Genomic DNA, 57,671 nt, shown 5'->3' with positions numbered 1-57,671 from the left:
TCCTTCAAGCGGGGGCTAATCATGTTTATCGCCCTTTCAATGGCGGCTTTCATATCTGTTGGGCTAGCCTTTACTTGAAAACCAGTCTGCTCGACTTTCGACAAATCCAGCAAATCCTTAATGAGCATTTCAAGCCTGTTGCTTTCTTTTTGAATAATTTCCAGAAATGATAATAACGTCGACGTATCTTCATAAGCCCCGTCCAACAAGGTTTCGGAAAATCCTTTTATGGAAGTAACCGGCGTCCGAAGTTCATGCGATACGTTCGCGACAAAATCTTTTCGGATTTGCTCCAGGCGTTTTAAATCTGAAATGTCATGTGCAACAATAACCACGCCGAACCAGCGTTCATGCTCGCCCATAACAGGGGCACCATAGACTTCCAAATGTTTTTTATGAAGGCCAATTGTGAATTCGATTTGGTCCCTGTCCGGTGTTTCAGTCATAAACACTTTTTCGATGAATTGTTCCAAAACTTGTGGGATTTTCAAGTCTTTATACATTTTATCCTCGACATCTTCCATTGCCAGTTCAAGCTCTTGGAGAAAAGGCTTGTTAACAAGCGAAATCTTTCCTTGCCGGTTAATCATCATCAACGAACTGCCCATATTTTCGATAAGAGTTTTTAAGCGTTCTTGTTCCATTTCACGAATTGCTGTAATTTCCTGTAGATTCCGAGCCAAAACATTGATTGTTGAACTGAGCTGCATCGCGGCAACCGGCCCGGATTCAATCGCTCTTGCCCGGTAATTGCCTTTGACTAATTCCAACGCCGTTTCGGTGACATTCTCGACAGGCCGCGCATGCATTTTGATAATCCGATGAATAACAATAGCGGAAAATGCCAGAGCAAATGCAAAAACCAGCACTAGGATCATCCAAAGATTTAATGTGTTTTGCGCTCGTTCATAAAGTGGATAAAGCTGGCCTATAATAACTAAAAGGCTGGCCAGCAAAAAGCCGATCCAACCCAGAATCATCAATAATAGTCGCTGCCGATACGATTTCATATCGCTTTTGGCTCCTCGAATTTGTAGCCAAGCCCTCTAATCGTTTTAATAAAAGTCGGTTTTCGGCTATTTTCCTCAATTTTTTCGCGAAGGTGGCTGATATGCACGTCCACAATGCGGGTGTCTCCTGCAAAATCGTATTTCCAGACGGCACTCAATAATTGGTCGCGCGTCAATACCCGGTTTTTATTTTCCATTAAGTAGACAAGCAACTCAAATTCTTTTGGTGTGAATTCGATTTGCTGTTCGCTCATAAACGCTTCGAAACGGTCAGGGTAAACACTTAAACTGCCTAATTTCAAAGGGGCTGATGAATCTGTATGCGATTCAGGAGAGCTTTCAGTCCTCCGCAATACGGCTTTAATGCGAGCTACCACTTCGCGTGGGCTGAACGGTTTCGTCATGTAATCGTCTGCTCCGAGTTCCAATCCCAATACTTTATCAAATTCATCGTCTTTTGCAGTCAACATAATAATTGGCGTGTTTATTTTTTGTTGGCGCAACGCTTTGCAGACGTCTACTCCATCCATTGATGGCAACATCAAATCCAAGACAATCAAGGAAGGGTTTTCGCTTATTGCCATTTCATAGCCATCCTTGCCATCATTGGCCACTATTGTTTCAAATCCCGCTTGAACCAGGTTATAGGAAATCAACGTTGCAATTGAATGCTCGTCTTCAATAATTAAAATCTTTTTCATCATGTAATAGCCTCCGCATTCAGTTTAGAACCCCCATCCCAAACCTCGCGTTAAAAATTATCCATAGCTTGTGAAGTCAGTTGATTAATAATTTGAGGCGGATTGGCAATGACAATGCCTTCGATCGCTTTTTCACCGTTTTCGTCCGTTGCCTCCACACGGACTGTTACTTCATTGTTTTTCACATTGACCGCTGTTACTTCAAGCAAAAATTCAATGGTCGAGTAATGATAAATCGGTTTGATGAATTTCAACCGTTGCTCGCTAATATACGAGCCTGCTCCCGGCAAGTATTTGGAAATAGCAGAAGCGATAATGCCTGTTAGCATTATGGATGGCACCACCGGTTTTTCAAAAGCCGTTTGGGATGCAAAATCGTGCTGGATATAAAGCGGGTTACTGTCATTCGTTAAACCGAGATAAAGCAATAAGTCTTTGTCTTCGATTTTTTCCGTCAACTGAAGCTTTTCACCGACATTTATATCTTCAATTTTGCGGCCTAATTTGCGTTTTTTCCCGAGCAGCAATAAAATTCCCTCCCCGATTTTCTTTATGCCTTAATAGTATCAATTTTCTTAAGGAAAGAGCAAGCACTTCAAAGAGATTGGCTGTGCAGGATTTCGATTTAAAAAAAGCGGGCAAAGAATGCCTTGCCCGGCTAGTTTAAGCTAAGACCTTCATAACCGCTTTTACCGACTCTGCGGACTTGTTCAAAGCTGCTTGTTCGTCATCATTCAAATCAATTTCATAAATTTTTTCAATCCCTCCAGCACCTAGAAGGGTCGGCACGCCCAAGTAGATGCCGTCCAATCTGTACTCCCCTTCAAGAAAAGCGATTGCCGGCAATAGGCGCCGCTGGTCTTTAATAATCGCTTCAGCCATTTCCACTAAGGACGCAGCCGGAGCATAGTACGCAGAACCATTTCCCAGCAATTCAACGATTTCCGCTCCTCCCTTGCGTGTGCGCGCAACAATTTCATCGAGGCGTTTTTTCGGAATCAAGGTTTCCAGCGGAATTCCGCCTGCATACGAATAGCGCACTAACGGCACCATATCGTCTCCGTGCCCACCTAACACAAAACCCGTAACATCTTTAACCGATACATTTAATTCTTCAGCCACAAACGTCCGGAAACGGGCAGAATCCAAAACTCCCGATTGTCCGATGACCCGCTCTTTCGGAAGCCCCGACTCTTTGAAGACAGTATATGTCATGGCATCAACCGGATTGGTCAATACAATGATCGTTGTATGGGGGGAGTATTTTACGATTTCAGCAGCAACAGCTATCATGATTTTTTGATTTGTTTGGACAAGGTCATCCCGGCTCATCCCGGGTTTCCGAGCAATGCCGGCAGTAATGATCACCAAATCCGAGTCTTTTGTATCCTCGTAATTAGCGGTTCCTGTTACGCGTGCATCAAATCCTTGAACCGGCCCCGCTTCTGCCATATCAAGTGCCTTGCCTTTTGCCGGATTTTCCATTTGCGGAATATCCACCAATATAACATCGCCCAACTCTTTTTGTGCTAACAAAAAGGCGGCCGTCGCTCCAGTAAAACCAGATCCGATTACAGAAATCTTTTTGCGTTGAAATGTCATAAAAACTCCTCCTCTTCCATTCGGGTAAGACTGATCGGGTCATTCGCTTTTCCGCCTCGAAAGCAAGTGCTTCAATTTTCTAAGCAAGCCTTTTATAACTTAATGGCAAAATAATCCGACAGCTTTAATATAAAAAAAAAGAGGGGTTTCCCCCTCCTTTTTTATTAGAAGTTTTTGATAAGCTCGTCAGCGAACTCAGAACATTTAACTTCTGTTGCGCCGTCCATAAGGCGGGCAAAGTCATAAGTTACAACTTTAGAAGAAATGGTTTTTTCCATTGAAGCAACGATTAATTTCGCAGCTTCTGTCCAGCCAAGGTGTTCAAGCATCAATACACCTGAAAGAATAACAGAAGACGGGTTTACTTTATCAAGGCCAGCGTATTTAGGAGCTGTACCGTGAGTTGCTTCGAAGATTGCGTGTCCAGTAAGGTAGTTGATGTTCGCTCCTGGTGCGATACCAATTCCACCTACTTGTGCGGCCAATGCATCAGAAATGTAATCGCCGTTCAAGTTCATTGTAGCCACTACGTCGAACTCGCTTGGGCGTGTAAGGATTTGTTGAAGGAAAATGTCAGCGATCGAATCTTTGACAAGGATTTTGCCTGAAGCAAGTGCTTCTTCTTGCGCTTTGTTCGCAGCATCTGTTCCTTGCTCGTCTTTAATCGCATCGTATTGGTTCCAAGTGAAGACTTTATCGCCGAATTCTTGTTCAGCCACTTCGTAGCCCCAGTTTTTGAAAGCTCCTTCAGTGAATTTCATGATATTCCCTTTGTGGACAAGCGTCAATGATTCGCGGCCTTCAGTAATTGCATAGTTGATCGCAGCGCGCACTAAACGTTTTGTCCCTTCTTCAGAGATTGGCTTAATGCCTAATCCAGAAGTTTCAGGGAAACGGATTTTGTTAACGCCCATTTCGTCTTGAAGGAATGCAAGCAATTTCGCAACTTCTTCAGTACCTTTAGCGTACTCGATTCCAGCATAGATATCTTCAGTGTTTTCACGGAAAATAACCATGTCTGTGTCTTCTGGGCGTTTCACCGGTGAAGGAACGCCGTCAAAATAGCGAACCGGACGCAAGCAAGTGTAAAGATCAAGCTCTTGGCGAAGTGCAACGTTCAATGAACGGATACCGCCGCCGATTGGCGTTGTAAGAGGGCCTTTGATTGCGATCAAGTATTCACGGATCACTTCAAGCGTTTCTTCAGGAAGCCATTCTCCTGTTTCATCGAATGCTTTTTGTCCTGCAAGAACTTCTTTCCATACGATTGATTTTTCGCCGTTGTAAGCTTTTGTTACGGCTTGTTCCAATACGCGGGAAGCTGCATGCCAAATATCTGGCCCTGTTCCGTCACCGATAATGAAAGGAATGACTGCATTGTTAGGGACGTTTAATACGCCGTTTTCTACTGTGATTTTTTCGCCGTTAGCCATTTAGTATTGCCTCCTGTAGTCAAAGTCGTAGGGCTGCACAAAGTGCGAGCCCTACAGATTGTATTTTATTTTAATTGGTTTTAACGTTCTTCTACTGGCACGTATGTCTGCATGCCAGGTCCGATGTATTCTGCACGTGGGCGGATCAGGCGGTTGTCTGAATACTGCTCAAGAATGTGAGCCAACCAGCCAGATGTACGTGACACTGCAAAGATCGGAGTGAATAAATCGTGTTCAATGTTCAATGAATGGTAAACAGAGGCAGAATAGAAATCCACGTTTGGCGGAAGGTTCTTCTGTCCTGTTACGATTTCATCGATTTTAATCGACATTTCGTACCATTTTTCTTCTCCGCGAATTTTTGTCAATTTCTGTGACATTTCGCGAAGGTGTTTCGCACGCGGATCGCCTTTGCGGTAAACGCGATGGCCAAAGCCCATGATTTTTTCTTTGTTTGCCAATTTTCCATTGATGTACGAATCAACGTTTTCGACAGTACCGATTTCTGTTAACATTTTCATCACTTGTTCATTCGCTCCGCCGTGCAATGGCCCTTTCAATGCGCCGATTGCGGCCGTAATGCCAGAATAAACATCAGAAAGTGTCGCAACTGCTACACGTGCTGTGAATGTCGATGCATTCAATTCGTGGTCAGCGTGAAGTACAAGCGCTTTATTGAAAGCTTCAATTTCAATATCTTCCGGCATTTCGCCCGAAAGCATATATAGGAAGTTTGCAGCAAAGCTTAAGTCTGTTTTAGGCGCTACCGGTTCTTGTCCGTTGCGGATGCGGCCAAATGCTGTAACAAGCGTAGAAATTTTCGCTTGAATCTTGATCGCTTTGCGGTAGTTGGCTTCCGGATTCATGTCTTCCGCTTCTTCATCAAAAAGACCAAGCATGGAAACTGCTGTACGAAGAGCCGCCATTGGGTGAACTTTTTTAATTTCGTATGTTTTAAAGTGGTCTAAAACCGCTTGTGGAACTGACATGTTATCAGCTAATTGCTGTTTTAATTCTGCCAATTCATCTGCTTTTGGCAATCTTTGATGCCATAGCAAGTAAATCACTTCTTCGAAACTTGCATTTACTGCTAAATCATCAATATCGTAGCCAACGTATGTAAGAGTGTCATCAATAATAGAACTGATGGCAGATTGTGTTGCTACTACACCTTCTAAACCTTTTGCCGATGTCATATAAATCGCTCCTTCTTCAGTATAATCCATCATTTCATAAAAAAAGGCAGAATGATGGCTCATCTGCGTTTATGAACCTTATGCTATATTCCTTACTTTGCCATTATAATCAATTTTGAAGGCTTTGTGAATGAAAACGCTTGTTTTTTTCAAACTTCCCTAAAAAATGATGAGTTTACTCGGATTATTGAACAATAATCCGAGTTGTCTTCATCTTTTTTTGAAGCAATCGATAAACTAGCGGTTTATAAAGGTTTTGAGTCGGTCCAAAAAGCATCGTAAACCCGATTGCATCTGAAATAAATCCGGGCGTCAAAAGCAGAACGCCGCCAACTAGCACAAATGCGGCATTCAGCAGCTGGTCGCCAGGAGCTTCAAAATTCCGAAGCCCCTCTTGTATATCGCGGACTGCTTTCATTCCTTGTTTTTTTGCCAGATAAGCTCCGATGATGCCGGTCGCAAGAATAATTGCCAGCGTTACAAAAAAACCAATTTTTCCACCGGCCCAAATGAGCAAGGCCAATTCAAGTGTCGGAACGATGATCAATGCTAAAAAAAACCATTTCATTCTACTTTCCGCCTTCCACTTTGTTCGTTATAGAACGCTTGCGTGTCCGTGATAAATCATTCCAGACTCTGCATCAATAGTGATCTCGTAATTGTTTTTGATTAGCGTCGTTGCATCTTGGACACCGACAATAACCGGAATCCCTAAACTCAAACCGACCACAGCTGCGTGGCTCGTCAATCCGCCTTCTTCGGTAATAATACCCGCACATTTATTGATTGCAGGCATCATTTCACGATCCGTTCCGATCGTTACGATAATTTTGCCTGTCGCATCAAGCGTATTGGCTTCTTCAGCATTTCTGACAACCATAGTCTCTCCTAAAGCAGATCCTATACCCATCCCTTGGCCTTTTGCAATAATGTCCCCAATTACGTGAATTTTCATCAAATTGGTTGTTCCTGCCTGCCCTACTGGAACGCCGGCTGTAATCACCACTAGGTCGCCGTGTTTCACGTAATGGTGTCTGACGCTTTCGTCCACTGCTTTTTCAAGCAAGTCATCCGTCGATTCAACTTTTGATCCGACAATCGGCTGTACGCCCCATACAAGCGTCAATTTGCGTGAAGGAATATCTGAAGATGTGACCGCAATAATCGGTGCTTCCGGACGGTATTTTGAAATCATTTTCGCCGTATGGCCGCTTTCTGTCGGTGCGATGATTGCTTTCACTTTCAAATTCAGCGCCGTATAGGCAACCGCTTGGCCAATCGCATCAGTCATATTGGCTTCTTTTTCTTTGCTTCTAGTTGAAACGATTTGTTTATAATTTAACGCTGCTTCTGTTGTCATGGCAATGCGGTGCATCGTTTCAACCGATTCAACCGGATAGATGCCGGCTGCCGTTTCGCCAGACAACATGATTGCGTCCGTGCCGTCAAAAATCGCGTTCGCAACATCGCTCGCTTCCGCACGCGTCGGGCGAGGGTTGCGCTGCATGGAATCCAACATCTGAGTTGCCGTAATGACCGGTTTCCCTGCGCTATTGCATTTCTCAATCAACGATTTTTGGACAATCGGCACTTCTTCCGCTGGAATTTCAACGCCTAAATCTCCACGTGCGACCATCAAGCCATCAGAAACCATAATGATTTCATCGATATTATCGACGCCTTCGCGGTTTTCGATTTTTGGAATGATTTGAATATGGCTGCCGTTGTTGTTTTCAAGAAGCCCTCGAATTTCCATCACGTCTGATGCTCTTCTCACAAAAGAAGCCGCAACGAAATCAACGCCTTGTTCGATGCCGAATAAAATATCTTGTGCATCTTTCTCGGTAATCCCAGGCAATTGAACGGAAACTCCCGGAACGTTTACGCCTTTTTTGCTTTTCAGTGTTCCGGCATTTTCGACAACGGTATGAATCAACCCTTTTTCATTGTCAATTTTTATTGTACGCAATTCAATTAACCCGTCATCCAACAAAATGATGGACCCTTCGGCAACATCTTCAATCAACTGTTCGTACGTAATGGAAAACATTTCGCTGTTCCCAAGAACTTCCGTCATCGAAATAGCGATGTTTTGTCCTGTGACCAGTTCAACTGAGTTGTTTTCCATTTGATGCGTACGGATTTCCGGTCCTTTAGTATCCAAAAGGATCCCGACAATTTTACCGGTTTTTGCAGCCGCTTCACGGATTCGCTGAATGCGCATGCCATGTTCTTCGTGGCTGCCGTGCGAAAAGTTCAAACGGGCGACGTTCATTCCCGCATGGATCAAAGCTTCTAAAGTTTCAGGTGATTCACTTGCAGGTCCGATTGTGCAGACGATTTTCGTTTTTCTCAATAGACTCACTCCAGTTAGCAATTTAAATTGATAATTCTTTTGATAATTTGTACAAGGTCATATCCGTATCGTGCTTTTCGGTAAATGCTTTTGTCATATCATAGTCTACCACTTGATGATTTCTCATGCCAATTGCCCGTCCGCCTGGGCCGTCAAGAAGCACTTCAACTGCCCGTGCGCCAAAAAGGCTGCCAAGCACCCGGTCGCGGGCTGTCGGCGACCCGCCGCGCTGAATATGCCCAAGAACCGAAACACGGGTTTCAATGGCTGCTTTTTCTTCGATCAACGCAGCCAGCTCATTGCCGTTCATGACCCCTTCAGCAACGATGATGATGCTGTGGCGCTTGCCGCGTTTTTTCCCTTTTTCCAAGCGATCGACAATTTCGTCGATATCAAAAGCTTCTTCCGGAATCAAAATGGTTTCTGCTCCGCCTGCAAGACCTGCCCATAATGCCAAGTCCCCGGCATCTCTTCCCATCACTTCGATGATAAACGTCCGTTCGTGGCTGGTCGCCGTATCCCGGATTTTATCGATCGCTTCAATGACGGTATTCAACGCCGTATCAAAGCCGATGGTGTAATCAGTTCCCGGAATGTCGTTGTCAATCGTTCCCGGTACACCGACACAAGGAAACCCTTTTCTCGTCAAAGCCATGGCTCCTTGATACGAGCCATCTCCACCGATGACTACCAATCCTTCAAGCCCGTGTTTTTTCATTTGTTCGATGGCTTTTTCTTGGCCGGCTTCCGTTTTGAATTCCGGACATCTGGCGGAATACAGTTTCGTGCCGCCTCGCTGGATAATGTCTCCAACGTCGCCTGCTTCCAAATTTTTAATTTTGCCTTCAATCAAGCCTTGGTAGCCTTGGTAAACGCCAAATACCTCCAACCCGTGGAAGATTCCTTTCCTAACTACCGCACGCACCGCTGCGTTCATTCCAGGAGAATCTCCTCCACTTGTCAACACACCTATTCGCTTCATAAATTACGCCTCCTGCATTTCCTTTTACTCTTTTCACCTTACCACGTGATTCCGCTGCTGTCAGTCGTGAACCGCCTTTAGCGCAAAGATCTATTCTCTATTCTACATCAATAAAAAAAACCGCCAAAGCGGTTTTTATTCTCCGAAAACGCCGATCGATTTAAATTTTTCATACCGCTGGCTGATTAATGCATCAGCAGGCAGATGAGCCAACTCGTCAAACGATTGTTTGATGGCATCTCCGATAAACTGAGCTTGTTTTTTGCAGTCGTGATGGGCCCCGCCGCGCACTTCCGGAATAATCCGCTCAATAATCTTCATTTCAAACAGATCAGGTGCAGTAATTTTCATCGCTTCCGCGGCTGTTTGAGCAAGCGCCGAGTCTTTCCAAAGAATCGAAGCAGCTCCTTCCGGAGAAATAACAGAGAATGTCGAGTTTTCGAGCATCAAAATGTGATTGCCAACCCCTAGGGCCAAGGCACCGCCGCTTCCCCCTTCTCCGATAACAATGGAAATCACCGGCACTTCAAGTCCCGCCATTTCGACAAGGTTTCGCGCAATTGCTTCGCTTTGTCCGCGTTCTTCCGCTGCTTTCCCCGGGTAAGCGCCTTTTGTATCAATCAAGCAAATGATGGGGCGCTTGAATTTTTCCGCTTGCTTCATCAACCGAAGCGCTTTGCGGTAGCCTTCAGGATGCGGCATGCCAAAATTGCGCCGGATGTTTTCTTTTGTGTCTTTGCCGCGCTGGTGGCCAATGATGGTTACCGGCTGGCCGCGAAACGAAGCGATTCCGCCAACGATGGCTTCGTCGTCTCCGTATAAACGGTCTCCGTGCAGCTCTATAAAATCTTCGAATAACATCGGAATATAATCCAATGTCGTGGGGCGGTTCGGGTGGCGCGCTACTTGCACGCGGTCCCACGGCTTCATGTTTTCGTAAATATCCGTTTCAAGTTTTGTCAACCGTTCTTCCAAGCTGTCAATTTCTGAAGTCAAATCTACATCCGCCGTCTTTGTGTATTCTTTTAATTCGTCTATTTTTTTTCGCAATTCAACTACCGGTTCTTCAAACGGCATCGCTTTCGGTGCTGTTTTAGCCATGGTGGACGGCCTCCTTCGTATGCAAGCGCAAAATCGCCGCTAATGTTTCTTGCATTTTTGCACGGTGGACAACTGCATCAAGCTGGCCATGGGCCAATAAAAATTCGGCTGTCTGGAAGTCTTCAGGCAATTTTTCGCGCACCGTCTGTTCTATTACGCGGCGTCCCGCAAATCCGATCAGCGCTTTTGGCTCCGCGATGTTGATATCGCCGACCGAAGCGAAACTTGCCGATACGCCGCCTGTTGTCGGGTGCGTCAAGACTGAAATGAACAACAGCCCTTCGTTGCTGTGGCGTTTCAACGCTACGCTGGTTTTTGCCATTTGCATTAACGACAAAACTCCTTCTTGCATACGTGCTCCTCCGCTTGCTGTGAAAATGACGAAGGGCAGCTTTTGGTTGGTCGCCGCTTCAATGGCACGCGTGATTTTTTCGCCGACCACCGAACCCATCGAACCCATGCGGAAATGCGAGTCCATGACAGCAACCACTACGTCTTGTCCTAATAGTTTTCCTGAACCGGTCAGCACCGCTTCGTTCAATCCTGTTTTTTCGCTGTCTTTGCGAATTTTCTCTGTATAGCCCGGGAAACCCAGTGGATTTTCTGAAACCAAATGATCGTCCATCGATGTAAACGATCCTTCGTCAAGTAAACTATCGATTCGTTCATGCGCTGTCATTTTGAAATGATGATCGCATTTCGGGCATACTTTCAAAGCGGCCGTCAAGTCTTTTGTCAATGTAATTTGTTTGCACGAAGGACATTTTGTCATTAACCCTTCTGGCATATCTTTTGCGGCTTTTGATGGAATCGTCGCTTCTTTTTTGTCTTTATTTCGTTTGAAAATATCACGAATCATTGCGCATTCTCTCCTTTATTAGCCATTCATTCCAACTTTTGAATCCTTTAGCAGCTTGATCGGCATCTTGTTGCTCTATTGCTGCCAATATATGATTTAACAGCTCTTTTTCCGATTCCTGCACTGTGCCTTCGTATGGATTTCCGCTGTATTGCTGAAGCAAAAACCAGATTTTTAAAGACAGGCGGTTGCCTGATAGGACCATCAATTCCCGAACAAAGTCTTCGCGCCGCAATTCGGCCTCGTCTCCTAAGCGCTGCCGAAAGCTCTCCCAAATCTCCATATGGCTTTTGGCGGCACTTTGGCAGATGCTTTGAATGGCAGAAAGTTCGTGGATCAGCCGCGTTTCCCGCACATCTTCGACTGATTGGCGGTCCTGCAAAATGAACGTGGACAACACCTCGACCAGCTTATGATTGCGATGGTCTGCCAGAAACGTCCCTTCCCCCCGGCGCGTCTCAATCAAACCCAAAAGCTCCAAGCTCCTCAAAGCTTCTCTGATGGTCGATCGCCCAACTTGCAAGGTTTCAGCCAATTCTCTCTCCGAAGGAAGGCGGTCTCCCGGCCGAATTTTTTCGTGCCGGATCATATCCCGAATATCGCGCACTATATCTAAGTAGCGTTTGGATTGATTCATGGTCGCTCCTTAATTTCCATTTTTTTGAAAGTGGTCTGACCACTCATACACAATAGAATACAAAACTTTTCGGCTTCCGTAAAGAAAAAACTGCTTTTCGTTGAAGAAAAGCAGTCAAGTGGCTATTGTTTTGCATATAATGGCAGTTTTATGGTTACGGTTTTCTATATTTCCATGAACTTCTAATACGGCGTGCGGCTCGAGCAAAGCATTGAATTTGGCGTACTCAGCAGGAAACAACGTGAGCGATGCCGGACCCGTGTCGTCAAGCAAGGTGACAAAGGCCATCGCATCCCCTTTTTTCGTCCGGATCCGCTTGATGTCTTCCACCATGCCAAGAACCGTCACCGCTTCTTTATCCCGGCAGTCTTTTAACAACTTCAAATCGACAAACGGCTTGTTTCTTTTTTCTTTCTCGCGTTCAAGCGGATGCGTCGACAAATAAAATCCGAGCACTTCTTGTTCATAATCCAGCTTCAAGTTTTCCGGTAATGGCGACGTTTGTGTATATTTTGGCTTCATAAAACTTGTGCCCATGTCGTCAAACAATCCCGGCTCTTCATTAGGCTTAACGAGTTCGGCGTGTTTGACAGCACTGTCGAGCGATGCCAATAAAACCCCGCGGTCATGGCCCAACTCATCCAGTGCGCCCGCTTTGATCAACGGCTCAAATGCTTTGCGCGTAAAATGCAGCGCGGATATCCGTTCTGCAATATTAAACAGGCTTTGAAAAGCACCTTGTTTTCTGGCAGCAACAAGAGCTTTCAATGCAGGAGATGGCACGCTTTTCACCGCATTCAATCCGATGCGGATCTTTCCGTCTTCAACGGTATACGAGCTGTGCGCTGCCTGGACCGACGGCGGCAAGAGCGGAATTTTCTTGTCTTTGATTTCTTGCAGCAATTGCCGCGTTTTTTCCGTATTGCCGACGTTAGTGGCCAGCAGCGCTGCATAAAAATGCGGGGCGTAATGCGTTTTCATATACGCCAATTGATAGGAAATGATACTGTAGGCTACCGCGTGGCTTTTCGGAAATCCGTAATCCGCAAAGCGGACGATCAAATTATAGACTTCTGTCGCTGCTTCTTCCGTAAACCCTTTGGACAGCGCACCGCCGACAAAATGGCGCCGTTCTTCATCTAAAATTTCCCGTTTCTTTTTGCTGACAGCCCGTCTCAACAAATCTGCTTCGCCGAGCGAGAAGCCGGCCATCGTCGCAGCAATTTGCATGATTTGTTCCTGGTAGACAATAACGCCGTGCGTTTCTTTTAAAATCGGTTCCAGCAGCGGATGGGCATAAGCCACCGCTTCTTTTTTATGTTTTCTTCTAGCGTACAACGGAATAAATTCCATCGGACCTGGCCGGAACAGCGCATTGACGGCTACGATATCGCCGAATGCCGTCGGTTGTATTTCACTTAAAGCTCTTCGCATGCCATCCGACTCAAGCTGAAAGACGCCTGCTGTGTCCCCTTTTGCCAATAACGCAAACGTGTCGCGGTCGGTCAGCGGCAGCTTCCGGAAATCAACGCGTTTTTTCAAATCCCACCAGACGTAGCGGCGGATTTGTTCGAGGATCGTTAAATTGCGGAGGCCGAGAAAATCCATTTTCAATAAGCCGACCGCCTCCAGTTCTTGCATCGGCCATTGCGTGATATATATGCCTTCGTTCCCTTTTTCAATCGGCACGTGGTCAACGAGCGGCGTCGGGCTTAAAATGACGCCCGCGGCATGGGTTGAAGCATGACGCGGCAAGCCTTCTAGCCTCAGCGCCGTTTTAAACCACGTTTTGCGTTCGTCTTTTTCCATGATCCAGCTGTTTAAAGAAGGAGAATCTTTTAATGCGGATTTCAGTGTGGTGCCCGGACGGTTCGGAATCATTTTTGAAATAGCTTCCAAATCCGGCGCTTCAAAACCGAAGACGCGGGCGGTATCGCGTGCGACAGCTTTGGCGGAAAGCGTCCCGAACGTAATGATTTGGGCCGTATACGCTTCCCCGTATTTGGCCGCTACGTATTCCACCACTTCATGGCGCCGGTAATCGGCAAAATCGATGTCGATATCCGGCAGCGTCACACGCTCCGGATTCAAGAACCGTTCAAACAACAAGCCGTGTTCAAGCGGATCGACATCGGTTATTTGCAGTGAGAAAGCGACAAGCGAACTCGCGGAAGAACCTCGCCCCGGACCGGTTAAAATGTCATTGTCCCGTGCGAATTTCATAAAATCAGAAACGATCAGGAAATAATCGATATAGCCCATTTTGCCAATGACGGAAAGTTCATATTCCAACCGTTCGATGTAGCGGGAAGAAACCGATGGAATCCGTTCCGAAAGTCCTTTTTTACATAGTTCCATTATATAAGCGGCCCGGTCAATTCCGGCTTCAAGCGGATACACGGGGAGAAGCTGCTGATTCATCGCAATGCTCACGTTGCAACTTGCCAATAACTCTGCAGTATTCCCCAGCCACTCCGGATGGTCTGAAAACCAATCCGTGAATTCCTGGTTCGTTGGAACATAGGCTTTTGTGTGCTCGGGTTTTTCGCGCTGCGGATCATTGAGTTTCAAGCCTTGGCCAATGGCAGAAGCGACTTCATACGCAAACGCATCTTGTTCGTGAAGATAGCGGCTTTCTTGGGTTGCGATAATCGGCAACTGGGCGGTTTCGCACAGCGAAAGAAAGTAGCTTTCTTCGGGTGAGCGCTCACCCCCTGGCCGTTCGACGCTGCCAAACGCGTCTTCTTGAAAGAGGGGTTTTATGTAGGCAAATGCCGCTTTGTTTTCTTCTTTCACCCAGTCAGGCTTGTTTGGAATAACACAAATAAGGCCTGGGCGATACGCCTTGAGCCAAAGTTCCGGAATTGCATTCTTCTCCCTCGTCGCAAGTGCGCTGGAGATTTTCAATAAATTCTTATAGCCTTCATTTGTTTTCGCATAGAAAACGACCGGCAAGCGCCGGTCTTCAAATTCAATAAATGTGGCGTATCCAATAACTCCGTGGATGCCGGTCCGGTGGCAAGCTTCCCAAAATGGCAAAAGGCCATATAGTTTCGTATTGACGATAGCGGCGGCTTTTGCGCCTTGTTCCAAAAGAAAAGGGAAAAGTTCGTCTAGGCGCACCGTGCTTTTCAGCAAATCAGCCGACGTGCTTATATGCGGGTATACCATGGACACTTAAATCCCTCCTTTTATGCAGAACAAATTTCAATCAACTTTTCGATGACGCGGTCTGCTTCTTCCCATGAATAAGCAGTGGCACCAGATGCCATCGGATGGCCGCCTCCGCCAAACTCTTTTGCCAATTCATTGATGATTGGCCCTTTTGAACGCAGACGTACGCGAATTTCCGTTTCTTCCTCAATGAAAATGACCCATGCTTTTAAGCCTTTCACGTTGCCAAGCGAACTCACAAGGAGAGAAGTTTCCGTTGCAGTTACGTTAAATTCTTTCAATACATCCAAAGTAATTTTGACGTATGCCGCTCCGCTTTCGTCCATCTTAAAGTTTTGGTAAATATAGCCCTGCAAATGAAGCAATTTGCGTTCCATTTCGTACATGCCGTTATGCAAAGCTGTCCGATCAAAATCGGCTTTGATTAATTCACCCGCGATCGCAAACGTTTTTTGGGTCGTGCTAGGAAACAAGAATCGGCCTGTGTCTCCAATAATGCCTGCGTATAAAAGCCGGGCCGCAGATGCGGGAAGGCTCCAACTTTCTTGTCGTTTTCCGTATGTATACAATTCATATACCAATTCAGATGCGGAACTGGCTGTCGTATCCACCCAAACAATGTCTCCGTAAGCATCGTCGTTTGGGTGATGGTCAATTTTAATGAGTTTGGCGCCTAGTTTATAGCGCTGGTCATCCACACGGTCGGTATTTGCGGTATCGGTAACGATAACAAGCGCGCCGTTAAAGTCAGCATCTTCCACTTGGTCGGGAAAATCCAAAAAATCCAACGTAAAATCATGTTCGCCAGCTGCTAGAATTTTTTTGCCCGGGAAATTATGCTGCAATAAGTATTTTAAGCCAAGCTGCGAGCCATAAGCATCCGGATCGGGACGCACGTGGCGGTGAATGATGATGGTATCGAATTGTTTAATTGTGTCGATGATTTGACTGTTCAAGTTTCTATTCCTCCGTTTGCTGGGAAATCCATTCGCATTTTCATCCGAATCTAAGTACAATAAGAATGAGTTTTGGAATACAGGAGGTCCCTATGGATATATTTGTCTTTATAACTGTGGTTTTAATTGCTTTTTCGTTCGCGTTTTATTTTTATTATAAAACAAAGCAGTTCCGTACGTCTTTGCCAATCCGCAAAAAATGGTACACGTCTATGGCATCGGTTGCCCTTGGCAGCTTTATGGTGTTCTTCGGCATTAATCAGCTATTGCTTTTCCAAACCGTCGTTACGTACATTATTGCCGGTATTTTCATCGCTCTTGGCATAGGTTTGCTCGTCTATAACTACAAAGCCGCCAAGCATTATCGCCAGTTTCTTGCAGAAGAAACGCGGCTGAACAAATAACCAGGCTCTCCTCACATGAGGAGAGTTTTTTTGTTTACCGATCTAATAATTGGAACGTCAACAACGCTTTGCCGACGATTTCGTTTTCAAACGACACTTCGATATCGACTTTTGCCGACTTTCGGCTCATATCCAAGATAACCGGTTTGACGAGCATGACCGAGTCGTGCTGGATCGGCTTTAAAAAGTAAACCGCCATGTTTTCCAAGACGCTGTCTTTTCGGTTTCTTGTTTTTAAAGCCGTCGTTCCCGCTTCCGCCAAAATGGTCGTATAGGCACCATACGAAATGGAGCCGTACGCATTGGTCATTTGCGGCGTCACCCGGAACTCCATCGCCAGTTTGTCGCCGCTTTGCAAGCGGAGCTGGCTTTTGATGATGTCATCAATTGTTTCGCCTTGCTGCGGCTGCCGCTGTGCGGTTTGGATTGCTTTTAAAACGTCTTGGCGGCTAATGATGCCTTTTAATTTGCCGTGGTCATCGGTGACCGGCAATAAATCAATGCCTTCCCAAATCATGCGATGCCCTGCTGCAGCCACGCTTGTTTGCATGGACACGGTAATTGGGTCTTTCGTCATCACTTTTTCAATCGCCTCAGAAGATGCATGGCCAATCACGTCTCGTGACGTAATGATGCCGACGAGTTTGCCTGATTCATCCACTACAGGAAATCCTCCGTGCGACGTTGCCTGGTTTAAATCGTTGTATTTGCTAATCGGTTCTTTGAAATGGAGAACATCGGTATTTTCCAACGGAATCAGAATATCTTCGATCAAGAGAATTTCTTTTTTGATGAGCTGGTCATAGATGGCCCGGTTGATCATCGTCGCAACCGTAAATGTGTCGTAGCTTGTCGAAATAATCGGCAGTTCAAATTCATCCGCTAACTTTTTCACTGCATCCGAGGCGTCAAAGCCGCCCGTCACCAAAACCGCCGCTCCAGCCTGCAGTGCGTATTCATGCGCCTTGACACGGTTGCCGACAATCAGTAAATTCCCAGCTTCGGTATAGCGCATCATGTCATCTAGCTGCATGGCACCGATGACAAATTTCGTCAGCGATTTGTGGAGTCCGGCGCGCCCCCCCAGCACTTGACCATCTACGATGTTGACGATTTCGGCATAGGTGAGCCGTTCGATATTTTCTTTCTTTTTCCGCTCGATGCGGATGGTGCCGACGCGTTCAATGGTCGAAACGAGCCTTTTTGTTTCCGCTTCTTTGATGGCCCGGTAAGCCGTTCCTTCGCTGACGTGAAGATCTTTCGCAATGCGCCTCACCGAAATTTTTTCACCAACTGCTAGCGTCTCAATGTAATCCAATATCTGTTCATGTTTCGTCGCCATAGTTTCACCTGTTCTTTCTGAAATGCTGTTCTTTTTAGTGTACCATAGACATTTATTTTTCTCGTTTCATTTTTTGTCTGCTCTTTGGCTGATTTATGTACTTATTTTGTTTCAACAAGGGGGTTCGAAGAAGACAAATAAAAAAACCGAAGAGATAACCTCTTCGGTTTAGCATTTACAAATCAATAACTCCACCAACTTGCAGGACGTTCACTTCTGCGTTTTCTACCAGTTTCTTAAATTCCTCCGGATCCTGTTTGATCGGCGGGAAAGTATTATAGTGGATCGGAACCACGGTTTTGGGTTTCAACAAGTCAACAGCAAAAGCAGCGTCTTGAGGCCCCATCGTAAAGAAATCGCCGATTGGTACAAACGCCAAGTCGATCGCGTTCATTTTGCCGATCAGTTCCATATCGCCAAACACTTCCGTATCCCCTGCATGGTAGACCGTTTTCCCTTCTGCTTTAAATATAATACCGGCCGGCATGCCGCCGTAAATGACTCCATCGTCAGAAGATGTGTAGGAAGAGCTGTGAAACGCTTTGGTGAATTTCACGGTGCCAAATTCAAATTCATGAGCGCCGCCTAAATTCATCCCGACGGTTTTAGCGCCTTTGCTTCCTAAGTAGTTCGCCAATTCAACCGGAGCTATCACTTGCGCATTGTTGTTTAAAGCCAAATCCAATGTGTCCCCTACGTGGTCGTTATGGGCGTGCGTCAGAAAAATGGCATCCGGTTTTTCATTGGCCACCTGCAGATCGGTCAGTTCGTTTCCGGTGATGAATGGGTCAATTAAAATAGTATAATTTCCTGTTTTGATTTTGACGATTGAATGTCCATGGTATGAAACTTGCATCTAATCCCTCCAAATTTTATTTTTTCAGAACATTTTCTAGCTGTTTTATACCCTGAAGTTTGATAAGCTACACATATAAAGGAGGCAATACATATGAATAAAATTGAGCAACTACAAACTTATTTGCGCGAACAATCGATCGATGCGGCATTCATCACCAATCCGGACAATGTTTTTTATGTCAGCAGCTTTAAGAGCAATCCGCATGAACGGCTCCTAGGCGTTATGGTATTCCAAGAAGCGGCGCCGTTTTTGATTTGTCCGCAAATGGAAATTCCGGATGCGAAGAACGCCGGCTGGGCAGGAGAAATCGTTGGCCATGCGGATACACAAAATGCGATGGAGATCCTTCACCAAACTGCTTTGTCACGCGGCACAGAAATAAAGTCATTGGCGATTGAAAAATCGCATATGACCGTTGACCGCTATGATGCATTGATATCACTGTTCGGCGCCATTCAATTTGTCCAATTGGACGATAAAGTGAACGCCATGCGTGTCGTCAAAGATGAAGCGGAGCTTGAAATTTTAAGAGAAGCAGCGGCTCTTGCCGATTACGCCATCGAAGTTGGCTGCAAATCAATCAAAGAAGGCATTACCGAAATCGAAGTGATGACAGAAATTGAATTGGCGTTAAAAAAACGCGGCGTCACGCACATGTCATTTGATACAACCGTACTTAGCGGATCAAAAGCGGCATCGCCACATGGCAAGACCGGCGACCGCAAAATCCAAAAAGGCGATTTGGTTTTGTTTGACCTAGGTGTTGTCCATAAAGGCTATTGCTCGGACATTACCCGGACCGTCGCTTTTGGTGAGCCGAACGAAGAACAAAAAGCGGTTTATGACGTGGTGATGCGCGCAGAACAAGCAGCCGTCGATGCCGTTAAGCCAGGCGTCACTGCAGCTGCACTTGACCAAACCGCCCGCCTAGTGATTGAAAACGAAGGCTATGGCGAATTCTTCACGCACCGCCTTGGCCACGGCCTTGGCATTTCAGTCCATGAATTCCCTTCTCTTCATGGCTCAAACGAGTTAAAGCTGGAAGCTGGCATGGTCTTTACGATTGAACCCGGTGTTTATGTGCCAGGAAAAGTCGGCGTGCGCATCGAAGACGATGTCGCGGTTACGGCTGACGGCGTCGAAGTCTTGACCAAATTTCCGAAAACACTTCAAATTCTTTAAACGCAAAAAGGCGGTTCCGAGTATCGGAACCGCCTTTTTCTTATGCCAAAACTTCGTCGACTGATTTGTATTCCAGACCTTGGTCGTCAGCAACCGCTTTGTATGTTACATAGCCGTTTAGTGTGTTGACGCCTTTTTTCAATGCTTCATTTTCAAGAATCGCTTTTTCATAGCCTTTGTTCGCAATTTGAACAGCGTAAGGAACCGTCACATTGGTCAAACCGATTGTCGATGTCCGCGGAACGGCGCCCGGCATGTTTGCCACTGCGTAATGAACCACATCGTGCTTCAAGTAAGTCGGATTGTCGTGAGTCGTGATGCGGTCGCTTGTTTCGAAAATACCGCCTTGGTCAATTGCGATGTCCACTACAACAGATCCAGGTTTCATTGACTTGATCATATCTTCTGTTACCAATTTCGGTGCTTTCGCTCCTGGGATTAATACAGCCCCTACTACTAAATCTGATTCTTTTACTGAATCTGCGATATTGAATGGATTTGAAATCAGCGTCTGTACATCTTGTCCGAACAAATCATCCAACTGGCGCAGGCGATCCGGGTTCAAATCAAGGATGGTTACGTTTGCGCCCATTCCGACTGCAACTTTCGCTGCGTGCGTACCGGCTACACCACCGCCGATGACCGTTACTTTGCCGCGTGAAACGCCAGGAATGCCGCCTAGCAAAATTCCGCCGCCTCCGTGGATTTTCTCCAAGAACTGCGCGCCGATTTGCGTGGACATTTTGCCTGCCACTTCACTCATTGGTGTAAGCAGCGGCAACGAGTTGTTCGGAAGTTGGACCGTTTCATAAGCGATGCCCACTACTTTCGCTTCAAGCAATGCTTGTGTCAATTCCGGTTCTGGAGCTAAATGTAGATATGTAAAAAGTATTAGACCTTCTCTGAAATAACGATATTCAGAAGGAACCGGCTCTTTAACTTTCATGACCATTTCTTGCGCCCAAGCTTCTTCTGCAGTTGCAACGATTTGAGCGCCAGCAGTTTTATAGTCTTCATCGGTAAAGCCAGAACCAAGCCCTGCTCCCGATTCAATAACGACTTCGTGTCCAAATAGGGTCAAGTTGACAACGCCGGCTGGCGTCATTGCCACTCGATTTTCATTGTTTTTTACTTCAGTTGGAACTCCGATACGCATGGTAAAACCCTCCATTAAATGTAATTGAGAATAATAATCTCAAGGCAAATCCATTCTATCAGATATTTCATGTTTGCGCTTTATTTATTTCTACACCAAGCAATTATTGAACTTTCGTTGTGCGCATTTAAAGTCAATTAATATTATATTGCAGTGTTCCCAAATAAATTAATGCGAAAATTCTACTAAAAAGCAGGAATATGCTCCTGTATTAGCGAACTTGTTTAGTAAGAAAAGGGAGGAATGCGCTATGACTTTACAATATTCACAGATTTTAGTCGCAGTGGACGGTTCCAAAGAAGCGGAATGGGCATTTAAAAAATCAGTCGGCATCGCCAAACGGAACAATGCGACGTTGAACTTGGCAAACATAATTGACACCCGCTCGTTTGCTGCGATTGAAGCTTACGACCGCTCCATTGCAGACCGCGCTCAGAAGTTTGCTGAAGACTTGTTGAACAACTACAAAAACGAAGCAATTGCTCATGGCGTCCAGAAAGTGAATACCGTCGTTGATTATGGCTCTCCTAAAACATTGATTTCACGGGATCTAGCTGGCAGAGTCCATGCAGATCTCATCATTTGCGGCGCTACCGGGTTAAACGCCGTAGAACGCTTTTTGATCGGCAGCGTATCCGAACATATCGTCCGATCTGCAAAATGCGACGTACTGGTTGTCCGGACCGAAGAACCGTACGACGAGATTCCAGAAGGCTATGAAACAGGCAGTGAAATTGAGCAAAATTACCCTGGAGATTCCGATCGCCAATTGGATGTTGGAAAAGACATCGGCAGACGTTAATTTTTGGCTAATACAAGAAAAAACCTTTTCACGTAAATCGCGAAAAGGTTTTTTCTTGTTAAATTAACTAAACTAGCTCGTAGCCGCAGGCGACGATTGCCGTTTCAGCCAGCACCAGCAAGGAATCCAAGTAAAAGTCTTCCAAATCCATTTCTTGTTTTACAATCGACAACTCCGTGCAGCCCAATACCACCCGGTCGCACGCTTGGTCTTTCATGTACCGGTCGATCTCTGACCACATAGCTGCGTCCGTCTTTTTCCCTGCTTTGATATTGTCATAGATCAACGACATGACTTTCGCTTGCGTCGCTTCATCAGGCAAAACGGCCTTTAGGCCAAATTCTTTGCACGCCTGTTGGTAAACTGCCGAAGTGATCGTTCCGGTAGTCGCTAAAATTCCGACTCTTTTTGCCCCTTGATCCGCTGCCCGCCTGATAGTTTCCCGAATCATATGAATAATGGGAACCGGAGATTCTTTTTGCAGCTCATCGTAAAACGTATGAGCTGTGTTGCACGGGATAATAACCAGCTCCGCACCGATTGACGCTAATTTTTTGGCGTCTGAAATCATGACCGGAACAGGATTGTCATTTGACCGATCCAATATGTACGTTGTGCGATCCGGAATGGATGTATTATTTGATATGATGCTGTAAAGATGTTCTTGGTCTGAGGCGGCTTTTGTATGCCGTACAATCATCTCGCCGATGAACATCGTTGCCAAAGGCCCGACGCCTCCAACAATGCCCAATATTTTTTTCTTCATAATGTATGACCGACCCTTATAAGTAAAGTATTTTTCAAATTGTTGGAAAGCTTTTTGAGCTTCTCTCAAAAAACCTTCTAGCTTCATACATTAATGATATTTCACTTTTTTTGCAAGGCTTAACCTTTTCTTTTGGGGCTTTCTCTGCAAAATTAGAACCTAAAAAAGCGAAAAGCTACGGCGGCTTTTCGCTTTACAAAATGGATGCATTCATTTAAGGCCACTCTCCCAATTTCCCGTGAAAAGCTTCCGGATATTCGTTCTTCAATTTTTCGTGTAATTCGTTTCGGATGAACTCATGAAAAATCAACTCTTCTTCAAACAACTGTTTATAGCCTTCCAACGCTTGCTCTGAAGCAATTTTTTCGTAAATAGCAATCAATTTTCTAGTGTCGTATGCCACAATATCACCTGCCGCTTTTTCCTCATGTGCCTGTTTTACGAATTCCAGTGCTTGAGAAGGATCGATCAATAAGTATACTTCACCTAATTGAATCAAATCCCCGACCTTTGACCAAGAATCTCCTTGTTCTACTTTCTTTTCCAACAACGCTGCCAGTTCACCGTAGAGCCCTTGCGCCACATAAAGATCGCTCAACAGCCAAGCCGCTTCTTCCACAACTCCTGCATCTTTTTCCTGTAATAACTCAGTTAATATCACTTCCGCCTCTTCAAACTGTTCAATTTCAATCGCTTTTTTTGCCCATTCAACTTTTTCTCTAATTTTTTGCCTTTCTAAAATGAGGCTGTCTATAAATGTTTCTTGGAAAGTTGCCAAATCTTGTTGAGCCGCCGCTTCGATCTTTTCATAAAATTCTTCGGTTGTCTTCGCTAACAATAATTCAGTTATAATGCCTTCTCCATGAAGTTGCACAAGAGACACTACCGCCAAATAACTTTGCACATACGGATCAAAAGACTCGTTTGCGGTGTCATGAAAGCCATCATTTGTGTCCAGCAACCGAAAGTCGACTGTTTCCACCTTTTCATAATCATATGGCAGTTCACCTTTGTTTCCCATATATTCTGCGGAACCTTCTTGAAACCACTGAGGAATCTCGTCTAGGGGTATGTTGCGTTGGGTGAGATATTGGTCAATGTGGTAATGGGTGTATTCATGGAGGAGCATCGTTTCCCAATATTCTTCTTCGGCTTGCAAGTGGATGGTTTGGTTGATGGCGTTGTAATAGCCGCCGACATCATCTAAAAAAGAAGCAGCCTGCAGTGATTCCAAATCTTTATGGATTTCAACTGCCAGCGGTTCGCCGTTTCCAGTTCCAAAAAGATCTTCATACGCCCTTCGGTTTTGGTTTAACAGCGCATCGTACTCGCTGATTTGTTTTTCATTGGCCTTTTGGTAGAAATAAGTGATGCCGTTAATATCTTTTTCTTCCAAGTTTTCCTGAGTAGGTACGGGGATATAAATGCTTGCGATAAAACGAGTTTTATCAGCAATTCCTGGGTTTTCTCCTTCCAGTCCATATTCACTAGCGCCATTACCGATTGCAAGCCCAACAATGGCGATGCTGAATAAAATTGAAAACACCATTACCTTAGCCGCTTCCGACCTTTTCTGGATATTCAAAAAGCCAAGCTTGCCCTTCGCTAACCCGACTATGCTTGCCCAAACTAAAATCAAACATAAGAAAAGCAGAAGAACAGTGATTGCAATAGCGTTTTCCATCCTTTGGCTGAAAATTAATAAGTAGCTGGCAATTAAAACAACACAAAACAACAGCAGCTTAAAAAAAGAATGTATCAGTTTTTCCATGCACCTCACCTTTTCTCTTTGCCTTTTTTACAAACCGGCAAAGGAGATCTCTTAATATAGGCATTCCCCCATTTTGCCTTGTTCATGCATCTTTTCCTTGAAAAGCTCATAAACATTTCAATTGAAACACTGCAGGTGCGAGTTGATCCTGCTAGTTGATGCTCAAGCTTTTTTCAGGAGAAATCAAAGTAAATGTGGACGGTCTTTATGTTCCTCGTGTGGCATAAACGCTTTTTTGTAACCGAAACAACCGAAGCCATTGCCGCTCCGGAACTGGAAGCCGTATTGGTTTAAACATTTCACGCGAAAAGACAGCAATTGAGAAATACTCAACTGCTGTCTTTTTTTCATTATATTTTCAGCCATTTTTTAAAATACCCGTGGACTTCTTCTCCGTAATACGCATCCATGAACGCGACAAACGTTTCGCTGTCAACCGTATGAAACTGATGCTGATTGTAATAGGCAGAAAAAAACAGCCACGCTTCTTGCGCTCCGCCCCGCTCGTTGAAAAAATCTCTTAAAAGAAGCGGCGTCTTGCCGTAAATGGTGGCATAATATTCGGCTTCTTCGTATTGGTCGAGCGGCAAATTACTGAATTTATTCGTTTTATACGCTTCGGACATAAGGGCAGCTGATTCGAATCCGAATTTCTCATCACCGTACCGGTCCGCGATAAACAACGATGCTGCGTATTCCGTTACACTTTCATCAAGCCAAGCGTCCGTGTAAGGATCGTTCGATACGAGGTAATAAAACCATTGATGGGCGATTTCATGGACTAGCACTTGCTCTAAATTTCGCCGGCCGCTCGCCACTTCGATGGCATTCGGATATTCCATATTGCCGTCATTTGCGATGATGTCCAGTTCACTGGAGGGGTTATCGCCGATCTGCTTTTCAAAAAAGGCATAGGCCAGTTGGGCAGTCTCGATGGTTTCGTCCATGATTTCCGTATCTTTCGGCAAGAAAAACCTTAAAACGGTGTCATTGGCTTTTGCGCTATGCGTGGACCATTCTGCCGGGTCCATAAACGCCAAATAAAAATCTTTGATTGCCGTTCCTTTCACTTGGCCAGATGCGTTTTCTTGGATTTTTCCATCTTCTGCTGAACTGGCTACCAAGTAGTTTCTCGGCAGCTGATATGATACTAAAAAGTCGCTATATCCCGTATGATACGATTCGCCTTTCATGTCAAAGTCTTCAATGGTCCAGCCATTCTGGTAATAGCCGAGCATCGGATACCACTGCGCCAAGTAAAAGTTATTGCCTTTCCGGGACAAGCGCAGCCCGTCTTCCGGAAGCGAAAGCCGATAACTAATGTCCACTAAGCGCTTCTCGCCAGGCAACAGTTCTTCTTTTAACTCAACAAGCAGTTCGTTGTTTTCCAAACTATACGCGGCTACATCATTCGCTTCCTTTACCGAGGAAATGGCCGTGCTCGCTGAATCTTGCATCAAACCCGGCACAGCTTCTTCGTTGATGGCATTTGGAATAAAATAAAAACCGATCGTATCCCAAGATTCTTTGGACTCATTGAGCACTTCAATTTTGGCATTAATTTGAAAACTATTCGCTTCATCAAGAGTAACGTCCAACTCATACGTAGCGCTTGCTTCCGGGTCCAGCTTGCCGGCGGCTGAACCATCATTTGCTTGAAACCAATAATAAGCGGTGATGCCCATAAGCAGCACCGCTCCTATTCCGATCCATAGCCATTTCTTTTTTATCGGCCTCATTTCGCATCCCCTTGTTTATTTACTGAATGGACGTTGCAATTTCCTTCGTTTTTAATGGAAGCCAGCTGCTCGACTAGTGATTAATTATGACTTGATTATCTTATCCGCTTTTTCCATCGGCTTTTCTGTTGCCAAATAATGTTCTTCCCCCGGCCAATATCGATTTTCGTAAAGAGCTCTGCGGTCTTCCAGCTTTCCTTGATACGTGCCGCGGGACAAAATCCGTTCATACCTTATTTCTCTAGGGCAATCGACAAAAAGCGCCCAATCAAACCATTCGCTCCACGCCGTCCGCTGCAAAAATATCCCTTCAACCAACACAAAATCTGTTTGGATTTGGCCACTCCGCAATATGGGAAATAATTCATTTTTCAAGTTTTCTACATCCCATTGCAAATAATAATACTCATGCCACTCGGGAAAGCCGGTGTTATAGCGCTTCGAACGCTCCCGCACATAATCATCCAAGTGAATCACGGACACTGTCTTTTCCCGCTCCTCCAACTTGCATTTCAGGTCAATTGCCAACGTGGTTTTTCCCGATCCGCTGAAGCCATCTATTGCAGCGACAAAGGGCCAGGCTGTCCACTGTTCTTTTTTCTCCATAAGTAGACAAGCTAATAAATCGGCAGCCATAGTCCCTCCTGTATTTATTGCATTTTTTGGAAACTCTCTTTTCGATTATAACCACACCTAACCGTTTAGCGCATGTTAAATCTTCTGCTTTTCATCGTAAAATGCCTATTATTTTCGCAGAGTAAGCATAGACTCCAAGTTATCGCGCCTAATCGTTTCCAGCCAAATAAAAAAACCGGCACATGGCCGGTTTTGGGTTACACGCCCATTTTACGGCGTGTGTTGCTTACTTTTTTTGTTTGCTGGCTTTTCATTTTTTTCGTTTCTTTGGAAACGTTGCTGCCGCCTTGATTAGCCGCACCTTGGTTCTTTTTGGCTTCAAGCTGGCGTTTCACCGCTTCTTGCAAACTGATTTTTTTAGGCGCATCGTTTGATTCCGTCATGTGCCATCCCTCTTTTCTGTTAAGTTTTCTAAGTGGCTTTATGTTTTTTATTATACCACAAAACTGGCTGTTTATTCTTTTGGCTGCCGTTTTGCTCAACCCTTATTTTCTTTGAACCAGCCGCTGACTTGGGAAAAGAACTTGGCCATCGCTTCCGGTTTCGACATGTTCGGCACTCGGGCAAGCAGCACTTCTTTAGGCGCTTTTACGCCTTCTTTTTTCTTTTGAAGCACCAAAATGCCTTTTGCATGCGTGGAATTTTTAAAGAGTGAATCCGGCAATTCCATAACGGATTGGATGTATGCTTGTTTTTTCAAGAATTTATGCAATTGGTTGGCTTGTGGCGATTCAAACAGCGCTTTTGGAATAACGAAAAACAAGTAGCCGCCATCACCCGTATGCTTTAGCGATTGCTCGATAAACAAATGATGGGCATACGACATGCCTTCTTCTGCTTGTAAGTCGTACGTGCCGGCATTTTCCTCATCCGGATAATAGCCGACCGGCAAATCCGAAACGACCGCATCGACGGGATCAATCAAAAGCGGCTGCAAGGCATCTTGCAAGTACAGCGTAACGGGCTGTTCCAATAGGTTGCCGGTGTTGGAAGCGAGGCGGATGAGCATGTCATCCAGCTCGACGCCCGCTCCTTCAATGCGGCCATCCAAATAATTCATCACCGTAAACAATAAATTGCCGGTTCCAATAGCAGGATCGAGAATCGTGAACCGCTCTTTTTTTACAAACAGCTCTACCAGATAGCCGACAAGCAGCCCTAACGCGTCCGGCGTCATTTGGTGATGCGGCTGCACATGTTCTTTCATGCCTTTTAATACGGCCAATTGAATCGCTTTGCGGATATCTTCTTTGCCCGCTTGCTCTTCCGGCTGAATATGTCCATCCAACCAGCTTTCAGTAACCAACAGCAAACTGTCTAAATACGGCATGTCCTGTTTTTTTTGGATAGTCGTCGCTTCGTTATCAATAAATGTAAAGATTTTTTCCATAGATGAAATCATGTATTCTCCGCCCTCAATAAGGAAACCCACTCGGTAAGAGTGGGTTTCTTGTATTAGTTTGTTAGTCCTTTTACTGCTTCAATTGCTTTATCGTAATCAGGATGGTCGGTTCCTTCTGGAACATATTCCACATAAGCGACTTTGTCGTTTGCATCAATGACGAAAATCGAACGGGCGAGCAAGCGCAATTCCTGCATGGAAACTCCGTATGCATCTCCGAAAGACAAATCGCGGTGATCAGACAGCGTCGTAATGCCCTCTGTACCATTTTCTGCGACCCAGCGTTTTTGCGCAAATGGCAAGTCCGCTGAAATGGTCAGCACTTCTACGTTCTCGCCAAATGAAGCCGCTTCTTGTTCAAAACGTTTTGTCTGCAGCGAGCAAACGCCTGTATCAAGGGATGGAACCACGCTGATCAACCGAGCTTTGCCTGCGCTGTCTTGCAGTGTAACCGGGCTTAAGTCATTCGCAAGAACGGTAAATGCTGGAGCTTGGTCGCCCGCTTTCACTTCATGCCCTGGCAACGTCACCGGGTTTTGCTTAAATGTAATTTGAACCAATCAAAACGCCTCCAATTTTTATCTTCAGCTACTTATTTTACTAAAACGCTTTAGTTTCTTGCAACTCCGAGCTTACCGATTTTTTCTTTTGCATCATCTTCCGTTTCCGGTACGCTTCTTCGTGGACTACTGTGGTATCTGCGATAAAGTCATGTATTCCTTGTTTAAGCGGTGTAAATCCGATAATTGCATACAACGGCCAAATGACCGCAGAGATAAAACGGCCAATCCATTCCCGGAATAACAGCGTGCCCCATGAAAGTGAATCTTCTTTTAATGACACCACACGGATGCCCAAAATCATTTTGCCGACGGTCTGGTTAAAGAATTTTGTCAAGAAGACAAAATAACTGTAAAACACGAGAGCCGATAAAATGGCGTACGGCGCATACCAAACCGCATCATTCGTCTCCAATCCGACAATTGCAAATACCGGTTTGATCAGAATGGATGTAAGCCCGGCGATGACAAGAAGGTCAATTAAATAAGCCCAGAATCTGACCCAAAAACCGGCTGGCTTGCGTTCGTAAAATAAGACTTCTTCATACGTCGGTGCAGGAGGCAAAATCTTTTGCGTAATTGCCGCAGCCTGGGTTTCTTCATTCGTTTGTTCAGCCATAATCGCCCCTCCTTATTTTTCGCCGTATAAGTACATCATCCGCGGTGAGTTGTAATCTGTAAATAGTTTGCCAAGCATTTGGGTTTCGATGTCGTTGCCTAAGAATGAATTCATTTTCATCGATAACAGAGAACCCCATCCTTGAGATTGGCCATATTCAAATACTTCGGCATCTTCCAAACCAAAATCTGTCCGCAGCTGCTTGATCACGTCTTCTTCAAAACCGATGTCATCTGCCAAATTCAATTTAACCGCTTGGCGTCCGCTCATGATGCGTCCATCTGCAAATTCTTTGACTTCTTGTTCCGACATTCCGCGGCCTTCTTCGATGATGTCTACGAAAGATTCATAGGATTCATTGATCATTCCTTGGAGAAGATCCTGTTCAGCATCCGTCATGTCGCGTGTCGGGCTCATGATGTCTTTGAATTCTCCAGATTTGATCGTGACAAAATCAATGCCGTAGCGTTCAGCAAGTTCGCCGTAATTGACGCTTTCCATAATGACGCCAATCGAGCCGGTCAACGTTTCTTCGTTGACGAAAATCTTATCGGCAGGCGCTGAAATGTAATAGCCGCCTGAAGCTGCAGTCGCTCCCATGGAAACGTAAATCGGCTTTTTCGTTTCTTCCTTGATTTCCATGATTTTGTCGTAGATCTCAGCAGATTCCACGACGCCGCCGCCTGGTGAATTGACTTTCAACATAATCGCTTTAACCGAGCTATCGGCTTTCACTTGTTCCAATTGTTCCATAAAAAAAGTGTGGTTATAGCCAGTCGAACCAAACAACGAAGCCGATTCTCCCGTGTCTTGAATAACGCCTTCTACGTTCAACACTGCGATTCGCGAGTCGAAGCTGCCTTCTTCAATGATATATTCGCTAAATCCCGCTTCGCCGGTTGGCAGCAAATCATCCATCCCTGCATCCCAATCATTTTGGAATAAAGCAAATGCCGAATTGATCGCAATTGAAATTCCAAATACAACAACAGCAGCAACAATCGCGATCCATCTTTTTGTGTTCATGAATTGATTTCCCTCCTCTGTTCTTCTTTATACTATACGTGAAAATCCGAAAAATGTTTCACCCGAATTTTTTCATTCATACCACAGCGTTCATTTTCTCTTTTCTCGTGCTCCGGACTTCCATGACTTTTGATACCGTAAACAAAATCAACGCCAACCAAATTAACGAAAATGAAACCAATTCAATCAACCCGAATGATTCACCGTACATCAACACGCCAATGATCAGCATGAACGTCGGCGCGATATACTGCAAGAAGCCGATCATGTACATCGGAATCAATGGAGCGCCTGTTGCAAACAGTACAAGCGGCAAAGCTGTAGCCGCTCCGCTTAAAATTAAAAGTATATCCGTAGAACCGCTTCCATGCAAAAAGGCAGCTTCTCCAGTATAAAACAAATAAATGTAATACAAGGTCGCCACTGGCAAGACAAACAAGGTTTCAAGCGCCAACCCGCGCAGCGCATTCAGCTTGATCGTTTTTTTAATCAAGCCATAAAACGCAAAGGTAAAGGCCATTCCAAAAGCAAGCCACGGAAACGTCCCGTACGAAACGGTTAAAATAATGACGCCCGCCGCTGCTAGTCCAAATGCCACTTTGATGGCTGGCGTTAGTTTTTCTTTTAAGAAAAACACCCCGAGAAGAACGGATACGAGTGGGTTCACATAATACCCTAAACTCGTCTCGACGATCCGGTCATTGGTAACTGCAAAGATGTACAAAAACCAGTTAGCGGTAATTAAATAAGAAGCGGCCATCAAAGTGAAGAACGTTTTCTTTGATTTCCACAAAGCTTTCAAATCAGCGAACAAAAATTTCCCGCCGCGAATCAAAAAAATAAATGCAAGGGTCAACCAAAACGCCCAGAAAATGCGGGCCGTTAAAATTTCGTCGCTGGCGACATCGCCCACTTGCTTCCAATAAATCGGCAAGAATCCCCAAATGGTATAAGTAAGTATTGTATAAAGCATTCCTTTTTTTTCTTCTGCCATGCCGCTGTTGCCACCACTCTTTTTTTATTTTGATTATCGAAATAACAGTCTAATTATATGCCCCTCCTTTAGTAAAGTAAACAATAGAAAACAGCCGGTATCATTGAATGCCGGCTGTTTCGCTGCTTTTATTTAGTAATAACTTAAATTGAATGCAATACATTCATGCTTGTCATACAAAGAAAGTAAATGCCCTCGAAAAGTTATTGCTTTTTATTTTTCTCCAGTTGTCGCAATTCAACTCGGCGGATTTTTCCGGAAGCGGTTTTTGGCAGCTCCTGCAAAAATTCAATCGCTCTTGGGTATTTATAAGGCGCGGTCAATTCTTTCACATGTTCCTGCAAGCCTTTTACAAGTTCTTCGCTTGGTTCGTTGCCGGACACAAGAACGACAAACGCTTTGACGATCGTTCCTCGGATTTCGTCTGGGGAACCGACGACCGCACATTCCTGGACGGCCGGGTGTTTGACGAGCGCGTCTTCCACTTCGAAGGGCCCGATGGTGTAGCCGGAAGAAATGATGATGTCATCGCCGCGCCCTTCAAACCAGAAATAGCCGTCGTCGTCTTTTGACGCTTTGTCGCCCGTTACGTAATACTCGCCGCGGAATTGCATTTTCGTCCGCTCGTCATCTTTAAAATAACCTTTGAACAAAGCAGGCGTGTCGACATGGACAGCAATATCGCCAACTTCACCAGCTTGTGCAGGCTCGCCAAATTCGTTGATGATTTCCACGCGGTTGCCCGGTGTCGGTTTGCCCATAGAGCCGATGCGGATTTCCATGCCTTTCATAACGCCGACCAATAACGTGTTTTCGGTTTGGCCGTAGCCGTCGCGCACTTCTAAGCCGAAGTTTTCCTTAAAGACGTTGATCACTTCCGCGTTCAACGGTTCACCAGCTGACACGGCGCTGTGCAGCGAAGACAAATCAAACGAAGCAAGATTTTTCTGTTTGGCCATCAAGCGGTATTCGGTAGGTGTGCAGCAAAGCACGTTGATTTTGCGTCGCTCCAAAATTTGCAGATAGGTTTCAGGATCAAATTTCCCGTTATAGACAAAGCCTGTGGCTCCGCTCCCTAATGTCGCGACAAAGGGACTCCAAATCCATTTTTGCCAGCCTGGGCTTGCCGTTGCCCATACAAGATCGCCTTCTTTTGCGCCAAGCCAGTGCTCAGCGGAAGTCCGAAGATGTGCGAAGGCCCAACCGTGGCTGTGGACAGCGCCTTTGGGGTTCCCGGTTGTACCGGATGTATAAGATAAAAAAGCCATGTCGCTGTTACGAGTCGCTGCTGTTTCATGATGGTCAGATGCACTTTCCATTTCTTCCGTCAACGAAATCCATGAACTGTCCGAATGGCCGATAACAAACTTCACCACATTGTTCATTTCTTCCACTTCAGCAAACTGGTCCATAAACGGTTCATAAGCGATCACGGCTTTTGCATCGCTATGGTTCAAGCGGTAGGAAATGTCTTTTGCACGAAGCATTTCAGAACTTGGAATGACCACAAGCCCTGCTTTTAAAGCTCCAATATAGGAAACGTAAGCTTCAACGAGGCGCGGCACCATGACAAGCACCACGTCTCCTTTTGCCAATCCTGCTTTTTCAAAACTATTGGCTGCGCGGTTGGCTCGCTTGATCAGTTCATCATATGTAACTTGCTCAGTGTCGCCTTTGTCATTTTCCCAAATGATGGCGAGTTTCTCATTCCCAGTTGCAAACTTTTCAATTTCGTTGACCAAATTATACATTTCCGGTGCTAGTAATTCTTCCCGATTCATAATCAGTCCCCCTCATGTTTAGTTAAGCGTTCTGCCTTTATTATTATACAGGTAAAGTTTTATTATTCAAAATAATTTAACAAAAAGAAAAACCGCCATAGAGGCGGTTTGTTACAGCAAGTCATCAAAGACTTGGCTTTTTTCTTTTTTTCTCGGGAATTTGAAGACTTCCCGTTCTTCCACAGCTTCTTGAATCAATTCATCGAAGGAAACAAAGTTTTCGTAGTACTCGACTTTTTCCAGCTTCGGTTTTGTTTTCGGGTTGGCCGGTGTAAAAATGGTGCAGCAGTCTTCAAATGGCCGAATGGAAATTTCGTACGTATCGATTTGCTGCGCCGTTTCAATGATGTCCAATTTATCCGAAGCAATCAGCGGGCGAAGCACCGGCGTATTGGTGACTGCATTGATGGCCTGCATGCTTTCCAATGTTTGGCTTGCGACTTGCCCCAAACTTTCTCCGGTAATGATGGCTTTGCAGCCCGTTTCTTCAAGAACTTTGTCCGCGACCCGCATCATCATGCGCCGCGTCGACGTCATCGTGATGTTGTCCGGCACTTGCTTGTGCACTTCTTGTTGCAGTTTGGTGAACGGGATAATATGCAAGTTGACCGATGAGCCGAACTGGCTCAGTTTTTCTGCCAAATCGAATACTTTTTCTTTGGCGCGGTCGTTGGTAAACGGTGGGCTGAAAAAGTGGATCAACTCCAGCCGGACGCCCCGCTTCAGCATGTGGAAGCCAGCAACCGGGCTGTCGATTCCACCGGATAACATTAACAAGCCTTTGCCGCCTGCTCCCACCGGCAATCCTCCAGCTCCTTGGATCACTTCAGCCATCATATATGCTGCTTCTTGGCGGATATCGATTTTCAATTCGATATCCGGATGGTGCATTTGAACTTTTAATTCGGGGAAGCTGCGCAATACATGCGAACCTATGGCCTGCATGATTTCCATTTTTTCATGAGGAAATTCTTTAAACGCGCGGTTCACGTTCACTTTAAAGGTCTTGCCGGTAAGGTCAAGTTTGTTCATAACCTCAAACGCGGTTTTTTTCATCTCTTCCAAATTTAGCTCGGCTTCTGTCACCGGGCTGAACGATTGGATGCCAAATACTTTCGGCAATCGTTTCAGCACTTGTTCCATTTCCAGCTCGCTGTCCGATAAGATGAACATGCGATCGCGTTCCGCTTTTACGCGGATTGTTCCCAAATCGGAAAAAGTTTGCCGTACATTGTCGCGCAGGCGGCCGATAAACGAACTGCGGTTTTTGCCTTTTGTTGATAGTTCCCCGTACCGGACAAGAATTTGGTTGGTCTTCATCTTTACTTGGCTCCTTTGATTAAACGGTAAACCCGCTCAAATGCTTTTTTCAATTTACCTATATCTTGTTCGGTTGTAAACGCACCGAAACTGATACGGATCATACCTTCTTTATAACTGTGCGGCATACCGATTGCCTCAATAACATGGCTTGCGGTTTGGCTTTTGGACGAACAGGCACTCGAAGTGGAGACGATCACTTCTTCTTTTTGCAATCCAGTGACCAGTACTTCACCTTTTATTCCTTTTACTGCAAGGGATAAGATGTGTGGTGCTCCGTCTTGAGGACTGATCACTAGAACTTCTTGGAATTTCGCGAAAAAATCACGAAGCTGCTTGTTCCACACCGCGTGCTGCGGATTCGGTTCAGCCAGCCGCAGCGCCTTCGCTAAAGCAGCTGCATGCGGTACAGACACCGTTCCGCTTCTTAAGCCAAATTCCTGTCCGCCGCCCGCTAAAATCGCTTTCAGTTCTACTTGGTTGAAAGCCAGCACTCCACTTGCTTTTAACCCATGAATTTTATGGGCAGAAACGCTCAATAAATCCGGCATCGCTGACGGATCAAGCGGAATTTTCCCGATGCTTTGCACAGCGTCTACATGAAACAATGTACGCGTGTTTTTTAGCAGCCGTGCGATTTCCGCTACCGGGTGAACGGCTCCGATTTCGTTGTTAACGTGCATAAGGCTTACAAGAATCGTATCGCTTCTAAGCGCGTTCTTCAACTCATCGAGATCGATTTCGCCAAAACGGCCAACCGGAAGTTTTTCGACTTCAAATCCTTCTTCCGCTAACTTGGCCAGCGCATTCAAAACAGAAGGATGTTCGGTCTCAGCGGTGATGATATGTTTGCCCCGGTGCTGATAGCTGTGAGCCGTCCCGATTAGAGCCAGGTTATTGGATTCCGTGCCGCCTGATGTGAAAATAGCATGGTCCATATTCAATAGCCGGATAATTTGTTGGCGTGCGGTTTCCAATAAATGCTCCGCTTCGTTTCCAAGTTGATGAAGCGATGCGGGATTTGCATAATACTGTTCGTTGGCTAATAGAAAAGCATTTAGCACTTCTTTTTTCGGTTTGGTAGTCGCACTGTTGTCTAAGTAAATCATCTTGCCGCCTCCGAAAAGAAAACCACCAGCTCATGGGCTGGTGGTTTCTTGTGTTATTTTACGTATGCCATGCTTCTTCTTTGACCAGCACTTCAATTCGCTTCATTGAACCCGGCTCAAAGTTTTCAACCGCTGTGGCTGCTTCTTCCAGCGCTTTTGAATAGCGGAGCTGCCTGAATGACTCTTCCGCTTCCATCAGCTTGGCGTTCATTTGTGGATTGGTTTTGCGGAATCGGTTGCCGTATTGGATAATACGTTCGATCAGCATGACATTTTCCACCATTTCTTTCGCTTTCTCTTCTACGTCTAAAACGCATTTTTCTGCTTTTAATAAATAATTATCGACTAGCTTCATATTCAACGGCACTTCTTGCAAGCCTTGCATTACGACAAACAAATGCTCTTCCGCTTCTTCTAAGCGGACGTCCATTTCTTCAGGAATTCCAGGCGTATTGGCTTTGTGCAGCATGCGCTCGGTTTCCTGCAGCGTCCGTTTTAATGATTCCAGTTTCGCTCGTGCTTCGTGTTCATCGATTCTCAAGCTTTTTAGCGATTCCGCAAAGTCACGCTGAGCCGCATCCACTTTTGTAAGTTCCTCGCGGATGCTGTCCAAATCCTCTGCTAGGCTTGAATAGGCAGATTGATCTTCATTAAGGCGAGAATCCAGCAAATCAAAGCGCTTGTGAAGCTCTTCTAATTTTGCCAGGCATGTCTTTGGAATGGCTGCATCGTTTTCAGGAATTTTGTAGCTGAGCTGCACCACGGCACATTCCTCAGCCATATCGCGCGTATCGTTTGAAACGCGTTCCAACAGCAAAGCTGTATCCGTTTTGTGCTGATCGATATAATGTTTTGCTTCCACTTCTTTTTCAAGTAGTTCATAAAACGAGTCAATCCGGTCTTTCATTGCTTCTGCCTTCACTTTCGCATCCGCAATATCGAGTTCGGCTATTTCTTGTTTCATGGCCGCTAATTCTGCTTCCATTGCGTCAAGCTGGCCTGTCAATTCCAAATGGTTCAAGTAATAAGACTGGTCTTCCATTTCACGTTGGCCATTACGCAGTTCGTTAATATAAGAAGGAATTTTAGATTGAACGTCGGATAATAGCGGAGGAACATCGTCAATTAGCGAAAAAACGTACTTGCTTTCTTCAGACAATCCCATCACGATTTCACGGGCTTTTAAGTAATTCCCTTGTTGTGTCAAAGCATCATATTCGGTGAATAATGGAGTAAACGATTCCAACTTTTTCTCAAGAGGGCCAGCAGCCGCCCCATACGAATGTTGATGGGCAAGCAAATTTTTACGCGCTTGGCGATATTGGTCTTTAATCAAGTCCATTTCGCTGCGGTTTTTTTCTTCGCTGCCGATCAAGTCTTCCAACTCGATCAAGATATCCGTCATTTGACGGTCGACTTTCGCAATTTTATCTTCAATATCATTTTCAATCGTTGTCGCTTTTCCGAATTTCAAACGATCGATGGCATCTTCTGCATCAAAGATCAGTGAATCGATATTCGGAATATGTACGTCCATTATTTCAGTCCATATGTTGCGCCAGCGCTCGAACATTTCTTCTGTCTGGCCATTCATGTTCAGCTGTTTCACTTTTGTCAGTTCTTCTAAAATTGGTTTGTTTTGTATTTGCAGTTTTAACTGTTCTAAGCGTTCAATTTCCGCTTGATGTTTCTTTCGAAACAAAAAGCCTACGATGATTAACGCTAATAGAATGATGACCGCAATGATGATATACTTCATCATAAGTCATAAAGCCCCCTGTTCAAACTCACATTTCCAGCGCAATGTAAATGTATTTCATGATTCTTTCATTTTACCATGTAATCATTATTTTTGTTTGCCATTTTCAAGAAAACGAATAAATATTTTTCACTTTAACGAAAGATGGTGGTTTTTTGAAAAGAGATGGACACATTCATACCCCTTTTTGCCCTCATGGCACAAAAGATTCACTCCAGTCTTACATAGAAAAAGCAATTCGTTCCGGATTCTCGGATATTTCATTTACTGAACACGCTCCCCTACCCGCTTCATTCCTTGATCCAACGCCTTTAAAAGACAGCGGAATGCGTTATACAGAAGTGCACCCTTATATAGACGCCATTAAACAAGCAAAAGATGCCTATAAAAATGATATTCGCATCCGGATTGGCTTTGAAGTGGACTTTATCGCGGGCTTTGAACATGAGACAACGGCTTTTCTGGATGAAGTCGGCCCTATGCTCGACGATGCCATTTTGTCTGTCCATTTTTTGAAAGTAGGCGGCGCTTATCATTGCATGGATTACAGCAAAGAAGTTTTTTTAAATCTCGCTGCCATCGCTGGATCCGCTGCAGCGGTTTATGATCTCTATTACGAAACCGTGGAAGCTTCCATTGCTTCAGACCTTGGCCGCTTTAAGCCGAAGCGGATCGGGCATCCGACACTCGTCCACAAATTCCAGCTGGCCCACAACGAAACAATCGACGATAGCAGACAGATCGAACGCATTTTCAATAAAATCCAAAAGGCCGGCTACGAGATCGATTTAAACAGCGCTGGCTTTTCAAAACCGGAATGCCTCGAATCTTACCCACCCGAACGCTTTATTGTACTTGCGAATACCTTGGGCATCCCGCTTGTCTTCGGGTCTGATGCTCATAGTGCCAAAGGCTTGCATAACCATTATGACAAACTCTATAATAAGTAAATCAACGAATGAAAAGAGGTTGCATATGTTTACACAAACCCAATACAGCGGCACAGGCGCTGACCAATACAATATGCTCGGCAAGCAATTAGATGCTCTTTTAACAGGCGAACCTAACAAAATTGCCAACTTAAGCAATGCTTCGGCTTTGTTAAACCAGTTTTTAGATCGGATCAACTGGGTCGGGTTTTACTTGATGGAAGACGGCGAACTGGTTCTTGGGCCGTTCCAAGGACTTCCTGCCTGTGTCCGCATCAAAGTCGGCCGCGGCGTTTGTGGAACAGCTGTAGCTGAAAAGAAGACGATGCTGATTGCAAACGTCCACGAATTCCCTGGACACATTGCTTGCGACGCAGCTTCGCAATCTGAAATCGTTGTTCCGCTTATCAAAGACGGCGAAGTGATCGGAGTTCTCGATATCGACAGCCCAGAACTAAGCCGCTTTACCGAAGAAGACCAGCAAGGGCTTGAACATTTTGCTGAGATTTTGATGCAGCATTTATAAAACAGACAAAAAACCCGGAACTTTTTTAAAGTTCCGGGCTTTTTTCTGTTCGATTGCATTTATTTTTTCAATCCGGCCAATACAGCTTCTTCCGTCATTTCTGCTGTAAGCCATTTTTCAATGGCGCAAATAGCAGCCGGTTTTGCGTAAAAATAGCCTTGCGCTTCCTGGCAAATCATTTGGAGCAGAAAATCGTTTTCTTCAATCCGTTCGATTCCTTCAGCCAAGCAAGTGATTTGAAACAAATCCGCCATTGAGGTAATGGTTTCAACAATCCGTTGGCTATTTTGATTGCTGTCGATGTGTTCAATAAACTCACGTGGCACTTTGATTTTGTCCACTTTCACCTTGGCCAAAATGCCAAACGAAGAATAGCCGGTGCCAAAATCGTCAATGGCAATCCGGATGCCTTTTGAACGAAGCTGTTCTATTTTGAGCAAATCTTCCAGTCGGTTTTCAAACAGCGACCGTTCCGTCAATTCAATTTCCAGCTGGTCTGCCGGAAATCCCGTTTTTTCCAAAATAGTGAGTGTATCGCGGACAAAATCATCTTGGCGTATTTGGATGAACGAGACGTTAACCGCAAGTTTTAACGGCCTTCCGACAGAATGAGATAAAACTTGTATTTCCTGGCATGCCTTTTCCAATATCCATTTTCCTAAAGGCACGATAAATCCGTTCTTTTCGGCAATATCGATAAATTCATTCGGCGGAATCGTTCCCATGTGTGGGTGTTCCCACCGAAGCAGCGCTTCTAAACCGATGATTTGATTGGTTTTCATTTCAATTTGCGGCTGATACACAAGATGAAACTCATTATCCAGGTTGGCTTGATACAACGCTTCGGACACTTGCACTTGCTTCATCGTTTCATTTTTTATATCCTCTGAACACAGCACCACGCGGTTGAGCCCCAGTTCTTTTGCACGATCAAGCGCAAACTGGGCATGCCGCATTAATTCATCGCTCGTTGAACCATCGAGCCTAGAACAAGCCACTCCAATATTAAAACTCAGCAAATAATCGTGCAGTTCCAATATGTACGGATGTAGTATAGCTTCAAGCATTTCTTCGAAATAAGCTTCGGCCTGCGAGCCGAGCATTTCGCTTTTGGTCGCCACCAAAAACGTGCTGCCTTCCCCTTTAGCCAAATAAGAAGTCGCATCCAACTTTCCGGTTAAACGCATTTTCACCATTTCAAGCAGTTCGTCGCTTTTGTGGTGCCCCAATACATCGTAAACCGATTGGAAATGATTGATTTCTACTTTCCATAAAACGATGGGTCCGGATTTCAATGCATGGTCAACATATAAATTAAAATCCATGCGGTTTGGGATTTTCAGCATCGGGTCTTGAAAAGCTACTTCTTCCGCCCGGTCCATATAGTGAAATAACATTTTTTCACGTTTTTTGATGTTTCTTAAACCAATTAAGCCGCTGGCTGTGGCAACTATCAATAAAACAGCACGAAGAATGTGGTCATAAAATGTCACAGAAACCAATAAATCGGCAGGCACCAAAAGCATGACACTGAACAACACAACAAGCGACGTGAAAAAAGAATAAAACACAAGTGCGATGCTTTGCAAAACAATGGCCATCATCAAGTAAATAAAAATGATAGCCCACGTCGTAGTAGCGCCGTCATCAATAAAATAAAAAATGATTAAAGGAATGCTGATGTAATTTAATCCGTACAAATGCTGTTGCGTTGTTTCTTTTAGCGTTGTCTTATCCAGCCATAATGAAAAAATTCCGAGACAAAACATGCCGAAAGGAACAGGATATTCCTTAAGGGAAGCACCGCTATCGTTCAACATGATGAATGCACCGAATAACAGGCTTCCTAAAAAGTTGCCATAGCCCATTACTTTGCCAATCAATCGAAAAAAGCGTCTTTTCGTAAGATCCGCTTCACTTATGTAGTTGTTGTTCAACCGATGAACTGTCATGTCTATTCTCCATCCGTAATTTATAAATCAGTCGTCACCTTTTATGGACTATATTTTCACTACTACATACCGAATGCTCAGTTGGATTCTGCTTCATCTTCTCAGCGTATTTATTGTAGAACCGATTTTGTTTGTTGGTTCATCTGTTCTTTCGCTTGAAGTTGTGGATGCCGTTAACTGGTGATAAAAACAATAACTTTGAAGAGGATTCTTTTTCGCTTCGTACATCGCATGATCGGATTTTTTAACCAGTTCAGTCAATTCAACCCCATTGTCCGGATAAATACTAATGCCAATGCTTGAGTCGATGGAAACAGCGGCATCTCCGATTAAAAAAGGCTCTTTAAATTGTTTATGCAGTTGTTTTGCCGCTTCCATTGCGTCAATTGCCGTTAACGATGGCACCACCAGCATAAATTCGTCTCCGCTCAACCGAATAAGCTTTGCGTATGGGAGCCCTTTTTTCACTCGGTTCCCCACGCTAATCAACACCTGGTCTCCAAATTGATGGCCGTATAAATCGTTTATTTGCTTGAATTTATTTAAATCAAAAAACATGAACGCTGCTTTTTCCGTTTTCATAACTTCTTTGTTTTCCATAAAGAATTGTTGAAGGAATTGTCGATTCGGCAACCCTGTCAAATCATCTTGTAAAATTTCAATTTTTGTTTTTTCCAAATGATCAATTGTCTCGTTAATGTCAATAGCCAATTGCCCAATGGCATCACGGCTGTTTAACCTGGACCGCGCGCTAAAATTGCCGGCTCGCACTTCATGAAATACATTACGAAAATGCAGGGTGCAATACTTAATAAAAACATAGAAGATCACAAAATTAATCACCCCTAAAAGCCAGCCTGCTAAAACAGAAGCGATCGAAAGAATGCGGCGATTTTCTTCTGGAATTTCCATAATTAATGACAAAAAAGGAGGAAACAACAGGCCAATTACTGTGCCGACTAGTAGGTAAACCACAAACATCATGAAACTATAACTTTTTTTCACCAGGGCGCCTGCTTTCCATCTCAAAACTAAGTTGAACTTTATTTGTATGATATAAGCCCATTTACCGGTATTTTTTTTTCAGGTTTTTTAAAATTTATCTCTTTACTCGTATCTATCGGCATATTTTGCTTTCATAATATAGCACATATTGCTTATTGGAGGAATATTTTTTATCATTTTCCTATTTCATATACAAATAAACCAATAATTAGAAAGGGGCTCCTCACGAATTATTGGTTTATTACCACTTTTTATTCACTTTTAGTATTTTTTGTTCGTCTACCAGCACTAGTTTGTTAGCCTTCTACTCACCCAACTATCAACAGCAACTAGCAATTAGTTGGAGGATAAAACCTCTCCAACTGATTGCAGTTTCACTTTATCAAACGCTTGCCCTAAGTCTTCCAGCAAATCGTCGGAATGTTCCAAGCCGGCCGATAGCCGAAGCAAGGAGTCGGTGATGCCCATGTCGATTCTTTCTGTCGGCGGAACACCCGCATGCGTCATCGTAAATGGATGCTGAATCAGCGTTTCGGGGTCGCCTAAACTCACCGCAATTTTAATGAGGGACAAAGCGTTCATAAATGCTTGCGCTTCTTTTTTCCCTCCTTCTAATTCAAATGAAATGAGGCCGCCCCCTTCCCGCATTTGCTTGGTCGCAATGTTGTATTGCGGATGCGATTCATCAAATGGATAAAGAACTTTTTTGACGCTCGGCTGCTGCTTTAAAAACGCAACGATTTTTTTTGCGTTGTCGATATGCCGGTCCATTCGAACGTGAAGCGTTTTCATCCCTCTTAATAGGAGCCACGCATCAAAAGGCGACATGATGCCACCAACATCTTTTTGAACCGTCGACCGCAGCCGCTCCATTTCTTCTCCGTCTCTGCCCACTAAAACCCCGCCGACCACATCCCCATGGCCGTTTAAATATTTTGTGGCGCTATGCAGCACAAAGTCAGCTCCCATCAACAATGGATTTTGCAAATACGGTGAACTGAACGTATTGTCTACAACTACTTGAATGTGGTGTTTTTTAGCAACCGCTATGACCGCTTCTAAATTGACCAGCTCCATTGTGGGATTGATTGGCGTTTCAACGTAAATGCATGCCGTTTCCGGCCGAATCGCTTGTTCCACTTCTTCTTCTGTTCTTAAACTGGTTAATGTATGCGTGATGCCGTATTTTTCATTCAGGATTTCCAATAAGCCGAACGTGCAGCCATAAATTCCCTTTGAACATAAGACATGGTCCCCTGCTTTGGTCAAATAAATCAAGATGGCGCTCACAGCTGCCATGCCGGATCCGAAGGCTAAAGCCCCTTGCCCATATTCAATTTCCTTCATGCGTTCTTCCAATACGCGGACGGTCGGATTGCCAAGCCGCGAGTAAATATTGCCTTCGCAATTTCCCGCAAACCGGTTTTCCCCTTCTTCTGCATTTGCAAAAGAAAAAGTGGAAGTCTGATAAAGCGGCGTCGCTAAGCTGTCATGGTGAAGGTTGCTGTCATAGCCTGTGTGAATGACAGCTGTCTCCATATTCATATTCTTCTTATTCATTGGATACACCCCTTAGAAAGAATAGAAAGCGCTTACATTATTCAATTTTATTTTATCGCTCTTTCCCTAAAAAAGAAAGCAAACCCTTTTTGCCTAAATCAAAACGATTTATAATGAAGAAAACGAACAGAAAGTTGAAGATGGTTGATCATTCCGCAGTCAGCAAATTGTTCTCATTGACTTTTCCTATCAAAAGCGGTTATACTATTCTTTGTGTAAAATAATCGCAGCAGTTGTATGTGCGGGTTTGTCCATTTTGTTCCTTTTTTATAAGGTGTATCGCGTAACTCATGGCTGCAGAGCGAAGGTACATGAAAACAAAATGGCTTACAGCATGAATGCATCTGGTTTTTATTTTACTCTAAAAACCAAAAATAGAGGAGGAGACATATATGTCTCGTTATACAGGTCCATCATGGAAACTGTCACGCCGCCTAGGAGTATCTCTTAGCGGAACAGGTAAAGAATTAGAAAAACGCCCTTACGCACCAGGTCAACACGGTGCTAACCAACGCAGAAAAGTTTCTGAATACGGTTTGCAACTTCAAGAAAAACAAAAACTACGCTTCATGTACGGAGTTAACGAACGTCAGTTCAAAACTTTGTTCAATAAAGCCGGCAAAATGCCTGGTAAACACGGTGAAAACTTCATGATCCTTCTTGAAGCTCGACTTGATAACGTTGTTTACCGTTTAGGTCTTGCGCGCACTCGCCGCCAAGCTCGCCAAATCGTAAACCACGGCCACATCCTTGTTGATGGCAAACGCGTTGACATTCCGTCATACAGCGTGAAACCAGGACAAACAATCGCTTTCCGCGAACGTTCTAACAACATGGACGTTGTCAACGAAGCAATCGAAGTAAGCAACTTCGTTCCTGAATACGTTACTATCGATACTGATAGCAAAACAGGAACATTCGTACGCCTTCCAGAGCGCAGCGAATTGTCTGCTGAAATCAACGAACAATTGATCGTTGAGTACTACTCACGTTAATTTGCAGTATTTAAAGAAGCCTCCGCTTTTGCGGGGGCTTCTTTTTTGATTCCGCCGCTTTTCCCCCTTCCCTTTTTCTGTGGTAAACTGGAAAAAAAGCGGAGGTGCCTTAACTATGCGCATTATTTCAATATGCCCGAGCAATACTGAACTTGTTGCTTTTTTAGGGCTCGACCATATGCTCGTCGCAGTCGATGACTATTCTGATTGGCCGGAACCCGTAACTCAACTGCCGAGGCTCGGACCAGATTTAGCCATTCGGATGGATGAACTTGAAGCCATGAAGCCCGATTTGGTATTGGCTTCACTCAGCGTTCCGGGCATGGAAAAAAATGTAGAGGAATTGGTCCAACGAAAAATTCCGCATCTCGTCCTCAATCCCCAGTCGCTGCAAGATATCGGCCAAGACCTGCTCGCTGTCGCCGAAGCATGCGGCATTGACGGCCAGCAAGTCCATTCTGAATATGCCGCTGCCATCGAATCGTTCAAATGCCGGGCAGCTCATGCTGAACATGCTCCTTCCCTTTACTGGGAATGGTGGCCAAAGCCGGTCTTTACTCCAGGCAACGTCAACTGGCTTACGGAAATCAGTGAAATCGTCGGCGCACGCAATGCGTTTGCTGATATCGATTCGGCCAACATCCAGACCGATTGGGACGATGTCCGGCAGCGTGATCCGGATTTTATTCTTCTGGCATGGGTCGGCATTATGACGGCCAAAGTAAAGCCAGAACTTGTCCGCAAACGGAAAGGCTGGAATGAGATGAAAGCTTTTGATAACATTCATATAATGGAAGAAGAATTGTACTGCCGCCCTTCCCCCCGCCTCATTGAAGGCGCCTGGCGCTTGGGCCAGCTTGTCCATCCGCATTTATATGCGGACATGGAACTGCCAAGTTTTATTAAAAACAAACAACTTTAGGAGAACCTTATGCTCAGAATACTAGCAATCAGCCAAGAAAATGAACTGCTCGTCGATCCCCCGCTCGCCACATTAGCCAACATGAAGTGGTACTGGGCGGATTTTAATATGCCGACAGATGAGGAAACAAGCTTGCTCGGCAGTTATTTTCATTTCCACCCTCTCGCAATTGAAGACTGCATCCACTCGCTGCAGCGCCCGAAGTTGGAGCATTACGAAAATCTCAGCTTTCTCGTTTTCCACTCACTGAATAAAAACACCTTGGAAGCTTCTGAAGTGGATTTGTTTATTGGCGAAAATTTCACGGTTTCTTTCCATTATGAGGAACTCCACGAACTCAATTACGTTTGGGATTATTTTGTAAAATCCAATAGCCTTGACCGCTTAAAGCCGGTTGAAGTGGTTTATAAAATCATGGATAAAGTAGTAGATGCCTTTTTCCCAATTACGGATGATCTAGAAGACCAATTGCTCGGTATCGAAAACAGCGCTGAAGGAAAATTAGCGGGCAACATGATCATTCAAAAAACCTTTGAGATTCGGAAAGACTTATTGACATTGCGGCACACGGTATTGCCGATGCGTGATCTCGTATACCGGATCTTGGAGTCGAAACGCTTTATCATCCAAGAACAAAAACGTGCCTATTTCCAGGATATTCACGATCACTTGATCAAATTAAGCCAAATTATCGAATCCAATCGCGAATTAACGTCGGATATTCGTGACAATTACATATCGATGAACTCTTTCCGAATGAACAACATCATGAAAACCTTAACGGTCATTACTACGATCTTCATGCCGCTGACTTTTCTGGCGGGTATTTACGGCATGAACTTTGACAATATGCCGGAACTTCATTGGGATTCAGGGTATTACGTTGTACTCGCCGTTATGGTGATAACAAGCATTGGCATGTTTATCTGGTTTAAATTTAAAGGCTGGTTTGAAAATGAATAACAAAAGCCCCGCCCATTTGCAGTTTTCTGTAAATGGGCGGGGCTTTCCAGGCTGTCGAGAAAGTTTGGCAGCCTTCTCATTGCGCTTCAGGCGGAAGCGTTCCGCAGGCGAGCGCCAAGCCGCTTTATTCGAAGAAAGAGCACGCTTAAATTCAGTAGAATAGAAAACAAAAAAGGGTGAGCGCAAGTGAATTTTACACTTGTGTTCACCCCTTTAGCATCGTTATTACATAATGATACTCTCTACAGCTATGAAGCAAGCCTGCGGAATAGCAGTCAAGATAAGGATACTATATACCTTTTAAAAGAGTTTTTCTGTTTTATTGGAATTGCACCATGTGGTATTTTTTCTTGCCGCGGCGGACGATGGCAAACGTATCTTCTAAGCGGTCTTTGTCGTCAATGACATATTCCAAATCGGTGATTTTTTCCCCATTCACTGAAATCGCACCGTTTGTCACATCTTCACGCGCTTGGCGCTTCGACGAGGAAATGCCGGCTTCGACGATCAAATCGACAATCACTTTTGGTTCTTTGACCATTTCAACTGAAGGCACATCTTTGAATGCGGCTTTCATTTCGCTGGCGGACAACGCTTTTAAGTCGCCGCTGAACAACGCTTTGGTAATACGGAGTGCGTCTTCAAGCGCATCTTTCCCGTGTATTAATTTCGTCATTTCTTCTGCCAAGGTTTTTTGAGCTTGGCGCAGATGCGGCTCGTTTTCAACAGCTGTTTCCAGCGCTTCAATGTCTTCACGGCCAATGAACGTGAAGATCTTCAAGTATTTGATGACATCCGCATCAGCAGTGTTGATCCAGAACTGGTAAAACTCGTACGGCGATGTTTTTTTGGCATCAAGCCATACAGCACCCGAAGCCGATTTCCCAAATTTCGTGCCATCTGATTTTGTCACAAGCGGAATGGTGATGCCGAATGCTTTTGTTTCTTCTTCGTGCGTTTTGCGGATCACTTCAAGGCCTGTGGTGATGTTCCCCCATTGGTCTGAACCGCCAATTTGCACGCGGCAGTTGTGGTGATTGTAAAGGTGGTTGTAGTCGATCGCTTGGATGAGCATGTACGTGAATTCCGTAAACGAAATGCCGCCTTCCAACCGGGACGCCACCGTATCTTTTGCCAACATGTAATTGATGGAGATGAGTTTTCCGTAATCGCGAAGAAATTCAATCGTGCTCATCGGCCCGATCCAGTCACGGTTGTTGACCATCTTCGCGCCATTTTCCGCTTGAAAGTCGAAAATCTGCTCCATTTGCACTTTGATGCCTTCGACATTTCGATCGATTTGCTCGGTTGTTTGAAGCTGACGCTCTTCGCTTCGTCCTGATGGGTCACCGATCATACCAGTTGCGCCTCCGACGACCAAAATCGGCTGATGGCCATGCATTTGGAATCGGCGCAGCGTTAAGAGCGGCACAATGTGGCCGATATGCATACTGTCGGCAGTCGGATCGACTCCACAGTAAAGTGAAATTTTTTGTTCTTCAAGTAATTTAGCCAAGCCCTCTTCATCCGTTTGCTGGTAGATCAGGCCTCTCCATTTTAAATCATCCATCAATTCGTTTGCCATTCCAATTCCTCCTTAAATATAAGAAAAGCGCAAGCGCCCGTTCAGCCCTGACAAGTGCTGGAGGTCTTGAGTATCATGGCGCTTTTTGCCATGGACTTAAGACAGACTGCAACCTCGAGGGGCTGGGCGCTGGAGTCTAGACAATAAAAGCATAAATCCCATCCTATACTCTTGCCTACAAAAAAAGCCCCTGCATGAAATTCATGCAGGGACGCTTTTGCGCGGTACCACCCAGCTTGGAGAATCTGATTCTCCCGACTCACTCTGTGCCGAACGGGGCACTTCCGTAAACTCCAAGCCTGTAATTCAGACACTGCGCTTTGACCGGTTCACACCAACCACCGGCTCTCTTAGCAAAATTCGCATGCCCTACTTCGGACTCTTCAACGTTTTTTTATCAATATAACTAGTAGTTTACTTTATTCTTCGATATTGTCAATAACCTTCGTCGCCTATGTGAGAATATGCTATAATAAGACAAGATTTTTAGGAGGTTGATAACGTGCTTGATCAGTTAAAAAATTGGCTCAATAAAACTGAAGAAGTTTACAATAGATTGCGCTCTGCTAAATGGGTGAAAGGGCTCAGCATTACTACTGGAGTCTTTTGGAATTTAGCTATTTTGCTGGCGATTATGCTGGTTGTCAGCGGCGTGTTTGCTGCTTCAGTGGGAGCCGGTTATTTTGCATCTTTAGTAGATGAAGAAAAACTTCGGACCCCAGAAGAAATGCGCGGCGAAGTTTATAGCTACGAAGAAACATCCGAGCTTTATTTTGACAATAAAGAATATCTCGGAAAGCTTCGGACAGATTTGGAACGGAAAGAAACGTCACTGGATAAAGTTTCTAGCGATGCAATCGATGCCGTTCTTGCCACAGAAGACGAATACTTTAAAGACCATAATGGCATTGTACCGAAAGCGATATTCCGCGGATTGTTCCAGGACGTTTCGAATTCGGACAGCCAAACCGGTGGTTCTACACTGACTCAGCAGCTTATCAAAAACCAAATTTTAACGAATGAAGTTTCTTATGAGCGGAAAGCGAAAGAAATTTTGCTGGCCATGCGCCTAGAAAAATTCATGACAAAAGACGAAATCATGGAAGCTTATTTGAATATTATTCCTTATGGCCGCAACTCTTCAGGAGCAAATATTGCCGGGATTGAAACAGCTGCCAATGGACTTTTTGATGTGACTGCAAAGGATTTGAATTTGGCACAAGCAGCCTTTATTGCCGGGATTCCGAAAGCGCCTTTTCGCTACACTCCATATACATCAAGCGGCGAATTGAAAGACGAAGCTGGGTTGCAGCCAGGAATCGACCGGATGAAAACCGTCTTGTACCGCATGAGAGAAACGGAATACATTTCGGATAAAGAATACAACGAAGCAATTGCCTATGACATTACGAAAGATTTCCGCAAAGATGAACAGCGTTCTTATGAGAAATACCCGTACATTACAGTCGAATTGGAAAAACGTGCTTCCCGCATCATTATGGATGTATTGGCGAAAGAAGCTGGAATTGATCCAAAAACATTAGACGAGAACGACAAATTGTATGAAGAATACGCAATTTTAGCTGACCGAGCTGTCCGATCAAACGGCTATCGCATTTATTCGACCATCAACAAAAAATTGTATGATGCACAGGAAAAAGCAAAAAACAGCTATGAATCCTATGGAACAACAATCAACGGTACGACAATCAATGCCAATGGCGAAGAAGAAAAGAAAAAGTTCCCTGTGCAAGTCGGTGGGATGACCATTGAAAACAAAACCGGCCGCATCTTAAGTTTTATTGGTGGGCGTGACCATGAAATTGAAAAGTTGAACCACGCTACACAGGCATACCGTTCCATCGGATCTACTGTAAAACCGCTGCTCGTTTACGGGCCAGCTATTGAATACGGGAAAATCGGAGCAGGAAGCCCAGTGGTCGATGTGAAATTTGCTAAGAAAGACTTAGGTGGCATGTGGGAACCAGCCAACTTTAACAAAGCCAGCGAACAAGGAATAATGCCTGCACGAAATGCATTGGCAGAATCGCAAAACTTGCCTGCCCTTCGTTTATCGGCCCAGATTAAAGACGAAATGCCGATTAAGTTTATGATGAACATGGACTTTTCTACCGTTACAGAAGAAGAAAATTACAATGCATCTGCAGCTTTAGGCGGCGGGATTGAAGGGTCAATCGAAGAAGTTACCAACGGCTATGCCACTCTTGGAAACGGCGGGAAATTCATTGATGCACACATGATTGACCGAATCGAAGACGACGAAGGCAACGTTATTTTTGAACACAAAGCAGAAGAAAAAGAAATTTTCACACCTGCAACCAATTATGTTTTAACCGATATGCTTCGCGATGTGTTTGATACGGCAAGAGGTACCGCACACCGCGCAAACAATCAATTGAAATTCAGTGCCGACTTTGCCGGCAAAACGGGAACTTCCCAAGATACAAAAGATGTTTGGCTGATCGGTTATAATCCGGACATCACGATGGGCATTTGGCTCGGCTATGATAAAGAAAAGTACACGCTAGCAGATTTCCCTAACCGGGATCTTCAAGGTTCTGCACGAGTCAATCAAGTATGGGCGCGCGTAATGAATGCAACCTATGATGTGGTGCCGAAATTGGCCGGTACGAAAGCAACGTTTAAACAGCCGAAAGGTGTCGTTACCCGTTCGTTCTGCGGTATTTCCGGGCTTGCTCCAGGAGGCGCTTGTTCAGGGGCGGGATTGGTTCAATCCGACTTGTTCAACGCCAATGTCATGGTCCCATCTAAAAAAGATGACAGCCTAACAACTGGATCGTATACGACTATCGGCGGAAGCCGCTTTGCTGCACTATCAAGCACGCCAAAAGAATTTGTTTCTGGCGGCGGCGCTGGCGTATCGCAAGACTTTATCGACCGGATGCTTGCTCCATTTGGCGGAGACGCAAGCAAGCTATTCCCTGGAAATTCGAAGTTTTCAAAAGTGGTGTCTGCTGCGAAATTTGATGCAGACGGCTCGGCCCCTAATGGCGTGAACTTATCACTTGAAGGCAAAAAGATTTCATGGAGCGATTCGTCATCAAATGATATTGTCGGCTACCGCGTTTTCAAAGAAGGCAGCGGTTCAGCGATCGCTTCCATTTCAGAAGCGAAAGGAAATTCGTATAGCATTTCCGGTTCCGGCAGCTATTATGTAGTGGCTGTGGACATTACCGGAAAACAATCTGCAAAATCCAATAGCGTCAGCGTTGAAGCGGAAAAACCAAAAGCTGAACCAAAAGACGATAAAGAGAAAGACGCAGATAAAGATACGGATAAAGATAAGGATAAGGATAAGGATAAGGATAAAGATAAGGACAAAGAAAAAGATCCGAAACCTCCAGCTGACGATAAAAAGCCAGAGGACGATAAAAAAGATGATGACAAAAAACCGGCTCCTCCAGAAGACGACGAAGACGATAAAGAGGAACCTGAAAAACCGGATGATGGCGATGAAAAACCGGTTGAGCCAGAAAAACCAGAAGAATAAAAGTGAAAAAGCCCCACTGGAGAAATTTCTCCAGCGGGGCTTTTCTTGTCTAACAATCAGTTTAGCAACACCAATCCATTAGTCTTCCATCGTAGACAAATCGCCTGCTGGCAAATCCAGTTCCCAAGCTTTTAGGACACGGCGCATAATTTTCCCGCTTCGTGTTTTTGGCAGTTTGTCTTTAAACTCAATTTCTTTTGGAGCAGAGTGGGCAGCCAGCCCTTTTTTCACAAATTGTTGAATTTCTTGGATCAACTCTTCAGACGGCTCATAGCCTTCATTCAACGCAACAAACGCTTTTATAATTTCTCCTCGAACCGGATCCGGTTTTCCAATGACCCCTGCTTCGGCAACGGCTGGATGTTCGAGCAGTTTGCTTTCGACTTCAAATGGTCCGACGCGTTCTCCGGAAGTCATGATGACATCATCCACTCGGCCTTGGAACCAGAAATACCCCTCTTCGTCCATATAAGCAGAATCCCCTGATACGTACCATTTATCGTTCAAGAAGTACGAATCGTATTTGGCTGGATTATTCCAAATTTGGCGCATCATGGACGGCCATCCTTTTTGAATCGCCAAATTTCCCATTTGATTCGGCGGAAGTTCGTTTCCTTGGTCGTCGACGATGGCCGCTTTGACGCCAGGAATTGGTTTGCCCATCGATCCAGGCTTAATTGCCATGGATGGGTAGTTGCAAATCATATGGCCGCCGGTTTCTGTCATCCACCATGTATCGTGAATGCGTTTTTTGAACACTTGCATGCCCCAGCGCACGACTTCCGGATTCAACGGCTCTCCGACTGACAGAACGTGGCGCAATGTGGATAAATTAAATTCGCTCACCAATGCGTCACCAGCTCCCATTAACATGCGGAACGCTGTGGGTGCGCTGTACCAAACGGTCACGCCAAAATCTTCAATTGCTTTATACCAGCCTTCAGGCGAGAAACGTCCGCCTATTATGACGGTAGTTGTTCCTGTCAGCCACGGCGCGAAAACGCCATAAGACGTACCAGTCACCCATCCTGGATCCGCTGTGCACCAGTAAATGTCCTGCTCATTTAAATCCAATACCCATTTGGCTGTTTGGTAATGCTGAATCATGGCATATTGCGCGTGAAGAACGCCTTTTGGCTTTCCAGTCGAACCGGATGTGTAATGAAGAACAAGGCCGTCTTCTTTATCTAGCCATTCAACTTCAAATTGGTCAGAACTCGCTTCTAAATGTTTCAGGAAGTCGACCGTTTTGTCTTCTTCTTGTATATTTTCCCCAACTAGAAAAATCGTTTCCAATTTTGGCAAGCGGTCATATGGAACACGCGGCAATAGTTCTGGCGTCGTGATGATCGATTTTGCTTCGCTGTCATCCAAACGGTCATAAATCGCCCCTTCCATGAATGCTTCAAACAATGGACCGACGATCAAACCCATTTTCAAAGCGCCGAACATCGCGAAATAAAGTTCTGGCGACCGCGGCATAAAGATAAAGATACGGTCGCCTTTTTCCAAATTCGAATGCGCTTTCAAAGCATTTGCCGCTCGGTTAGTCATTCGCTTCATTTCATAGAATGTATACGCCTCGTTGCGGTTATGATCTTTGTAGTATAAAGCTACTTTGTTTTTGCGATCGGAATCTGCGTGGCGATCTATCGCTTCATGTGCCATATTTACTTTTCCGGTTTGAGACCAACTGAATGCTTTTTCAGCCTCCGACCATTCAAAGCTCGCAGCCGTTTCTTCGTAATTATGTAATAAATAATTTTCTTGCAACGCTGGTATCGCTTCCACTTTCATTCCAATCATCCTTTCGTATTGATTCTCTTTTATTCTACAACATTCTGACAATTGAAAGCGAATAATTTTAATTCTTTAGAATACTAAGCCTTTTCTCAGGCTAAAGTCACTTTGCTTATCCATTTGATGTATAATAAAGCTAATTGTAACCAACAGGCGGTGAAATGATGGAGCATAAAAAAACGTATAATGCGCTGGAACTAAAGACAAAGCATGGTCCTCTCGTCATTGAAGGACCTATTCCTTCTAAAGAATTGAAAGACCTGGATTTCCATGAAGACTTAATTGCTTTCCGTCCTCCTGAACAGCAGCACAAAGCAATCACTGGAATTGCCGATCTCCCTGAAGGCCGCATTTTAATCGCCAGGGACCATCACACCATTGTCGGCTATGTTACATATCTCTACCCTGATCCGCTTGAGCGGTGGTCTGAAGGGAAAATGGATAACCTGATTGAATTAGGCGCGATTGAAGTCATTCCGAAATACCGAGGAAGCGGCGTCGGCAAGGCGCTCTTGAGAGTCTCGATGATGGACGACGCCCTCGAAGATTTTATTGTCATTACGACAGAATATTATTGGCATTGGGATTTAAAAGGAACGGGATTGAATGTGTGGGAATACCGAAAAATCATGGAAAAAATGATGCAAGCTGGCGGGCTGGAATATTATGCAACCGATGATCCCGAAATCAGTTCGCATCCAGCAAACTGTTTGATGGCAAAGATCGGCAGCCGCGTCGATCCCGAATCCGTTCAACGATTTGATCAATTGCGTTTCATGAACCGTTATATGTATTAATAGCGATTAAAAGGAGTGTCTTTATGTTAGTAGAAGAAATTATGAAAACCGATATCCATTCGCTTCGTTCCGATCAAACAATGAAAGATGTGATCGAAATATTCAAAGAAAAACGGATCCGCCATCTTCCGATTGTCGACGATGGAAAATTGGTTGGCGTGTTGTCGGAACGTGATTTAAAAGATGCTTTGCCTTCAAGGTTTAGCCTTTCGCCCTTGCCTGAAATGTACGAAAAGACAATTGACAGCATCATGACAAAAAATCCGATTACTGCCCACCCAATGGACTTTGTCGAAGAAGTGGCCATGGTTTTCTATGAACAGCAAATCGGCTGTCTCCCGGTTATCAGCGGAGGCGAATTGGTCGGCTTTCTCACAGAAACAGATTTATTGTACAAATACATCGAATTGACTGGCGCCCACCAGCCGGGTTCACAAATTGAAATTCGGGTGCAAAACCGCTCGGGTGTTTTGTTTGAAGTATCCAAAGTTTTTAATGAACAAAACATCAATATTTTAAGTGTTTTAGTTTACCCCGATAAACAAAACACAGAAAATAAGATTTTGGTTTTCCGGGTGCAAACGATGAATCCACTAGCGATTATTAATGACTTACGCAAAGAAGGTTTCGATGTTTTATGGCCAAACACACCGCAACTGAACGAATGAAACACGCCGTCTTCATTTTCTCGGAAGATCAATTGGGCTATAAATTTTCCGAGACCCATCCTTTCAACCAAAAACGGCTGGTGTTGACGATTGATTTATTGAAGAAAATGAATGCGCTTTCAGCTGATTCGATTGTGCCTGCCCGCATTGCGACCGATGAGGAATTGTTGCTGGCGCATGACCAGCGCTATATCGACATCGTCAAAAGAGCGAGCCACGGCGAAGTGACGCCGGAAGCTGGAGAAAGTTACGGCATTGGAACCGAAGACACCCCGATTTTTGAAAACATGCACGAAGCGAGCGCCCGTTTGGTTGGGGGCACGTTAACGGCTGTCGATTACGTAATGGAAGGCAAAGCCCAGCACGCCTTGAATTTAGGCGGCGGCCTCCATCACGGTTTTAGAGGCAAGGCTTCCGGCTTTTGCATCTATAACGACAGTTCGGTGGCTATCAACTACATCAAAAAGAAATACGGCGCCCGCGTCCTCTATATTGACACCGATGCCCATCATGGCGATGGGGTCCAATGGTGTTTTTACGAAGATCCTGACGTCTGCACCGTATCCATCCACGAGACCGGACGCTACCTCTTCCCTGGCACGGGCAACATCAACGAACGTGGAAGCGGGCAAGGCTATGGAACTTCGTTCAATTTTCCGATAGATGCATTTACTGAAGACGAGTCATTCCTGGAAATTTACCGCACATCGATGAGAGAAATCGTCGAATTTTTCAAGCCTGACGTTATACTCAGCCAAAACGGCGCTGACGCCCATTATTTAGACCCGCTGACGCATCTTTACGGCACGATGAATATTTACCGGGAAATTCCTAAGATCGCTCACGAGCTTGCGCACGAGTTTTGTGAAGGCCGCTGGATTGCAGTGGGCGGCGGCGGTTACGATATTTGGCGTGTCGTGCCAAGAGCTTGGTCACTGCTATGGATGGAAATGAACGATATTCCGCTTCCAACCGGCAAACTGCCTGCACCCTGGATTTCGAAATGGCAATCCGAATCACCTGTCAATTTAATCGATACGTGGCATGATCCCGAAAATATGTATCAAGCCATACCACGAAAAGAAGAAATCACCGACAAAAACCATCAGATGCTTGAAAAAGCATTGTATATGATCCGAAACGCGTAAAAGCTCCCATAAAGGGAGCTTTTTACGTGTTTTTCGTTGATTGGCGTTCTTCGATACGGTAAGGAAGAATGACTTGATTTTCTTCAATTTCTTCTTCATTCATGTATTTCGTCAACAGACGCATCGATACTGCGCCAATATCGTATAGAGGAAACGCGATTGATGTAAGCATCGGCCGCGCCATGCGCGCCAACTTGGAATTTTCATAGCTGATGATTTCCACTTCTTCTGGAATCTTCCCGCCATTAGCTTCTACTCCATGAATGACGCCGATTGACATTTCGTCATTGCTGACAAAATATGCGGTCGGATTGAACGGTTTCAAGGTATCAACCGCCTCTATGCCTTCTTCATAAGTATTGTTGCATTCAACGACCAATTGCTCGTCATAAACAATCCCTGCATCTTCAAGCGCTTGTCGATAAGCTTTTAGCTTGTAGTCTTTGTTGACTTTAGACGTGAAAGGACCTGAAACGTAAGCAATCTTTTTATGGCCATTGTCGATCAACTTTTTAACAGCTTCATAAGCTGCACCAAAGTAATCGATGTTGACGGATGCAATCGCTGCACTTTCCTCAATTGAACCCGCCAAAACGATCGGCGTTGGGGAGCGCTTCATTTCGTAAAGAAGTTCATCTGAGATAAAACCACTCATGAAAACAATTCCATCCACTTGCTTTCCAAGCATGGTTTCCAGCAATTGAAGTTCTTTGTTTTGGTTTTGGTCTGAGTTCGACAAAATGATATTGTACCGGTACATTGTGGCAATATCTTCAATGCCTCGAGCCAATTCGGCATACATGCTGTTTGAAATATCAGGAATAATCACGCCAACCGTTGTGGTCTTTTTGCTGGCGAGCCCTCTTGCTACGGCGTTTGGCCGATAGCCTAATTCTTCAATTACTTTTAATACTTTCTTCCGTGTGGCAGGTTTTACGTTTTGGTTGCCATTCACTACCCGTGAAACGGTCGCCATGGATACGTTTGCTTCCCTGGCCACATCATAAATCGTAACGGTCATTGTGCGCCTCCTTTCAATTGCTCTTCTAATCATACGATAGAAACTTTCAAGATATCAACTAAAAAAGAAAAGCCGGGGTTTTTCCCGGCTCTTCGCGTCTTATATTTTTAATTCGTATTGCTTCATGAACTTCATCAATGCATCGTAGTAATCGTCGAATTGGTCCAAGTCCATCTGCTGCTGTGCATCGGACAATGCAACTGCTGGATCTGGATGAACTTCAGCCATAACGCCGTCAGCACCGATTGCGATTGCCGCTTTTGCTGTCGGCAGCAACAAGTCGCGTCGGCCAGTCGAATGCGTCACATCTACAAATACAGGAAGATGGGTTTCTTGCTTTAAGATTGGCACTGCTGAAATATCAAGCGTATTGCGCGTCGCTTTTTCATAAGTACGAATGCCGCGTTCACAAAGAATGATTTGGCTATTGCCGGAAGCAATGATGTATTCAGCAGCGTTGATGAATTCATCAATTGTTGCGGCCATGCCTCGTTTTAATAGAACCGGTTTGTTGATGGACCCCACTGCTTTTAATAGTTCAAAGTTTTGCATATTACGGGCGCCAACTTGAACCACGTCCACGTAATCCAAAGCAGTTTCCAAATGATGAGGCGTGACAATTTCAGATACGACAGCCAAATTGTATTGATCGGCTGCTTTTTTCAGCATTTTCAAGCCGTCCAAGCCAAGGCCCTGGAAATCATACGGCGACGTCCGGGGCTTGTATGCTCCGCCTCGAATCATTTTTAAGCCTTTGCCGCCAATCGCTTCGGCAACTTTTGACACTTGTTCTTGCGATTCCACTGCGCATGGCCCAAAAATGAAGGAAGGGCCGCCTGCACCAATTTGTTCGCCGTTGATGGTAATGACCGTGTCTTCTGCTTTCTTTTTACGGGAAACCAATAGCGCTTTGCGGTGGTCTTCTTCTTGCATATCCAACGCCGATTTAAAAATTTCTTTGAAAATATGATCCACGGTTTTTTGGTCTAACGGTCCGTTGTTATTGTCTTTTAACAAATTTAGCATGTGGCGTT

Annotated in this window: 50 protein-coding genes and 1 other annotated feature (2 of these 51 only partly in view); of the genes, 12 read left to right on the top strand and 38 right to left on the bottom strand. The window is 44.8% G+C overall.

The annotated features are described in order from the left end of the window. The 14 genes from pnpS to ACRRQV_RS00560 form a co-directional block, all read right to left on the bottom strand. Nucleotides 1-1,010, bottom strand: partial view of a two-component system histidine kinase PnpS gene (gene pnpS / locus ACRRQV_RS00625; RefSeq protein WP_432526606.1) — the 5' portion only. The gene continues 391 nt to the left of window position 1, outside the view; only the first 1,010 of its 1,401 coding nucleotides appear in the window; the start codon lies at nucleotides 1,008-1,010; the stop codon falls past the left edge of the window. Beyond that, nucleotides 1,007-1,714, bottom strand: a complete 708-nt coding sequence (locus ACRRQV_RS00620) for a response regulator transcription factor (protein ID WP_432526604.1) — start codon at nucleotides 1,712-1,714, stop codon at nucleotides 1,007-1,009. The genes pnpS and ACRRQV_RS00620 overlap by 4 nt, the downstream gene beginning before the upstream one ends. 47 nt (nucleotides 1,715-1,761) lie before the next feature. After that, nucleotides 1,762-2,238 (bottom strand): MaoC/PaaZ C-terminal domain-containing protein, encoded by a 477-nt coding sequence (locus ACRRQV_RS00615; protein WP_432526602.1) that lies wholly within the window; start codon nucleotides 2,236-2,238, stop codon nucleotides 1,762-1,764. A gap of 136 nt (nucleotides 2,239-2,374) precedes the next feature. Next, the gene (gene mdh / locus ACRRQV_RS00610; RefSeq protein ID WP_432526600.1) at nucleotides 2,375-3,313 is read right to left on the bottom strand and encodes a malate dehydrogenase; all 939 of its coding nucleotides are present in this window, start codon (nucleotides 3,311-3,313) and stop codon (nucleotides 2,375-2,377) included. A gap of 164 nt (nucleotides 3,314-3,477) precedes the next feature. After that, complete coding sequence (gene icd / locus ACRRQV_RS00605; protein WP_432526598.1) at nucleotides 3,478-4,746, bottom strand: NADP-dependent isocitrate dehydrogenase; 1,269 nt, start codon at nucleotides 4,744-4,746, stop codon at nucleotides 3,478-3,480. Nucleotides 4,747-4,826: 80 nt separating this feature from the next. Beyond that, nucleotides 4,827-5,942: a citrate synthase gene (gene citZ / locus ACRRQV_RS00600; protein ID WP_432527697.1), complete on the bottom strand. Its 1,116-nt coding sequence runs from the start codon at nucleotides 5,940-5,942 to the stop codon at nucleotides 4,827-4,829. Nucleotides 5,943-6,126: 184 nt separating this feature from the next. Next, nucleotides 6,127-6,510 (bottom strand): FxsA family protein, encoded by a 384-nt coding sequence (locus tag ACRRQV_RS00595; protein WP_432526596.1) that lies wholly within the window; start codon nucleotides 6,508-6,510, stop codon nucleotides 6,127-6,129. 27 nt (nucleotides 6,511-6,537) lie between these two features. Next, on the bottom strand, nucleotides 6,538-8,298 hold the full coding sequence (gene pyk, locus ACRRQV_RS00590; protein ID WP_432526594.1) for a pyruvate kinase: 1,761 nt from the start codon (nucleotides 8,296-8,298) through the stop codon (nucleotides 6,538-6,540). Between the two features lie 22 nt (nucleotides 8,299-8,320). Continuing rightward, complete coding sequence (pfkA, locus tag ACRRQV_RS00585; RefSeq protein WP_432526592.1) at nucleotides 8,321-9,280, bottom strand: 6-phosphofructokinase; 960 nt, start codon at nucleotides 9,278-9,280, stop codon at nucleotides 8,321-8,323. 135 nt (nucleotides 9,281-9,415) lie between these two features. Next, a complete protein-coding gene (locus ACRRQV_RS00580) occupies nucleotides 9,416-10,381 on the bottom strand; it encodes an acetyl-CoA carboxylase carboxyltransferase subunit alpha (protein WP_432526590.1) in 966 nt (321 codons plus the stop codon). Beyond that, the gene (accD, locus tag ACRRQV_RS00575; protein ID WP_432526588.1) at nucleotides 10,374-11,240 is read right to left on the bottom strand and encodes an acetyl-CoA carboxylase, carboxyltransferase subunit beta; all 867 of its coding nucleotides are present in this window, start codon (nucleotides 11,238-11,240) and stop codon (nucleotides 10,374-10,376) included. Before accD ends, ACRRQV_RS00580 begins: the two co-directional genes overlap by 8 nt. Next, nucleotides 11,230-11,877 (bottom strand): FadR/GntR family transcriptional regulator, encoded by a 648-nt coding sequence (locus tag ACRRQV_RS00570; protein WP_432526586.1) that lies wholly within the window; start codon nucleotides 11,875-11,877, stop codon nucleotides 11,230-11,232. The genes accD and ACRRQV_RS00570 overlap by 11 nt, the downstream gene beginning before the upstream one ends. A gap of 114 nt (nucleotides 11,878-11,991) precedes the next feature. Then, a complete protein-coding gene (dnaE, locus tag ACRRQV_RS00565) occupies nucleotides 11,992-15,048 on the bottom strand; it encodes a DNA polymerase III subunit alpha (protein WP_432527695.1) in 3,057 nt (1,018 codons plus the stop codon). A 20-nt stretch (nucleotides 15,049-15,068) separates the two neighbouring features. Continuing rightward, nucleotides 15,069-16,007, bottom strand: coding sequence for a DHH family phosphoesterase (locus tag ACRRQV_RS00560; RefSeq protein ID WP_432526584.1), 939 nt, complete (start codon nucleotides 16,005-16,007; stop codon nucleotides 15,069-15,071). Nucleotides 16,008-16,099: 92 nt separating this feature from the next. Between ACRRQV_RS00560 and ACRRQV_RS00555 the strand changes: the two genes are divergently transcribed. Continuing rightward, on the top strand, nucleotides 16,100-16,411 hold the full coding sequence (locus ACRRQV_RS00555) for a YtpI family protein (protein WP_432526582.1): 312 nt from the start codon (nucleotides 16,100-16,102) through the stop codon (nucleotides 16,409-16,411). 34 nt (nucleotides 16,412-16,445) lie between these two features. Here the strand turns inward: ACRRQV_RS00555 and ACRRQV_RS00550 are convergent, their stop codons facing one another. Further along, a complete protein-coding gene (locus ACRRQV_RS00550) occupies nucleotides 16,446-17,753 on the bottom strand; it encodes a DRTGG domain-containing protein (protein ID WP_432526580.1) in 1,308 nt (435 codons plus the stop codon). A gap of 175 nt (nucleotides 17,754-17,928) precedes the next feature. After that, on the bottom strand, nucleotides 17,929-18,609 hold the full coding sequence (locus ACRRQV_RS00545; RefSeq protein ID WP_432526578.1) for a metal-dependent hydrolase: 681 nt from the start codon (nucleotides 18,607-18,609) through the stop codon (nucleotides 17,929-17,931). 93 nt (nucleotides 18,610-18,702) lie between these two features. On the opposite strand from ACRRQV_RS00545, the gene ACRRQV_RS00540 reads away from it, so the two are divergent. After that, nucleotides 18,703-19,794: a M24 family metallopeptidase gene (locus ACRRQV_RS00540; RefSeq protein ID WP_432526576.1), complete on the top strand. Its 1,092-nt coding sequence runs from the start codon at nucleotides 18,703-18,705 to the stop codon at nucleotides 19,792-19,794. Between the two features lie 40 nt (nucleotides 19,795-19,834). Here ACRRQV_RS00540 and ald read toward each other — a convergent pair whose 3' ends face one another. Beyond that, complete coding sequence (gene ald / locus ACRRQV_RS00535; protein ID WP_432526574.1) at nucleotides 19,835-20,950, bottom strand: alanine dehydrogenase; 1,116 nt, start codon at nucleotides 20,948-20,950, stop codon at nucleotides 19,835-19,837. Between the two features lie 250 nt (nucleotides 20,951-21,200). On the opposite strand from ald, the gene ACRRQV_RS00530 reads away from it, so the two are divergent. Then, the gene (locus tag ACRRQV_RS00530; RefSeq protein ID WP_432526572.1) at nucleotides 21,201-21,752 is read left to right on the top strand and encodes a universal stress protein; all 552 of its coding nucleotides are present in this window, start codon (nucleotides 21,201-21,203) and stop codon (nucleotides 21,750-21,752) included. Nucleotides 21,753-21,819: 67 nt separating this feature from the next. Here the strand turns inward: ACRRQV_RS00530 and ACRRQV_RS00525 are convergent, their stop codons facing one another. The 14 genes from ACRRQV_RS00525 to ezrA form a co-directional block, all read right to left on the bottom strand. After that, nucleotides 21,820-22,518, bottom strand: coding sequence for an aspartate/glutamate racemase family protein (locus tag ACRRQV_RS00525; protein ID WP_432526570.1), 699 nt, complete (start codon nucleotides 22,516-22,518; stop codon nucleotides 21,820-21,822). Nucleotides 22,519-22,732: 214 nt separating this feature from the next. Further along, nucleotides 22,733-24,067, bottom strand: a complete 1,335-nt coding sequence (locus ACRRQV_RS00520; protein ID WP_432526568.1) for a hypothetical protein — start codon at nucleotides 24,065-24,067, stop codon at nucleotides 22,733-22,735. A gap of 572 nt (nucleotides 24,068-24,639) precedes the next feature. After that, a complete protein-coding gene (locus ACRRQV_RS00515) occupies nucleotides 24,640-26,028 on the bottom strand; it encodes a M1 family metallopeptidase (protein WP_432526566.1) in 1,389 nt (462 codons plus the stop codon). An 84-nt stretch (nucleotides 26,029-26,112) separates the two neighbouring features. Further along, nucleotides 26,113-26,634, bottom strand: coding sequence for an AAA family ATPase (locus tag ACRRQV_RS00510; protein ID WP_432526564.1), 522 nt, complete (start codon nucleotides 26,632-26,634; stop codon nucleotides 26,113-26,115). A gap of 227 nt (nucleotides 26,635-26,861) precedes the next feature. Then, the gene (locus ACRRQV_RS00505) at nucleotides 26,862-27,047 is read right to left on the bottom strand and encodes a hypothetical protein (protein WP_432526562.1); all 186 of its coding nucleotides are present in this window, start codon (nucleotides 27,045-27,047) and stop codon (nucleotides 26,862-26,864) included. A gap of 95 nt (nucleotides 27,048-27,142) precedes the next feature. After that, on the bottom strand, nucleotides 27,143-28,066 hold the full coding sequence (locus ACRRQV_RS00500; RefSeq protein ID WP_432526560.1) for a class I SAM-dependent methyltransferase: 924 nt from the start codon (nucleotides 28,064-28,066) through the stop codon (nucleotides 27,143-27,145). A 53-nt stretch (nucleotides 28,067-28,119) separates the two neighbouring features. Then, nucleotides 28,120-28,626 carry a thiol peroxidase gene (gene tpx, locus ACRRQV_RS00495; RefSeq protein WP_432526558.1) on the bottom strand — a complete coding sequence of 169 codons (507 nt, stop codon included), beginning with the start codon at nucleotides 28,624-28,626 and terminating at the stop codon, nucleotides 28,120-28,122. 40 nt (nucleotides 28,627-28,666) lie between these two features. Continuing rightward, a complete protein-coding gene (locus ACRRQV_RS00490; RefSeq protein WP_432526556.1) occupies nucleotides 28,667-29,245 on the bottom strand; it encodes an RDD family protein in 579 nt (192 codons plus the stop codon). Nucleotides 29,246-29,257: 12 nt separating this feature from the next. Continuing rightward, on the bottom strand, nucleotides 29,258-30,271 hold the full coding sequence (gene sppA, locus ACRRQV_RS00485) for a signal peptide peptidase SppA (RefSeq protein ID WP_432526554.1): 1,014 nt from the start codon (nucleotides 30,269-30,271) through the stop codon (nucleotides 29,258-29,260). Nucleotides 30,272-30,347: 76 nt separating this feature from the next. Beyond that, nucleotides 30,348-31,265: an EamA family transporter RarD gene (gene rarD, locus ACRRQV_RS00480; protein ID WP_432526552.1), complete on the bottom strand. Its 918-nt coding sequence runs from the start codon at nucleotides 31,263-31,265 to the stop codon at nucleotides 30,348-30,350. Between the two features lie 203 nt (nucleotides 31,266-31,468). Next, nucleotides 31,469-33,046, bottom strand: coding sequence for an acyl-CoA synthetase MbcS (mbcS, locus tag ACRRQV_RS00475; RefSeq protein WP_432526550.1), 1,578 nt, complete (start codon nucleotides 33,044-33,046; stop codon nucleotides 31,469-31,471). A gap of 111 nt (nucleotides 33,047-33,157) precedes the next feature. Beyond that, a complete protein-coding gene (thiI, locus tag ACRRQV_RS00470; protein ID WP_432526548.1) occupies nucleotides 33,158-34,366 on the bottom strand; it encodes a tRNA uracil 4-sulfurtransferase ThiI in 1,209 nt (402 codons plus the stop codon). Between the two features lie 2 nt (nucleotides 34,367-34,368). After that, nucleotides 34,369-35,475 (bottom strand): cysteine desulfurase family protein, encoded by a 1,107-nt coding sequence (locus ACRRQV_RS00465; RefSeq protein ID WP_432526546.1) that lies wholly within the window; start codon nucleotides 35,473-35,475, stop codon nucleotides 34,369-34,371. Between the two features lie 58 nt (nucleotides 35,476-35,533). Then, the gene (gene ezrA / locus ACRRQV_RS00460; RefSeq protein ID WP_432526544.1) at nucleotides 35,534-37,237 is read right to left on the bottom strand and encodes a septation ring formation regulator EzrA; all 1,704 of its coding nucleotides are present in this window, start codon (nucleotides 37,235-37,237) and stop codon (nucleotides 35,534-35,536) included. 152 nt (nucleotides 37,238-37,389) lie between these two features. On the opposite strand from ezrA, the gene hisJ reads away from it, so the two are divergent. Both hisJ and ACRRQV_RS00450 read left to right on the top strand, forming a co-directional pair. Then, a complete protein-coding gene (gene hisJ / locus ACRRQV_RS00455) occupies nucleotides 37,390-38,184 on the top strand; it encodes a histidinol-phosphatase HisJ (RefSeq protein ID WP_432526542.1) in 795 nt (264 codons plus the stop codon). A gap of 25 nt (nucleotides 38,185-38,209) precedes the next feature. After that, nucleotides 38,210-38,689, top strand: a complete 480-nt coding sequence (locus ACRRQV_RS00450; RefSeq protein WP_432526540.1) for a GAF domain-containing protein — start codon at nucleotides 38,210-38,212, stop codon at nucleotides 38,687-38,689. A 59-nt stretch (nucleotides 38,690-38,748) separates the two neighbouring features. Here the strand turns inward: ACRRQV_RS00450 and ACRRQV_RS00445 are convergent, their stop codons facing one another. From ACRRQV_RS00445 to megL, 3 genes are all read right to left on the bottom strand, one after another. After that, on the bottom strand, nucleotides 38,749-40,641 hold the full coding sequence (locus tag ACRRQV_RS00445; RefSeq protein WP_432526538.1) for a putative bifunctional diguanylate cyclase/phosphodiesterase: 1,893 nt from the start codon (nucleotides 40,639-40,641) through the stop codon (nucleotides 38,749-38,751). A gap of 93 nt (nucleotides 40,642-40,734) precedes the next feature. After that, a complete protein-coding gene (locus ACRRQV_RS00440; protein ID WP_432526536.1) occupies nucleotides 40,735-41,625 on the bottom strand; it encodes a diguanylate cyclase domain-containing protein in 891 nt (296 codons plus the stop codon). Nucleotides 41,626-41,982: 357 nt separating this feature from the next. Beyond that, nucleotides 41,983-43,206, bottom strand: a complete 1,224-nt coding sequence (gene megL, locus ACRRQV_RS00435) for a methionine gamma-lyase (protein WP_432526534.1) — start codon at nucleotides 43,204-43,206, stop codon at nucleotides 41,983-41,985. A gap of 392 nt (nucleotides 43,207-43,598) precedes the next feature. Between megL and rpsD the strand changes: the two genes are divergently transcribed. The 3 genes from rpsD (at nucleotide 43,599) to corA (ending at nucleotide 46,086) form a co-directional block, all read left to right on the top strand. Then, nucleotides 43,599-44,201 (top strand): 30S ribosomal protein S4, encoded by a 603-nt coding sequence (gene rpsD / locus ACRRQV_RS00430; RefSeq protein WP_432526532.1) that lies wholly within the window; start codon nucleotides 43,599-43,601, stop codon nucleotides 44,199-44,201. A gap of 115 nt (nucleotides 44,202-44,316) precedes the next feature. Then, a complete protein-coding gene (locus tag ACRRQV_RS00425; protein ID WP_432526530.1) occupies nucleotides 44,317-45,123 on the top strand; it encodes a cobalamin-binding protein in 807 nt (268 codons plus the stop codon). Between the two features lie 9 nt (nucleotides 45,124-45,132). Next, a complete protein-coding gene (gene corA, locus ACRRQV_RS00420; protein ID WP_432526528.1) occupies nucleotides 45,133-46,086 on the top strand; it encodes a magnesium/cobalt transporter CorA in 954 nt (317 codons plus the stop codon). Nucleotides 46,087-46,405: 319 nt separating this feature from the next. Here the strand turns inward: corA and tyrS are convergent, their stop codons facing one another. After that, on the bottom strand, nucleotides 46,406-47,671 hold the full coding sequence (gene tyrS, locus ACRRQV_RS00415; protein ID WP_432526526.1) for a tyrosine--tRNA ligase: 1,266 nt from the start codon (nucleotides 47,669-47,671) through the stop codon (nucleotides 46,406-46,408). Nucleotides 47,672-47,875: 204 nt separating this feature from the next. Next, nucleotides 47,876-48,067, bottom strand: a binding site (T-box leader). 106 nt (nucleotides 48,068-48,173) lie between these two features. Between tyrS and ACRRQV_RS00410 the strand changes: the two genes are divergently transcribed. Continuing rightward, nucleotides 48,174-51,203 (top strand): transglycosylase domain-containing protein, encoded by a 3,030-nt coding sequence (locus ACRRQV_RS00410; protein ID WP_432526524.1) that lies wholly within the window; start codon nucleotides 48,174-48,176, stop codon nucleotides 51,201-51,203. 78 nt (nucleotides 51,204-51,281) lie between these two features. On the opposite strand, the gene acsA is transcribed toward ACRRQV_RS00410, so the two are convergent. Beyond that, nucleotides 51,282-53,000 carry an acetate--CoA ligase gene (gene acsA / locus ACRRQV_RS00405; protein WP_432527693.1) on the bottom strand — a complete coding sequence of 573 codons (1,719 nt, stop codon included), beginning with the start codon at nucleotides 52,998-53,000 and terminating at the stop codon, nucleotides 51,282-51,284. 167 nt (nucleotides 53,001-53,167) lie between these two features. Here acsA and ACRRQV_RS00400 point away from each other — a divergent pair, with 167 nt between their 5' ends. The 3 genes from ACRRQV_RS00400 to ACRRQV_RS00390 are packed head-to-tail and all read left to right on the top strand — an operon-like array spanning nucleotide 53,168 to nucleotide 55,616. Further along, nucleotides 53,168-53,800, top strand: a complete 633-nt coding sequence (locus ACRRQV_RS00400) for a GNAT family N-acetyltransferase (protein WP_432526522.1) — start codon at nucleotides 53,168-53,170, stop codon at nucleotides 53,798-53,800. A gap of 23 nt (nucleotides 53,801-53,823) precedes the next feature. After that, complete coding sequence (locus ACRRQV_RS00395) at nucleotides 53,824-54,468, top strand: acetoin utilization AcuB family protein (RefSeq protein WP_432526520.1); 645 nt, start codon at nucleotides 53,824-53,826, stop codon at nucleotides 54,466-54,468. Beyond that, nucleotides 54,465-55,616, top strand: a complete 1,152-nt coding sequence (locus ACRRQV_RS00390; protein ID WP_432527691.1) for an acetoin utilization protein AcuC — start codon at nucleotides 54,465-54,467, stop codon at nucleotides 55,614-55,616. Before ACRRQV_RS00395 ends, ACRRQV_RS00390 begins: the two co-directional genes overlap by 4 nt. 22 nt (nucleotides 55,617-55,638) lie before the next feature. Here ACRRQV_RS00390 and ccpA read toward each other — a convergent pair whose 3' ends face one another. Both ccpA and ACRRQV_RS00380 read right to left on the bottom strand, forming a co-directional pair. After that, nucleotides 55,639-56,637, bottom strand: a complete 999-nt coding sequence (ccpA, locus tag ACRRQV_RS00385) for a catabolite control protein A (protein WP_432526518.1) — start codon at nucleotides 56,635-56,637, stop codon at nucleotides 55,639-55,641. Between the two features lie 99 nt (nucleotides 56,638-56,736). Continuing rightward, nucleotides 56,737-57,671, bottom strand: partial view of a bifunctional 3-deoxy-7-phosphoheptulonate synthase/chorismate mutase gene (locus ACRRQV_RS00380; protein ID WP_432526516.1) — the 3' portion only. It continues 151 nt past the right edge of the window; the window shows 935 of its 1,086 coding nt (coding positions 152-1,086); its start codon lies beyond the right edge, outside the window; it ends in the stop codon at nucleotides 56,737-56,739.

It is taken from the genome of Planococcus sp. YIM B11945 (genome assembly GCF_050864155.1).
Lineage (GTDB): Bacteria > Bacillota > Bacilli > Bacillales_A > Planococcaceae > Planococcus.
Note: the sequence above shows the minus strand (reverse complement) of the source record. Positions and strands in the feature narration are given on the sequence as shown.

What these genes read in the sequence shown, in the direction of transcription:
- ACRRQV_RS00425 (WP_432526530.1), top strand. Translation starts at nt 44,317, where the DNA reads ATGCGCATTATTTCAATATGCCCGAGCAATACTGAACTTGTTGCTTTT.
- corA (WP_432526528.1), top strand. Translation starts at nt 45,133, where the DNA reads ATGCTCAGAATACTAGCAATCAGCCAAGAAAATGAACTGCTCGTCGAT.
- pfkA (WP_432526592.1), bottom strand. Translation starts at nt 9,280, where the DNA reads ATGAAGCGAATAGGTGTGTTGACAAGTGGAGGAGATTCTCCTGGAATG.
- ald (WP_432526574.1), bottom strand. Translation starts at nt 20,950, where the DNA reads ATGCGTATCGGAGTTCCAACTGAAGTAAAAAACAATGAAAATCGAGTG.
- ACRRQV_RS00500 (WP_432526560.1), bottom strand. Translation starts at nt 28,066, where the DNA reads ATGATTTCATCTATGGAAAAAATCTTTACATTTATTGATAACGAAGCG.
- acsA (WP_432527693.1), bottom strand. Translation starts at nt 53,000, where the DNA reads ATGAAAGTGGAAGCGATACCAGCGTTGCAAGAAAATTATTTATTACAT.
- ACRRQV_RS00530 (WP_432526572.1), top strand. Translation starts at nt 21,201, where the DNA reads ATGACTTTACAATATTCACAGATTTTAGTCGCAGTGGACGGTTCCAAA.
- tyrS (WP_432526526.1), bottom strand. Translation starts at nt 47,671, where the DNA reads ATGGCAAACGAATTGATGGATGATTTAAAATGGAGAGGCCTGATCTAC.
- rpsD (WP_432526532.1), top strand. Translation starts at nt 43,599, where the DNA reads ATGTCTCGTTATACAGGTCCATCATGGAAACTGTCACGCCGCCTAGGA.
- ACRRQV_RS00440 (WP_432526536.1), bottom strand. Translation starts at nt 41,625, where the DNA reads ATGATGTTTGTGGTTTACCTACTAGTCGGCACAGTAATTGGCCTGTTG.
- ACRRQV_RS00580 (WP_432526590.1), bottom strand. Translation starts at nt 10,381, where the DNA reads ATGGCTAAAACAGCACCGAAAGCGATGCCGTTTGAAGAACCGGTAGTT.
- sppA (WP_432526554.1), bottom strand. Translation starts at nt 30,271, where the DNA reads ATGAACACAAAAAGATGGATCGCGATTGTTGCTGCTGTTGTTGTATTT.
- ccpA (WP_432526518.1), bottom strand. Translation starts at nt 56,637, where the DNA reads ATGACCGTTACGATTTATGATGTGGCCAGGGAAGCAAACGTATCCATG.
- ACRRQV_RS00390 (WP_432527691.1), top strand. Translation starts at nt 54,465, where the DNA reads ATGAAACACGCCGTCTTCATTTTCTCGGAAGATCAATTGGGCTATAAA.
- ACRRQV_RS00510 (WP_432526564.1), bottom strand. Translation starts at nt 26,634, where the DNA reads ATGGAGAAAAAAGAACAGTGGACAGCCTGGCCCTTTGTCGCTGCAATA.
- citZ (WP_432527697.1), bottom strand. Translation starts at nt 5,942, where the DNA reads ATGACATCGGCAAAAGGTTTAGAAGGTGTAGTAGCAACACAATCTGCC.
- ezrA (WP_432526544.1), bottom strand. Translation starts at nt 37,237, where the DNA reads ATGATGAAGTATATCATCATTGCGGTCATCATTCTATTAGCGTTAATC.
- ACRRQV_RS00395 (WP_432526520.1), top strand. Translation starts at nt 53,824, where the DNA reads ATGTTAGTAGAAGAAATTATGAAAACCGATATCCATTCGCTTCGTTCC.
- ACRRQV_RS00400 (WP_432526522.1), top strand. Translation starts at nt 53,168, where the DNA reads ATGGAGCATAAAAAAACGTATAATGCGCTGGAACTAAAGACAAAGCAT.
- thiI (WP_432526548.1), bottom strand. Translation starts at nt 34,366, where the DNA reads ATGAAGACCAACCAAATTCTTGTCCGGTACGGGGAACTATCAACAAAA.
- ACRRQV_RS00445 (WP_432526538.1), bottom strand. Translation starts at nt 40,641, where the DNA reads ATGACAGTTCATCGGTTGAACAACAACTACATAAGTGAAGCGGATCTT.
- ACRRQV_RS00620 (WP_432526604.1), bottom strand. Translation starts at nt 1,714, where the DNA reads ATGATGAAAAAGATTTTAATTATTGAAGACGAGCATTCAATTGCAACG.
- dnaE (WP_432527695.1), bottom strand. Translation starts at nt 15,048, where the DNA reads ATGGTATACCCGCATATAAGCACGTCGGCTGATTTGCTGAAAAGCACG.
- ACRRQV_RS00545 (WP_432526578.1), bottom strand. Translation starts at nt 18,609, where the DNA reads ATGCAAGTTTCATACCATGGACATTCAATCGTCAAAATCAAAACAGGA.
- icd (WP_432526598.1), bottom strand. Translation starts at nt 4,746, where the DNA reads ATGGCTAACGGCGAAAAAATCACAGTAGAAAACGGCGTATTAAACGTC.
- rarD (WP_432526552.1), bottom strand. Translation starts at nt 31,265, where the DNA reads ATGGCAGAAGAAAAAAAAGGAATGCTTTATACAATACTTACTTATACC.
- ACRRQV_RS00505 (WP_432526562.1), bottom strand. Translation starts at nt 27,047, where the DNA reads ATGACGGAATCAAACGATGCGCCTAAAAAAATCAGTTTGCAAGAAGCG.
- ACRRQV_RS00515 (WP_432526566.1), bottom strand. Translation starts at nt 26,028, where the DNA reads ATGAGGCCGATAAAAAAGAAATGGCTATGGATCGGAATAGGAGCGGTG.
- mdh (WP_432526600.1), bottom strand. Translation starts at nt 3,313, where the DNA reads ATGACATTTCAACGCAAAAAGATTTCTGTAATCGGATCTGGTTTTACT.
- ACRRQV_RS00490 (WP_432526556.1), bottom strand. Translation starts at nt 29,245, where the DNA reads ATGGCTGAACAAACGAATGAAGAAACCCAGGCTGCGGCAATTACGCAA.
- ACRRQV_RS00465 (WP_432526546.1), bottom strand. Translation starts at nt 35,475, where the DNA reads ATGATTTACTTAGACAACAGTGCGACTACCAAACCGAAAAAAGAAGTG.
- ACRRQV_RS00525 (WP_432526570.1), bottom strand. Translation starts at nt 22,518, where the DNA reads ATGAAGAAAAAAATATTGGGCATTGTTGGAGGCGTCGGGCCTTTGGCA.
- megL (WP_432526534.1), bottom strand. Translation starts at nt 43,206, where the DNA reads ATGAATAAGAAGAATATGAATATGGAGACAGCTGTCATTCACACAGGC.
- ACRRQV_RS00540 (WP_432526576.1), top strand. Translation starts at nt 18,703, where the DNA reads ATGAATAAAATTGAGCAACTACAAACTTATTTGCGCGAACAATCGATC.
- ACRRQV_RS00570 (WP_432526586.1), bottom strand. Translation starts at nt 11,877, where the DNA reads ATGAATCAATCCAAACGCTACTTAGATATAGTGCGCGATATTCGGGAT.
- ACRRQV_RS00555 (WP_432526582.1), top strand. Translation starts at nt 16,100, where the DNA reads ATGGATATATTTGTCTTTATAACTGTGGTTTTAATTGCTTTTTCGTTC.
- ACRRQV_RS00550 (WP_432526580.1), bottom strand. Translation starts at nt 17,753, where the DNA reads ATGGCGACGAAACATGAACAGATATTGGATTACATTGAGACGCTAGCA.
- ACRRQV_RS00595 (WP_432526596.1), bottom strand. Translation starts at nt 6,510, where the DNA reads ATGAAATGGTTTTTTTTAGCATTGATCATCGTTCCGACACTTGAATTG.
- ACRRQV_RS00520 (WP_432526568.1), bottom strand. Translation starts at nt 24,067, where the DNA reads ATGGTGTTTTCAATTTTATTCAGCATCGCCATTGTTGGGCTTGCAATC.
- accD (WP_432526588.1), bottom strand. Translation starts at nt 11,240, where the DNA reads ATGATTCGTGATATTTTCAAACGAAATAAAGACAAAAAAGAAGCGACG.
- mbcS (WP_432526550.1), bottom strand. Translation starts at nt 33,046, where the DNA reads ATGAATCGGGAAGAATTACTAGCACCGGAAATGTATAATTTGGTCAAC.
- ACRRQV_RS00450 (WP_432526540.1), top strand. Translation starts at nt 38,210, where the DNA reads ATGTTTACACAAACCCAATACAGCGGCACAGGCGCTGACCAATACAAT.